The sequence below is a fragment of the Enterobacter sp. 01-M-02-SI-ECC genome (assembly GCF_047530595.1).
Taxonomy (GTDB): domain Bacteria; phylum Pseudomonadota; class Gammaproteobacteria; order Enterobacterales; family Enterobacteriaceae; genus Enterobacter; species Enterobacter cloacae_M.
This window is the reverse complement of the sequence record NZ_JBLKCZ010000020.1, coordinates 1-57,047: the sequence shown is the minus strand read 5'-3', so window position 1 is coordinate 57,047 and position 57,047 is coordinate 1. Positions and strand designations below refer to the sequence as shown.

At 56.8% G+C, this 57,047-nt stretch carries 54 protein-coding genes and 4 tRNA genes (1 of these 58 running past the window's edge); 43 read left to right on the top strand and 15 right to left on the bottom strand.

From position 1 onward, the window contains the following. From wecC to ACMWLG_RS20085, 12 genes are all read left to right on the top strand, one after another. On the top strand, window positions 1-374 hold the 3' portion of the coding sequence (gene wecC / locus ACMWLG_RS20140; RefSeq protein ID WP_045403883.1) for a UDP-N-acetyl-D-mannosamine dehydrogenase. 889 nt of this gene lie to the left of the window's left edge; 374 of the gene's 1,263 nt are visible here — the last part of the coding sequence; the start codon falls outside the window, past its left edge; the stop codon is at window positions 372-374. After that, window positions 371-1,048 carry a dTDP-4-amino-4,6-dideoxy-D-galactose acyltransferase gene (gene rffC / locus ACMWLG_RS20135; RefSeq protein WP_045403881.1) on the top strand — a complete coding sequence of 226 codons (678 nt, stop codon included), beginning with the start codon at window positions 371-373 and terminating at the stop codon, window positions 1,046-1,048. The genes wecC and rffC overlap by 4 nt, the downstream gene beginning before the upstream one ends. Window positions 1,049-1,052: 4 nt before the next feature. Beyond that, window positions 1,053-2,183, top strand: coding sequence for a dTDP-4-amino-4,6-dideoxygalactose transaminase (gene rffA, locus ACMWLG_RS20130; protein WP_045403879.1), 1,131 nt, complete (start codon window positions 1,053-1,055; stop codon window positions 2,181-2,183). 1 nt (window position 2,184) lies between these two features. After that, a complete protein-coding gene (gene wzxE / locus ACMWLG_RS20125) occupies window positions 2,185-3,435 on the top strand; it encodes a lipid III flippase WzxE (RefSeq protein ID WP_045403877.1) in 1,251 nt (416 codons plus the stop codon). Beyond that, entirely contained in the window at window positions 3,432-4,511 is a 1,080-nt protein-coding gene (locus tag ACMWLG_RS20120; protein WP_045357200.1) for a TDP-N-acetylfucosamine:lipid II N-acetylfucosaminyltransferase, read from the top strand. The genes wzxE and ACMWLG_RS20120 overlap by 4 nt, the downstream gene beginning before the upstream one ends. Next, window positions 4,508-5,860 carry an ECA oligosaccharide polymerase gene (wzyE, locus tag ACMWLG_RS20115; RefSeq protein ID WP_023309637.1) on the top strand — a complete coding sequence of 451 codons (1,353 nt, stop codon included), beginning with the start codon at window positions 4,508-4,510 and terminating at the stop codon, window positions 5,858-5,860. The genes ACMWLG_RS20120 and wzyE overlap by 4 nt, the downstream gene beginning before the upstream one ends. A 12-nt stretch (window positions 5,861-5,872) precedes the next feature. Further along, window positions 5,873-6,613, top strand: coding sequence for a lipopolysaccharide N-acetylmannosaminouronosyltransferase (gene wecG, locus ACMWLG_RS20110; RefSeq protein ID WP_045403873.1), 741 nt, complete (start codon window positions 5,873-5,875; stop codon window positions 6,611-6,613). A gap of 197 nt (window positions 6,614-6,810) precedes the next feature. Further along, window positions 6,811-8,196: a bifunctional threonine/serine APC transporter ThrP gene (gene thrP, locus ACMWLG_RS20105; protein ID WP_045403871.1), complete on the top strand. Its 1,386-nt coding sequence runs from the start codon at window positions 6,811-6,813 to the stop codon at window positions 8,194-8,196. A 102-nt stretch (window positions 8,197-8,298) separates the two neighbouring features. Further along, window positions 8,299-8,375 (top strand) — tRNA-Arg (locus ACMWLG_RS20100). A gap of 67 nt (window positions 8,376-8,442) precedes the next feature. Beyond that, window positions 8,443-8,518: transfer RNA gene (locus tag ACMWLG_RS20095), tRNA-His, on the top strand. A gap of 22 nt (window positions 8,519-8,540) precedes the next feature. Continuing rightward, a tRNA-Leu gene (locus ACMWLG_RS20090) sits at window positions 8,541-8,626 on the top strand. A gap of 45 nt (window positions 8,627-8,671) precedes the next feature. Beyond that, window positions 8,672-8,748, top strand: a tRNA-Pro gene (locus tag ACMWLG_RS20085). A gap of 507 nt (window positions 8,749-9,255) precedes the next feature. Here the strand turns inward: ACMWLG_RS20085 and ACMWLG_RS20080 are convergent. The 5 genes from ACMWLG_RS20080 to hemC all read right to left on the bottom strand — a co-directional run bounded on the left by ACMWLG_RS20080 (window position 9,256) and on the right by hemC (window position 14,737). Then, entirely contained in the window at window positions 9,256-10,467 is a 1,212-nt protein-coding gene (locus ACMWLG_RS20080; protein WP_045403868.1) for an MFS transporter, read from the bottom strand. A 172-nt stretch (window positions 10,468-10,639) separates the two neighbouring features. Then, the gene (gene hemY / locus ACMWLG_RS20075; protein ID WP_023309633.1) at window positions 10,640-11,839 is read right to left on the bottom strand and encodes a protoheme IX biogenesis protein HemY; all 1,200 of its coding nucleotides are present in this window, start codon (window positions 11,837-11,839) and stop codon (window positions 10,640-10,642) included. 2 nt (window positions 11,840-11,841) lie between these two features. Beyond that, window positions 11,842-13,038, bottom strand: a complete 1,197-nt coding sequence (gene hemX, locus ACMWLG_RS20070) for a uroporphyrinogen-III C-methyltransferase (RefSeq protein ID WP_045357194.1) — start codon at window positions 13,036-13,038, stop codon at window positions 11,842-11,844. Between the two features lie 20 nt (window positions 13,039-13,058). Then, window positions 13,059-13,799, bottom strand: a complete 741-nt coding sequence (hemD, locus tag ACMWLG_RS20065) for a uroporphyrinogen-III synthase (RefSeq protein WP_045403866.1) — start codon at window positions 13,797-13,799, stop codon at window positions 13,059-13,061. Next, window positions 13,796-14,737, bottom strand: a complete 942-nt coding sequence (gene hemC / locus ACMWLG_RS20060) for a hydroxymethylbilane synthase (protein WP_045403863.1) — start codon at window positions 14,735-14,737, stop codon at window positions 13,796-13,798. The genes hemD and hemC overlap by 4 nt, the downstream gene beginning before the upstream one ends. Before the next feature lie 350 nt (window positions 14,738-15,087). Here hemC and cyaA point away from each other — a divergent pair, with 350 nt between their 5' ends. After that, window positions 15,088-17,631 carry a class I adenylate cyclase gene (gene cyaA, locus ACMWLG_RS20055; protein ID WP_024907978.1) on the top strand — a complete coding sequence of 848 codons (2,544 nt, stop codon included), beginning with the start codon at window positions 15,088-15,090 and terminating at the stop codon, window positions 17,629-17,631. 95 nt (window positions 17,632-17,726) lie between these two features. Here the strand turns inward: cyaA and cyaY are convergent, their stop codons facing one another. Then, entirely contained in the window at window positions 17,727-18,047 is a 321-nt protein-coding gene (gene cyaY / locus ACMWLG_RS20050) for an iron donor protein CyaY (RefSeq protein WP_045403860.1), read from the bottom strand. Window positions 18,048-18,182: 135 nt separating this feature from the next. Here cyaY and lptM point away from each other — a divergent pair, with 135 nt between their 5' ends. The 8 genes from lptM (at window position 18,183) to corA (ending at window position 25,115) form a co-directional block, all read left to right on the top strand. Beyond that, window positions 18,183-18,386, top strand: a complete 204-nt coding sequence (gene lptM / locus ACMWLG_RS20045; protein ID WP_045403858.1) for an LPS translocon maturation chaperone LptM — start codon at window positions 18,183-18,185, stop codon at window positions 18,384-18,386. A 35-nt stretch (window positions 18,387-18,421) separates the two neighbouring features. Further along, window positions 18,422-19,246, top strand: a complete 825-nt coding sequence (dapF, locus tag ACMWLG_RS20040; protein WP_008501545.1) for a diaminopimelate epimerase — start codon at window positions 18,422-18,424, stop codon at window positions 19,244-19,246. Continuing rightward, a complete protein-coding gene (locus ACMWLG_RS20035) occupies window positions 19,243-19,950 on the top strand; it encodes a DUF484 domain-containing protein (RefSeq protein WP_023309626.1) in 708 nt (235 codons plus the stop codon). Before dapF ends, ACMWLG_RS20035 begins: the two co-directional genes overlap by 4 nt. Next, entirely contained in the window at window positions 19,947-20,849 is a 903-nt protein-coding gene (gene xerC, locus ACMWLG_RS20030; RefSeq protein WP_023309625.1) for a tyrosine recombinase XerC, read from the top strand. Before ACMWLG_RS20035 ends, xerC begins: the two co-directional genes overlap by 4 nt. Beyond that, the gene (yigB, locus tag ACMWLG_RS20025; protein ID WP_023309624.1) at window positions 20,849-21,565 is read left to right on the top strand and encodes a 5-amino-6-(5-phospho-D-ribitylamino)uracil phosphatase YigB; all 717 of its coding nucleotides are present in this window, start codon (window positions 20,849-20,851) and stop codon (window positions 21,563-21,565) included. The genes xerC and yigB overlap by 1 nt, the downstream gene beginning before the upstream one ends. A 79-nt stretch (window positions 21,566-21,644) precedes the next feature. Then, the gene (gene uvrD, locus ACMWLG_RS20020) at window positions 21,645-23,807 is read left to right on the top strand and encodes a DNA helicase II (RefSeq protein ID WP_032646073.1); all 2,163 of its coding nucleotides are present in this window, start codon (window positions 21,645-21,647) and stop codon (window positions 23,805-23,807) included. Window positions 23,808-23,956: 149 nt separating this feature from the next. Further along, window positions 23,957-24,013 (top strand): YsgD/CorL family protein, encoded by a 57-nt coding sequence (gene ysgD, locus ACMWLG_RS20015; protein WP_212743980.1) that lies wholly within the window; start codon window positions 23,957-23,959, stop codon window positions 24,011-24,013. Between the two features lie 151 nt (window positions 24,014-24,164). Continuing rightward, window positions 24,165-25,115 carry a magnesium/cobalt transporter CorA gene (gene corA, locus ACMWLG_RS20010; RefSeq protein WP_008501540.1) on the top strand — a complete coding sequence of 317 codons (951 nt, stop codon included), beginning with the start codon at window positions 24,165-24,167 and terminating at the stop codon, window positions 25,113-25,115. Between the two features lie 83 nt (window positions 25,116-25,198). Here the strand turns inward: corA and rarD are convergent, their stop codons facing one another. Further along, window positions 25,199-26,095, bottom strand: a complete 897-nt coding sequence (rarD, locus tag ACMWLG_RS20005; RefSeq protein WP_023309622.1) for an EamA family transporter RarD — start codon at window positions 26,093-26,095, stop codon at window positions 25,199-25,201. Between the two features lie 51 nt (window positions 26,096-26,146). Next, complete coding sequence (gene yigI, locus ACMWLG_RS20000) at window positions 26,147-26,614, bottom strand: acyl-CoA thioesterase YigI (protein ID WP_008501538.1); 468 nt, start codon at window positions 26,612-26,614, stop codon at window positions 26,147-26,149. A gap of 163 nt (window positions 26,615-26,777) precedes the next feature. Here yigI and pldA point away from each other — a divergent pair, with 163 nt between their 5' ends. The 3 genes from pldA to rhtC all read left to right on the top strand — a co-directional run bounded on the left by pldA (window position 26,778) and on the right by rhtC (window position 30,249). Beyond that, complete coding sequence (gene pldA, locus ACMWLG_RS19995) at window positions 26,778-27,647, top strand: phospholipase A (protein ID WP_045357184.1); 870 nt, start codon at window positions 26,778-26,780, stop codon at window positions 27,645-27,647. 90 nt (window positions 27,648-27,737) lie between these two features. Then, window positions 27,738-29,567, top strand: a complete 1,830-nt coding sequence (recQ, locus tag ACMWLG_RS19990; protein ID WP_045403854.1) for an ATP-dependent DNA helicase RecQ — start codon at window positions 27,738-27,740, stop codon at window positions 29,565-29,567. Between the two features lie 61 nt (window positions 29,568-29,628). Further along, a complete protein-coding gene (gene rhtC, locus ACMWLG_RS19985; RefSeq protein ID WP_010426287.1) occupies window positions 29,629-30,249 on the top strand; it encodes a threonine export protein RhtC in 621 nt (206 codons plus the stop codon). Here the strand turns inward: rhtC and rhtB are convergent. Further along, window positions 30,246-30,866 carry a homoserine/homoserine lactone efflux protein gene (gene rhtB, locus ACMWLG_RS19980; protein WP_045357175.1) on the bottom strand — a complete coding sequence of 207 codons (621 nt, stop codon included), beginning with the start codon at window positions 30,864-30,866 and terminating at the stop codon, window positions 30,246-30,248. The two genes, rhtC and rhtB, sit on opposite strands and share 4 nt — an antisense overlap. A 110-nt stretch (window positions 30,867-30,976) precedes the next feature. Here rhtB and pldB point away from each other — a divergent pair, with 110 nt between their 5' ends. The 3 genes from pldB (at window position 30,977) to ACMWLG_RS19965 (ending at window position 33,783) form a co-directional block, all read left to right on the top strand. Then, entirely contained in the window at window positions 30,977-31,969 is a 993-nt protein-coding gene (pldB, locus tag ACMWLG_RS19975) for a lysophospholipase L2 (protein ID WP_045403852.1), read from the top strand. A 31-nt stretch (window positions 31,970-32,000) separates the two neighbouring features. Continuing rightward, window positions 32,001-32,801 carry a sugar/pyridoxal phosphate phosphatase YigL gene (yigL, locus tag ACMWLG_RS19970; protein WP_023309618.1) on the top strand — a complete coding sequence of 267 codons (801 nt, stop codon included), beginning with the start codon at window positions 32,001-32,003 and terminating at the stop codon, window positions 32,799-32,801. An 82-nt stretch (window positions 32,802-32,883) separates the two neighbouring features. Next, the gene (locus ACMWLG_RS19965) at window positions 32,884-33,783 is read left to right on the top strand and encodes a carboxylate/amino acid/amine transporter (protein ID WP_045403850.1); all 900 of its coding nucleotides are present in this window, start codon (window positions 32,884-32,886) and stop codon (window positions 33,781-33,783) included. On the opposite strand, the gene metR is transcribed toward ACMWLG_RS19965, so the two are convergent. Further along, window positions 33,671-34,624 carry an HTH-type transcriptional regulator MetR gene (metR, locus tag ACMWLG_RS19960; RefSeq protein WP_023309616.1) on the bottom strand — a complete coding sequence of 318 codons (954 nt, stop codon included), beginning with the start codon at window positions 34,622-34,624 and terminating at the stop codon, window positions 33,671-33,673. The genes ACMWLG_RS19965 and metR overlap by 113 nt on opposite strands. Before the next feature lie 237 nt (window positions 34,625-34,861). Between metR and metE the strand changes: the two genes are divergently transcribed. Beyond that, a complete protein-coding gene (gene metE / locus ACMWLG_RS19955) occupies window positions 34,862-37,123 on the top strand; it encodes a 5-methyltetrahydropteroyltriglutamate--homocysteine S-methyltransferase (protein WP_045403848.1) in 2,262 nt (753 codons plus the stop codon). A gap of 84 nt (window positions 37,124-37,207) precedes the next feature. Here metE and ACMWLG_RS19950 read toward each other — a convergent pair whose 3' ends face one another. Continuing rightward, window positions 37,208-38,014 (bottom strand): dienelactone hydrolase family protein, encoded by an 807-nt coding sequence (locus ACMWLG_RS19950; RefSeq protein WP_023309614.1) that lies wholly within the window; start codon window positions 38,012-38,014, stop codon window positions 37,208-37,210. Window positions 38,015-38,269: 255 nt separating this feature from the next. On the opposite strand from ACMWLG_RS19950, the gene udp reads away from it, so the two are divergent. The 9 genes from udp to tatD all read left to right on the top strand — a co-directional run bounded on the left by udp (window position 38,270) and on the right by tatD (window position 46,180). After that, the gene (gene udp / locus ACMWLG_RS19945; RefSeq protein WP_003860792.1) at window positions 38,270-39,031 is read left to right on the top strand and encodes a uridine phosphorylase; all 762 of its coding nucleotides are present in this window, start codon (window positions 38,270-38,272) and stop codon (window positions 39,029-39,031) included. A 139-nt stretch (window positions 39,032-39,170) separates the two neighbouring features. Then, on the top strand, window positions 39,171-40,628 hold the full coding sequence (gene rmuC / locus ACMWLG_RS19940) for a DNA recombination protein RmuC (protein ID WP_023309613.1): 1,458 nt from the start codon (window positions 39,171-39,173) through the stop codon (window positions 40,626-40,628). Window positions 40,629-40,694: 66 nt separating this feature from the next. Next, complete coding sequence (gene ubiE / locus ACMWLG_RS19935) at window positions 40,695-41,450, top strand: bifunctional demethylmenaquinone methyltransferase/2-methoxy-6-polyprenyl-1,4-benzoquinol methylase UbiE (protein ID WP_023309612.1); 756 nt, start codon at window positions 40,695-40,697, stop codon at window positions 41,448-41,450. Window positions 41,451-41,463: 13 nt separating this feature from the next. Further along, a complete protein-coding gene (ubiJ, locus tag ACMWLG_RS19930; protein WP_045403845.1) occupies window positions 41,464-42,069 on the top strand; it encodes a ubiquinone biosynthesis protein UbiJ in 606 nt (201 codons plus the stop codon). Continuing rightward, window positions 42,066-43,706 carry a ubiquinone biosynthesis regulatory protein kinase UbiB gene (gene ubiB, locus ACMWLG_RS19925; RefSeq protein ID WP_023309610.1) on the top strand — a complete coding sequence of 547 codons (1,641 nt, stop codon included), beginning with the start codon at window positions 42,066-42,068 and terminating at the stop codon, window positions 43,704-43,706. The genes ubiJ and ubiB overlap by 4 nt, the downstream gene beginning before the upstream one ends. Window positions 43,707-43,782: 76 nt before the next feature. Beyond that, on the top strand, window positions 43,783-44,037 hold the full coding sequence (gene tatA / locus ACMWLG_RS19920) for a Sec-independent protein translocase subunit TatA (protein ID WP_023309609.1): 255 nt from the start codon (window positions 43,783-43,785) through the stop codon (window positions 44,035-44,037). 3 nt (window positions 44,038-44,040) lie between these two features. Further along, complete coding sequence (tatB, locus tag ACMWLG_RS19915) at window positions 44,041-44,583, top strand: Sec-independent protein translocase protein TatB (protein ID WP_023309608.1); 543 nt, start codon at window positions 44,041-44,043, stop codon at window positions 44,581-44,583. A 2-nt stretch (window positions 44,584-44,585) separates the two neighbouring features. Continuing rightward, window positions 44,586-45,356: a Sec-independent protein translocase subunit TatC gene (gene tatC / locus ACMWLG_RS19910; protein ID WP_045403843.1), complete on the top strand. Its 771-nt coding sequence runs from the start codon at window positions 44,586-44,588 to the stop codon at window positions 45,354-45,356. A 41-nt stretch (window positions 45,357-45,397) separates the two neighbouring features. Then, window positions 45,398-46,180 (top strand): 3'-5' ssDNA/RNA exonuclease TatD, encoded by a 783-nt coding sequence (tatD, locus tag ACMWLG_RS19905; RefSeq protein WP_045403841.1) that lies wholly within the window; start codon window positions 45,398-45,400, stop codon window positions 46,178-46,180. Here tatD and rfaH read toward each other — a convergent pair. Then, window positions 46,177-46,668 carry a transcription/translation regulatory transformer protein RfaH gene (gene rfaH / locus ACMWLG_RS19900; protein ID WP_023309605.1) on the bottom strand — a complete coding sequence of 164 codons (492 nt, stop codon included), beginning with the start codon at window positions 46,666-46,668 and terminating at the stop codon, window positions 46,177-46,179. The two genes, tatD and rfaH, sit on opposite strands and share 4 nt — an antisense overlap. Before the next feature lie 173 nt (window positions 46,669-46,841). Here rfaH and ubiD point away from each other — a divergent pair, with 173 nt between their 5' ends. Both ubiD and fre read left to right on the top strand, forming a co-directional pair. Beyond that, window positions 46,842-48,332, top strand: coding sequence for a 4-hydroxy-3-polyprenylbenzoate decarboxylase (gene ubiD, locus ACMWLG_RS19895; RefSeq protein ID WP_161496003.1), 1,491 nt, complete (start codon window positions 46,842-46,844; stop codon window positions 48,330-48,332). A gap of 42 nt (window positions 48,333-48,374) precedes the next feature. Continuing rightward, window positions 48,375-49,076, top strand: a complete 702-nt coding sequence (fre, locus tag ACMWLG_RS19890) for an NAD(P)H-flavin reductase (protein ID WP_008501516.1) — start codon at window positions 48,375-48,377, stop codon at window positions 49,074-49,076. 125 nt (window positions 49,077-49,201) lie between these two features. Here fre and fadA read toward each other — a convergent pair whose 3' ends face one another. Both fadA and fadB read right to left on the bottom strand, forming a co-directional pair. Continuing rightward, complete coding sequence (gene fadA / locus ACMWLG_RS19885; RefSeq protein WP_008501515.1) at window positions 49,202-50,365, bottom strand: acetyl-CoA C-acyltransferase FadA; 1,164 nt, start codon at window positions 50,363-50,365, stop codon at window positions 49,202-49,204. Window positions 50,366-50,374: 9 nt separating this feature from the next. After that, window positions 50,375-52,564, bottom strand: a complete 2,190-nt coding sequence (gene fadB, locus ACMWLG_RS19880; RefSeq protein ID WP_045403839.1) for a fatty acid oxidation complex subunit alpha FadB — start codon at window positions 52,562-52,564, stop codon at window positions 50,375-50,377. Between the two features lie 190 nt (window positions 52,565-52,754). Between fadB and pepQ the strand changes: the two genes are divergently transcribed. The 4 genes from pepQ to hemG are packed head-to-tail and all read left to right on the top strand — an operon-like array spanning window position 52,755 to window position 56,749. Continuing rightward, window positions 52,755-54,086 (top strand): Xaa-Pro dipeptidase, encoded by a 1,332-nt coding sequence (pepQ, locus tag ACMWLG_RS19875; protein ID WP_045403836.1) that lies wholly within the window; start codon window positions 52,755-52,757, stop codon window positions 54,084-54,086. Continuing rightward, window positions 54,086-54,700 carry an IMPACT family protein gene (locus tag ACMWLG_RS19870; protein WP_045403834.1) on the top strand — a complete coding sequence of 205 codons (615 nt, stop codon included), beginning with the start codon at window positions 54,086-54,088 and terminating at the stop codon, window positions 54,698-54,700. The genes pepQ and ACMWLG_RS19870 overlap by 1 nt, the downstream gene beginning before the upstream one ends. A gap of 41 nt (window positions 54,701-54,741) precedes the next feature. Beyond that, entirely contained in the window at window positions 54,742-56,193 is a 1,452-nt protein-coding gene (gene trkH / locus ACMWLG_RS19865) for a Trk system potassium transporter TrkH (protein ID WP_023309600.1), read from the top strand. Between the two features lie 10 nt (window positions 56,194-56,203). Further along, window positions 56,204-56,749, top strand: a complete 546-nt coding sequence (hemG, locus tag ACMWLG_RS19860) for a menaquinone-dependent protoporphyrinogen IX dehydrogenase (RefSeq protein ID WP_029739672.1) — start codon at window positions 56,204-56,206, stop codon at window positions 56,747-56,749. Between the two features lie 70 nt (window positions 56,750-56,819). Here the strand turns inward: hemG and ACMWLG_RS19855 are convergent. Continuing rightward, the coding region (locus ACMWLG_RS19855) for a hypothetical protein (RefSeq protein ID WP_414763022.1) at window positions 56,820-57,047 on the bottom strand (228 nt) is incomplete at its 5' end.

Here is a 57,047-nt window from a genome sequence, read left to right as displayed (position 1 = left end):
ACTGGGTGCTCAATCAGGTTAAAGCGACGGTAGCGGATTGCCTGACAGAGAGCGGCAAGCGCGCCAGCGAGCTGAAAATTGCCTGCTTTGGTCTGGCATTTAAACCCAATATTGACGATCTGCGTGAAAGCCCGGCGATGGAAATTGCTGAGATGATTGCCGAATGGCACAAGGGTGAAACACTGGTGGTTGAGCCGAATATCCATGAATTACCGGCAAAACTGGCGGGGCACTGCACGCTGACGGCGCTGGAAGACGCGCTGGCGACGGCGGACGTGCTGGTGCTGCTGGTAGATCATAAAGAGTTTAAAGCCACGTCCGGCGATGCCGTTCGTCAGCAGTTTATTGTGGATACCAAAGGTGTCTGGCGTTGAACAGCCTGAATGGGGTGCTTGAGTCCCTGCAGTGGGAGAGTGCCTTTTTCGGCCTGCCGTCGGCCATCGTACGTGTGCACGATGACGCGCCGGTGCTGGCTGAATCAGATTTTATCGCCTGGCAACGGGTGCAGGCTAAGATCCCGGCGGAGCGCGCCGATCTGCTTGACGCGCTCCAGCAGCACGGCTTTCAGCTGGTTGAAGGTGAGGTAGACCTTTCCATTACCCTTACCCGGCACGATGCGCCAGGCGCGGAAATTGCAAACGAACAGGACATCCCCGTGCTGCGTCAGATGGCGGCCCAGGCATTTTCACAGAGTCGCTTTCGTGCTCCCTGGTATGCACCTGACGATAGCGGACGTTTCTATGCCCAGTGGATAGAGAATGCGGTCAAAGGCACCTTTGACCACGTCTGCCTGGTTTTCCGTGCAGGCGACGGTCAAATCCAGGGGTTCGTCTCGCTGCGTAAGCTCAACGAGCGCGAGGCGCGTATTGGCTTATTAGCCGGGCGCGGCATGGGTGAGAAACTCATGCAGGCGGCGCTGCACTGGGCGCAGCAGCAACAGCTTGTGACGCTGCGGGTCGCGACCCAACTGGGCAACACCGCCGCGCTTAAACGTTATATTGCGAGTGGTGCCAACATCGACGCCACCGCCTACTGGTTATACAGGTGACAAGATGATTCCATTTAACGCACCACCCGTTGTCGGAACTGAACTCGACTATATGCAGTCTGCCATGGGCAGCGGCAAACTCTGTGGTGACGGCGGTTTTACCCGTCGCTGTCAGCAGTGGATGGAACAGCGTTTTCGCAGCGCCAAAGTGCTGCTGACCCCGTCCTGTACGGCATCGCTGGAAATGGCGGCACTGTTGCTGGATATCCAGCCCGGCGATGAAGTGATTATGCCGAGCTATACCTTCGTTTCCACGGCGAACGCCTTTGTCCTGCGCGGAGCGAAAATCGTCTTTGTGGATATCCGCCCGGACACCATGAACATTGATGAGACGCTGATTGAAGCGGCGATCACCGACAAAACGCGCGCGATCGTGCCGGTTCACTACGCGGGCGTGGCCTGTGAAATGGACACCATCATGGCCATCGCCAAAAAACATAATCTGTTCGTGGTGGAAGATGCCGCGCAGGGCGTAATGTCCACCTATAAGGGACGCGCGCTGGGTACCATCGGCCATATCGGCTGCTTTAGCTTCCACGAAACCAAAAACTACACGGCGGGCGGAGAAGGTGGCGCGACGCTGATTAACGACCGGGCGCTCGTGGAGCGGGCGGAAGTGATCCGCGAAAAAGGCACCAACCGCAGCCAGTTCTTCCGGGGTCAGGTAGATAAATACACCTGGCGCGACATCGGCTCCAGCTATCTGATGGCGGATCTGCAGGCGGCATATCTGTGGGCGCAGCTGGAAGCGGCGGAACGTATCAACCTTCAGCGTCTTTCCCTGTGGCAAACGTATTACGATGCGCTTGAGCCGCTCGCCAAAGCCGGGCGCATTGAGCTGCCGACCATCCCGGCAGTTTGCGTCCACAACGCGCATATGTTCTACATCAAGCTGCGCGATAACGACGACCGCAGCGAGCTCATCGCCTGGCTGAAAGAGGCCGAAATTATGGCGGTGTTCCACTATATCCCGCTGCACTCCAGCCCGGCCGGCGAAGCGTTTGGCACGTTCGCGGGTGAAGATCGTTACACCACGAAAGAAAGTGAGCGTTTGCTTCGCCTGCCACTGTTCTACAACCTCGCGCCTGTTAACCAGCGTACGGTGATTAATACCCTTCTGAGTTATTTCGGCTGATATGTCTCTGGCAAAAGCATCGGTGTGGACCGCCGCGTCCACGCTTGTAAAAATTGGCGCCGGTCTGCTGGTCGTCAAGCTGCTGGCCGTCTCATTTGGCCCCTCTGGCGTGGGGCTGGCGGGTAATTTCCGCCAGCTCGTTACCGTCCTTGGCGTGCTGGCCGGCGCCGGTATTTTCAACGGCGTCACCAAATACGTTGCGCAGTATCACGATGATGCGGCTCAGCTGCGCAGGGTGGTGGGCACCTCTTCGGCGATGGTCACGGGTTTTTCGACCCTGATGGCGGTTGTCTTTCTGCTGGCGGCGGCGCCCATCAGCCAGGGATTGTTCGGGCACCCCCATTATCAGGGGCTGGTGCGTCTGGTCGCGTTGGTTCAGATGGGCATTGCCTGGGCAAACCTGCTGCTGGCGCTGATGAAAGGTTTTCGTGATGCCGCCGGGAACGCGCTTGCCTTAATCCTGGGCAGCGTCATCGGCGTGATTGCCTATTACTTCTGCTATCGCCTTGGCGGCTATGAAGGCGCGCTGCTGGGGCTTGCGCTGGTCCCGGCCCTGGTTGTTGTGCCTGCGGCATTTATGCTGATGCGTCGGGGCGTCATCCCTCTGAGCTACCTGAAACCGCAATGGGACACGATGCTTGCCAGCCAGCTGGGTAAATTTACCCTGATGGCGCTCATCACCTCCGTCACGCTGCCGGTAGCCTACGTGATGATGCGAAACCTGCTGGCGGCGCATTATAGCTGGGATGAAGTCGGGATTTGGCAGGGCGTGAGCAGCATTTCCGATGCATACCTCCAATTTATAACGGCTTCCTTTAGCGTCTATTTGCTGCCAACCTTATCGCGCCTGACGTCCAGACAAGAAATTACGCGCGAGATTTTCCGATCTCTGCGCTTTGTGCTGCCTGCCGTCGCGGCGGCCAGCTTTACCGTCTGGTTACTGCGCGATGTCGCCATCTGGCTGCTGTTCTCGGCGAAGTTCACCGCCATGCGCGATCTCTTTGCATGGCAGCTGGTGGGTGATGTGCTGAAAGTGGGGGCTTACGTTTTCGGCTATCTGGTGATTGCAAAAGCGTCCCTGCGGCTGTATATCCTGGCGGAAATTAGCCAGTTTGCGTTACTGACAGCATTTTCACACTGGCTGATACCCTCGCACGGTGCGCTGGGGGCGGCTCAGGCCTACATGGCAACCTATATCGTTTATTTCGCCGCCTGTTGCGGCGTATTTTTATTGTGGCGTAAACGCGCATGACTGCACTGATTCACATCCTGGGATCGGATATCCCACACCATAACCAGACCGTTTTGCGGTTCTTCAACGACGAGCTGGCATCGGGTAATCCTGATGCGCGTGAGTTTATGGTTGCAGGTCAGGATAAAGGCCTGAGCGAGGCGTTTCCGGCGCTGACGATTCGCTTCTGGCCGGATAAGGCCGCGCTGGCGAAGGCGGTCATTGCCAAAGCCAAAGCGGACCGTAAGCAACGTTTCTTTTTCCACGGGCAGTTCAATACCGGCCTGTGGCTGGCACTGCTCAGCGGGGGGATTAAACCCTCCCAGTGCAGCTGGCATATCTGGGGAGCCGATCTCTACGAAGTCTCCCGCGGCTGGAAATTCCGTCTTTTCTATCCGCTGCGGCGCATGGCGCAGGGGCGCGTAGGCTGTGTGTTTGCCACCCGCGGCGATCTCAACTATTTTGCTAAACAGCACCCGAACGTGCGCGGAGAACTACTCTATTTCCCGACCCGCATGGATCCGGCGCTGAACGCCATGGCGAATGACGCGGTGCGTGAAGGCAAGCTGACGATCCTGGTGGGGAATTCCGGCGATCGTAGTAACGAACACGTCGCGGCGCTCAGGGCGGTGTATCAGCAGTTTGGCGACACGGTGAACGTGGTGGTGCCGATGGGCTATCCCGCCAACAACGACGCTTATATTGCTGACGTTCGCCAACAAGGGCTTGCGCTGTTTAGTGCAGAAAACTTGCACATCCTTAGCGATAAGCTGGAATTTGATGAATATCTTGCGCTGCTGAGAAAATGCGATCTTGGCTATTTCATCTTCGCCCGACAGCAGGGAATCGGCACGCTGTGTCTGCTGATTCAGGCGGGTGTACCGTGCGTGCTCAACCGCGACAACCCGTTCTGGCAGGACATGGCCGAGCAGCATATTCCTGTGCTGTTTACCTCAGACACGCTGAATGTCGAGGTGGTTCGGGAAGCCCAACGCCAGCTCACGCTGGTGGATAAAAATAGCATCGATTTCTTCAGCCCGAATTACCTCACGCCGTGGCACCGTGCGCTGCGTATCGCTTCAGGAGACAACGCATGAGTCAGTTGCAATTCAGCGGCTTACTGGTTGTCTGGCTTCTGAGCACCCTGTTTATTGCCACGCTTACCTGGTTTGAATTCCGCCGGGTACGTTTCAACTTTAACGTTTTCTTCTCGTTACTGTTTCTGCTGACCTTCTTTTTCGGCTTCCCGCTGACCAGCATTCTGGTCTTTCGTTTCGACGTGAGCGTCGCGCCGCCGGAAATCCTGCTCCAGGCGCTTCTGGCGGCAACCTGCTTCTATGCCGTCTACTACGTCACCTATAAAACGCGTCTTCGTTCAGCGCAGGCTGCTGCCCCGCGCCGGCCGCTTTTTACCATGAATCGGGTGGAAACCCACCTGACGTGGGTGATGCTGATGACCATCGCCCTGGTCAGCGTCGGTATCTTCTTCATGCATAACGGCTTTCTGCTGTTTAAGCTCCACTCCTACAGCCAGATTTTTTCGGCCGAAGTCTCGGGCGTGGCGCTTAAGCGTTTCTTCTACTTCTTCATTCCGGCGATGCTGGTGGTCTTTTTCCTGCGCCAGGACAGCAAAGCGTGGCTGTTTTTCCTGGTCAGCACCGTCGCGTTTGGCATTCTGACCTACATGATTGTGGGCGGCACGCGCGCGAACATTATCATCGCCTTCGCCATCTTCCTGTTTATCGGCATCATCCGCGGCTGGATCTCGCTGTGGATGCTGGTTGCGGCAGGCGTGTTTGGCATTGTCGGGATGTTCTGGCTGGCGCTGAAGCGCTACGGCATGAACGTGGCGGGGGATGAGGCGTTTTACACGTTCCTCTACCTGACGCGCGATACTTTCTCCCCATGGGAAAATCTGGCATTGCTGCTGCAAAATTACGACAAGATTGATTTCCAGGGGCTGGCGCCGATTGTTCGCGACTTCTACGTCTTTATCCCTTCCTGGCTATGGCCGGACCGGCCTGGCGTGGTGCTTAACACGGCAAATTACTTTACCTGGGAAGTGCTGAACAACCATTCCGGTCTGGCAATCTCGCCAACGCTGATTGGTTCCCTGGTGGTGATGGGGGGGGCGTGGTTCATTCTGCCCGGTGCAGTTGCCGTTGGGCTGATTATCAAGTGGTTTGACTGGCTTTATCTGCGCGGCAATGAAGAGACCAACCGCTATAAAGCCGCCATTTTGCACAGTTTCTGCTTTGGTGCCATTTTCAATATGATCGTTCTGGCGCGCGAAGGGCTGGACTCGTTCGTGTCGCGCGTGGTGTTCTTCATGGTCGTTTTCGGCCTCTGCCTGTTGCTGGCCAAACTGTTGTACTGGCTATTTGACAGCGCAGGGCTCGTGCACAAGCGCGAGCGGCAGGGCAGCACAACGCTGTCGCAAGTCTGAGTAAGGATAGTAATGACTGATAAAATTTCTGCACCGCGCTACGCGCTACGTGGCCTGCAGCTTATTGGCTGGCGCGACATGCAGCACGCGCTGGACTTTCTGTTCGCCGACGGCCAGATGAAATCCGGTACGCTGGTGGCCATCAACGCGGAAAAAATGCTGGCGGTTGAGGATAATGCGGAAGTCAAAAGCCTGATTGAAGCGGCTGAATTTAAATACGCGGACGGGATCAGCGTAGTTCGCTCTATCCGTAAAAAGTATCCTGACGCTAATGTATCCCGCGTGGCGGGGGCCGATCTCTGGGAGCAGCTTATGGCCCGCGCCGGTGTGCAGGGTACGCCCGTGTTCCTGATTGGCGGAAAGCCGGAGATACTGGCCCAGACGGAGGAGAAACTGCGTCGTCAATGGAATGTTAATATTGTCGGCAGCCAGAATGGTTACTTCAAACCGGAAGAGCGACAGGCTCTGTTTGAACGCGTTCGTGACAGCGGGGCGAAAATTGTCACCGTGGCGATGGGTTCCCCGCGTCAGGAGATCCTGATGCGTGACTGCCGTCTGGTCTGTCCTGATGCCCTCTACATGGGCGTCGGCGGCACGTACGACGTCTTTACCGGCCACGTTAAGCGTGCGCCAAAGGTCTGGCAAAATCTGGGGCTGGAGTGGCTGTACCGCCTGCTATCGCAACCGACGCGCATCAAACGACAGATCCGTCTGTTACGCTACCTCGCCTGGCATTACACCGGGAAAATGTAATCAAAATGTAGCGCGATATGCTATTCGCGCTGCAACTCGCCTGCAAAACTGCTGATAATCTGTGCAATGCATTCATTTTTTTAATGCATCGTTTGCCATTTGGCAGATTTTAGGAAACCATTCGCTCCGTATTTTAGTACCCCTAAAAAACAATACCCGGTATTAAGCCGGGAAATAGCAAACACAATCGAGGATCTATGGCAGAGAAACAACCGGAGCTACAGCGTGGGCTGGAAGCTCGTCATATTGAACTGATAGCGCTGGGCGGCACTATCGGCGTAGGCCTGTTTATGGGCTCCGCAAGCACGCTCAAATGGGCAGGCCCTTCCGTATTACTGGCGTATATTATCGCCGGGCTGTTTGTTTTCTTCATTATGCGTTCCATGGGCGAAATGCTCTTCCTGGAGCCGGTAACCGGCTCTTTCGCCGTTTACGCGCATCGCTATATGAGCCCCTTCTTCGGCTACCTGACGGCCTGGTCATACTGGTTTATGTGGATGGCGGTGGGCATCTCAGAGATCACCGCGATAGGGGTCTACGTCCAGTTCTGGTTCCCGGACATGGTCCAGTGGATACCCGCGCTCATTGCCGTGGGGCTGGTGGCGCTGGCAAACCTGGCAGCCGTGCGCCTTTACGGTGAAATTGAGTTCTGGTTCGCAATGATCAAAGTCACCACGATTATCGTGATGATTGTCGTCGGCCTGGGCGTGATTTTCTTCGGCTTTGGCAACGGTGGACACGCTATCGGTTTTGGCAACCTGACCGAAAACGGCGGCTTCTTTGCCGGCGGCTGGAAGGGCTTCCTGACGGCGCTGTGTATCGTTGTGGCCTCGTATCAGGGCGTGGAGCTGATTGGTATTACCGCCGGTGAAGCGAAAAACCCGCAGGTCACGCTGCGTAGCGCGGTGGGCAAAGTGCTGTGGCGCATCCTGATTTTCTATGTGGGCGCGATCTTCGTCATCGTGACCATCTTCCCATGGAACGAAATTGGCACGACGGGTAGCCCGTTTGTTTTAACCTTCGCCAAAATTGGTATCACGGCGGCGGCGGGCATCATCAACTTTGTGGTCCTGACGGCAGCGCTGTCAGGCTGTAACAGCGGGATGTACAGCTGCGGGCGTATGCTCTATGCGCTTTCGAAGAATAACCAGCTGCCTGCGGCGATGAGTAAAGTCTCACGTGCCGGCGTACCGGTGGCGGGTGTGGCGGTCTCCATTGTAATCCTGCTGATTGGCTCTTGCCTGAATTACATCATTCCTAACCCGCAGCGCGTATTCGTTTACGTCTACAGCGCCAGCGTACTGCCGGGCATGGTGCCGTGGTTTGTTATCCTCATCAGCCAGCTACGTTTCCGGCATGCGCATAAAAAAGCGATCGAAAGCCATCCGTTCCGCTCAATTCTGTTCCCCTATGCGAACTATTTGACGATGGCGTTCCTGATTTGCGTATTAATCGGCATGTACTTTAATGAAGATACCCGCATGTCGCTGTTTGTCGGGATGATCTTCCTGGCGGCTGTGACGACCGCATATAAGCTTTTTGGCCTGGGTCGCCGCGGCACCACGCAGAAAGTGGAGGAATAAGCGGCAAAATGTGCAAACCATAACCAAACGCGCATTTTTTTCAAAAAAGCACTAGACAGCGGGGACGGAGGTACGTAATATCCAGCCCCGCAACGGCGCTAAGCGCCCGTAGCTCAGCTGGATAGAGCGCTGCCCTCCGGAGGCAGAGGTCTCAGGTTCGAATCCTGTCGGGCGCGCCATTTTAGTCCCGGCGCTAGAGCTGCGGTGGTCTGAGAAGTAGTCAGTACCGCGTGAAAGAATACAGTGGTGGCTATAGCTCAGTTGGTAGAGCCCTGGATTGTGATTCCAGTTGTCGTGGGTTCGAATCCCATTAGCCACCCCATTATTTGAAAGAGTTGTGAATTGCGAAGGTGGCGGAATTGGTAGACGCGCTAGCTTCAGGTGTTAGTGTCCTTTGGATGTGGGGGTTCGAGTCCCCCCCCTCGCACCACGACTTTTTAAATGAATTGAACTAAAAATTCAAAAAGCAGTACATCGGCGAGTAGCGCAGCTTGGTAGCGCAACTGGTTTGGGACCAGTGGGTCGGAGGTTCGAATCCTCTCTCGCCGACCAATTTTGAACCCCGCTTCGGCGGGGTTTTTTGTTTTCTGCGGCTTCTCATCCCTGTAGTCATTCTCCGACAGCGTCCTTTTTCATTGTCGCAATCCAGCGACATACAACTCATTGAAAGTTAGATAAAAAAACATTTATGGGTTTTGCTGTCTCCTCCTGGCGACATATTCCCGCCTTTTCCCGATACGTTGTCGCGCTTAAGACGGCGCTTAGCAGCATAATTTCCTTTTATCTTAAAATGTTGCGTCATGTAAAAGTTCTGGGTGTTATGTTGGCACGTTACGTGCAATAATATGCGTGTAGATGCTCATTCCATCTCTTATGTTCGCCTTAGTGCCTCATAAACTCAGGAATGACGCAGAGCCATTTACGGTGCTTATCGTCCACTGACAGATGTCGCTTCGGCCTCATCAGACACCATGGACACAACGTTGAGTGAAGCACCAAATATGTTGTCTTACAGACCTGTTTTGACGCCTGCTTTTATAGCAGGCGTTTTTTTATGCCTTATTCCCGATACAAGCGCATGATCAGGGCAACCATCAGCAGGGCCGATGCAGAGACAGCATAGAGCGCCTGTACTGAGCCAAACCCTGAAGCCACCGCCGCTGCAATGCCGGTGAAAAGAGAGGCGCTGAGCGTTTGCCAGCGCCAGGCTTTACCGCTGGCCGAAGCGGTTTGCGTGAGAGGAAAACTACTGAGTACCCCAAACGTGCCCGCTGCGAAGAGAACATTCGAGGCCAGATGCGCGATAAAGATCATCCCCAGCGCACATACTGTCCACCCGGACAAAAACGGCAGCATGCCATAAGCGGCCAGAAAGATGCTCAGGCAAACGATTATTCGTGGCGTGTGGGCCGCAAAGCGCGTCAGGCTCTCTTTTTTTAGCAGCAGGGGGCCACTAAGCTGCCCCAGACTTCTCGCGAAAAGCAAAGGCAAAGCAAGGCCCGCCGCATCCTGAGGACGGAGCTGCTGGGCCAGTGCCGGAAGAAGCGCCATCGCCGGTGAGCCGACGGCGGCCAGCGCCGGCAGGATGAGCAGGCTGCGTTTCTGCCGAACGGTCAACGCCTGCCAGCGTAATGTTGCAGCATCCCCCTTTTCCATAGTGGTGGGGCCTGGTGTCGGAGAAAACCGGCGCCCAGCCAGCCATAGCAGTACTAATGAGCCCAGAAAGCTCGCGGCATCAATGGCCAGTAGGGTAAACACGGATGTCTTCTGAAACAGCACCACGCCGAGTCCGGTCCCTAATAACACCTGAGAAGCGAAAATCACATTTTCCAGACAGGTTGCAGCGGGCAGCTCTGCTTCGCTAAGTCCTCGCTTAAAGAGCAATGTCAGCGCGGGCCAGCTCATCCCGCTGAGCAGGGCTTCGGTGGATTGCACGGCGAGCAATGCGGCAACGCTGTGGTAACCCACGCCAAGCAGAGGAAAGAGCAGGGCGAGCAAGCCCAGCCCCTCGGTCAGTATCAGCAGGGATATCGGCGAAAAGCGTGAGCACAGCTTCTCACCGAAGATACTGCCGATGAAACCTGGTACCGTAGCGAAAAGAAAAGCGAGAGTGAGCAGAGCGGGCGGGGCTGACCACGCTAGCAGCAAACCGAAGACCACAACCTGGGTTAGACCATTCCCCAGTGACGAAAAGATAAAAGCACAGGCAAGCAGGCGCAGCCAGCGGTGGCAGCGCAGCGCCTGGATAAGCGCATACAAAAGCGAGTTCATTGAGATTTCCTTTCAAAAACGATTTAGTCCACGCTGCAAAATGTGCGCGTGTGTGAAAAAAGGTTAATGAAAAGACATCGTTACATTGGCGGATTCGTTTGCGGATGTGGGTGCAAAGAATGTAGCAGGAGAAAGGCGATAAAAAAAGGAGGCCCTCTGGCCTCCTTTTTATTTACTGCTGCGTACCGTTATTTTGCAGCGTTAGCAGCAATCCGTCACGCCGCATGGCGGCTGCCTCTTCCGGCTTATGCTGCTTGTCCAGCGTATCGGCAAGCCACGCGTAGTCAAACGCGTCCGGACGCTGTTTCAGCGCCGCACGGAAGGCGAGGCTCGCCTCCTGCCATTCGCCATGCTTCATTAACGACTGACCGAGGGTGCTCCACAGCAGCGGACGATCGCCGACGCTTTTAATCTGCTGACGCAGCACTTTTTCGATTTGCTCAGGATTATTGGTTTTCAGGCGCGGGATCACCATCACCAGACGATCGTCATACTGGCGCTTCAGGCCGTCGAGGAGGATCTCCTGAGCCGTGTCATGATCGTCACATTCAATAAGATGTTCCGCCATGGCGACCTGCAGAGGAACCTGCTGGCGCGTCTTACGGCTCTGATTCTTCCACCACGTTTTCAGACCGTCGCTGCCCAGGTCGGCGCGCGCCTGATCCATCAGGCCAATCCATGCCAGACGCTGCAGCTCATCACGATGTTCATCGTCGCCCACCTCGGCTTTCGCCATCGACGGAATGATGTCCAGCAGCGAGCCCCAGGCGCCGGTACGAATATACGCCTGCTCGGCAAGACGCAGCACTTCCGGATGACGTGGCGCAACTTCCAGCAGGCGATCGATACCGTGGCGAGCCGCGTGGTTCTCATTGCGTGCCAGCTGCAGGCGGACGCGGGTAATTTCCACAGGAATTGGGTCACCGGACGCCAGCTCTGCCGCCCGCTCCAGATGCTGATTAGCGCGGGCTTCGTCACCGCGCTGCTGCGCCGCTTCGGCTGCGAGCAGATAATTCACCACCGGCTGTTCAGCATGGTCAGCGTTTTTCGACATCAGCTTTTCAACCTGCTGATAGTCACCCTCAGCAAGCTTAAGCAGCGCCTGCTCGGTTTGTTTACGGGCGCGGCGGCGTTTACGTCCAACGAACCAGCCGCGCGTGTGGGCACCGGTGCGGAAAATGCGGCGCAGGATCCACTCGATCGCAAACAGCACCACCACGCCGAGGATCAGAATGATCGTCAGGCCGGTTACGCTGGTTTCAATGTTGTAGTTATCGGTCTGGATCAGGACGTAACCCTGATGGCCCGCAAGCATGGGGCCCAGCACGATCCCGGCGATCAGCAGGATGAAGAGTAAGAGAACTTTTAGCATCATTACTCTCCTTGCGGTGCGCTTTCAGGCGCCGGAGCCGGGGCAGGTGCCGCTCCGCCCGACGGCTCTGCCGGTACGCCCGGCTGCGCCAGCAGGTTACGTACGCGCGTCTGCATCAGTTTCTCCAGAATCGGCTGGCTGGCCAGCTTATCCGGCACGTTCATGGTGATGTTCTGCTGGCTCAGCTTATCAATGTCTTCGAGGAAGGCGGTGGTCGTCGCATCATCGGTGTTGTAGTAGGCGCGTACCCACGTTGAGACGTTATCCAGCGCCTGTTTGTAGGTCTCTTCCTGATGACGCGGCACGGCCTGAGCCGCCACCAGCAGGCGGGAACGGATGTTCTCGCGCAGATAGATATCCTGGTTCGGCGCCAGCAGCGGCACGGCGGTTTCGTCGCGACGGCGGATAGTGATGAAGCTGTCCATAAAGTTCTGCCAGCTTTTCTGCAGGTTTATGCGCCATTCGCTCAGGGAGCTGGAAAGCTCGGTACCGTCGGAATCCATCGGGGAGTCGTCGTCGTTATTATCCGCCAGCTGCAGGTTATCAATCTGATTCGACAGCTGGTTCACCTTGAGGATAATGCCGTCGTAATCCACCTGCGAGACGGCGGAGAGGCTGGCGATGTCTTCGGTGATCGCGCGACGTGCGGTAATGAGGCTCGGGTCGTTCATGTCTGCCAGGCTCGCATCGGCGCTTTTCAGCAGCGCGGCGGCAGTGGTGACGTCCTGATCGCTCCAGAGCTTACGTCCTGCGAGCTTCACCAGGAAGTCAGCCTGCGAGAGCAGCCAGGTTTTGGCATCGGTACCGGAAATCGTGGCGACTTTCTGCTGCACGTCGCCCAGCTGTTTAGCCAGCTCTTCCTGTTTGCTGTTCGCCTCGGCAAGCGCGGCGGCCTGCTGCTTAATCACCGTTTCCAGCTCGGTTTTCTGCGTCTCCTGCGCTTTTTGCAGGGCAGTGAGCTGATTCACCAGCGCATCGCTGGTGGACGTCTGGTTAGCGCCCTGTTGCTTCACCAGGCCGTACAGGCCAACCCCTGCAGCCAGCGCAATGGCGATGGCAATCGCGCTCAGCGCGAGGCTCGTTTTGTTGCTGCCGTTTTTCTTCTCAGCGGTTTTCTCTGTCGTCTCTGGCTGTGGCGTCGTTTCCACAGTCTCCCTGGTCTCTTCAACCACGGCGGAGGATTTGTCGTGTTCCGTCATTATGGCTTCCCATTTGAGAGTTATTGTAATGCGCGCAGCAGCGCATCGTTGTCGGCGTTATCAGCGATCTGAATATCCTGCCAGCCCAGTTCCCGGGCCTGGTACGCCAGACGCTCACTGACGACCAGAAGCCGACAGCGGAGTAACCAGTTTTCGCGATACCAGAGCGGTATCAGCGACCAAAGCTGTTGTAACATTTCACCGCTGGTGACCACCAGCGTATTAATGCCGCGCGCGTGCCAGCGCATCGCCTCTTCCGCGCCATCGTAGTGTTTTGCACAACGCTGATAGCACTCAGTGAACGTCACGTCTGCACCACGTTCACGCAGCGTTTCGCCCAACAGTTCGCGGCCACCATTACCGCGCAAAATGAGCGCGCGCTTTCCGGCAATAGTTTGTAATTCAGGTAATTGTAGCAAGACTTCACTGATTTCCCGATCTAACGGGTAACAAACGTCCACGCTGCTTACGGTATGCAGCGCCAGTGCCGTTGTGCGGCCAATCGCGAAATAGCGGGGGGCGGCTGGCCAGGTCAAACCCTGCTGTTGCAGCTGCGCGTGGGCAAATTCCACGGCATGTTGCGACAGCGCAAACAGCAGGTCGCCTTCTTGAAGAGTATTCATCTGGTCGGCGAGCGCGGAGAGCTCCCGACCGGGGGAGAATTCAATGAGCGGAAAACTCCAGGCCACCTGCCCCAGTGCGCGCAGACGGCTCACTAACTGCTCTCCTGCGGGAGAAGGGCGGGTGACAAGAATACTCATGCAGGGGGCTCTCCATTATAAACGTCAGCCAGAATCTCGCGGGCGCCGTTATCCAGCAGCTCTTCCGCCAGCGACACGCCAAGCTGCTCGGCATCTTGCGCTTTACCGCGACGTTCGCCGCGTACCATCTGCGAACCGTCCGGGGCGCCCACCAGCGCGCGCAGCCACAGTTCGCCTTCTGTTAATTCAGCATAGCTGCCAATCGGTACCTGGCATCCCCCTTCGAGGCGGGTATTCATCGCACGCTCGGCTTTTACGCGAATAGCGGTCTCGTCATGGTTCAGCGGCGCGAGCAGTTCGCGGGTACGCGCATCGTCCAGACGACACTCGATGCCGACGGCACCCTGGCCCACGGCCGGCAGCGACAGCTCTGGCGGCATCGCCACGCGAATGCGCGACTCCAGCCCCAGACGCTTCAGGCCGGCAACGGCGAGGATAATGGCATCGTAATCGCCGTTATCCAGCTTGCCCAGACGCGTGCCGACGTTACCGCGCAGCGAGCGAATGATCAGGTCAGGACGGCGCTCTGCCAGCTGACACTGACGGCGTAAACTGGACGTGCCAACCACGCTACCCTCCGGCAGCGCGTCGAGCGAGTCATAGTGGTTAGAGACAAACGCATCACGCGGATCTTCGCGCTCGCAGATGGTCACCAGCCCCAGTCCTTCCGGGAACTCGACGGGCACGTCTTTCATTGAATGTACGGCGATATCGGCGCGGTTCTCAAGCAATGCCAGTTCCAGTTCTTTGACAAACAGGCCTTTGCCACCCACTTTCGCCAGCGGCGTATCGAGGATCACGTCACCGCGCGTGACCATCGGCACCAGCTCGACGCGCAATCCACTGTGGCAGGCTTCAAGGCGCTGCTTCACATAATGTGCCTGCCAGAGCGCGAGAGGGCTTTGGCGTGTGGCAATTCTCAAAACATTGTCTAACATGCTTGTTACCGTCATTATCAATCGCTAACCATCCTAACATTGTTGACTCTGGGATGGCAGTTTTACGGTTGATGAAGCGCGAGAGGGACAGGGCGGCGTATTCGTCAGCCATAGCCGTATTCAGGAATTTACACGTACAGAACGGTGCTACACTTGTATGTAGCGCATCTTTCTTTACGGTCAACCGGCAAGGTGTTAAATTGATCACGTTTTAGACCATTTTTTCGTCGGTACCACCAAAAATGATAAGGGCGAAAAAGGGTAACGGTTATCTTTTTGAAATACTGCGGGTCCGCTGTTTTTCGTGTTTTGAATAGCTTGCGACACCCGGAAACATCAGGCGATACGTCTTGTACCTCTATATTGAGACTCTGAAACAGAGACTGGATGCCATTAATCAACTGCGTGTGGATCGCGCGCTTGCTGCCATGGGCCCTGCTTTCCAGCAGGTATACAGTCTGCTGCCGACATTATTGCACTATCACCATCCGCTGATGCCTGGCTACCTTGACGGTAACGTTCCCCAGGGCATTTGCCTTTTCACGCCTGATGAAACCCAACAGCATTACCTCAACGAACTGGAACTCTACCGCGGCATGCCGCCACAGGAGTCTCCAAAAGGTGAACTACCGATTACCGGCGTTTACTCTATGGGGAGCACCTCATCGGTAGGGCAAAGCTGTTCTTCGGACCTGGACATCTGGGTCTGCCATCAGTCCTGGCTCGATAACGAAGAGCGTCAGCTGCTGCAGCGTAAATGCAGCCTGCTGGAGAGCTGGGCTGCATCGCTCGGTGTGGAAGTGAGCTTCTTCCTGATTGATGAAAACCGTTTCCGCCATAACGAAAGCGGCAGTCTGGGTGGTGAGGACTGCGGCTCGACTCAGCACATCTTACTGTTGGATGAATTTTACCGTACTGCCGTGCGTCTGGCCGGGAAGCGTATTCTGTGGAATATGGTCCCGTGCGAAGAAGAAGAGCATTACGATGACTACGTCATGTCGCTTTACGCGCAGGGCGTACTGACGCCAAACGAATGGCTGGACCTCGGCGGTCTGAGCTCTCTGTCAGCAGAAGAGTACTTTGGCGCAAGCCTCTGGCAGCTCTATAAAAGTATCGACTCGCCGTACAAAGCGGTGCTGAAAACGCTGCTGCTGGAAGCCTATTCCTGGGAATACCCCACGCCTCGCCTGCTGGCGAAAGATATCAAGCAACGTCTGCACGACGGGGAGATCGTCTCCTTCGGGCTGGACGCCTACTGCATGATGCTGGAGCGCGTGACCGAATACCTGAAAGCCATTGATGACACCACGCGTCTTGACCTGGTGCGTCGATGTTTCTATCTCAAAGTCTGTGAGAAATTGAGCCGCGAGCGCGCCTGCGTGGGCTGGCGTCGTGAAGTGGTCAGTCAGTTAGTGAAAGAGTGGGGATGGGACGAAGCGCGTCTGTCCATGCTCGACAACCGGGCCAACTGGAAAATCGATCAGGTGCGTGAAGCGCACAACGAACTGCTCGATGCGATGATGCAAAGCTATCGTAACCTGATCCGCTTTGCGCGCCGTAACAACCTCAGCGTTTCCGCCAGCCCGCAGGACATCGGGGTATTAACCCGTAAGCTGTATGCCGCGTTTGAAGCGCTGCCGGGTAAAGTCACCCTGGTTAACCCGCAGATTTCGCCAGACCTGTCAGAACCGAATCTGACCTTTATCTACGTGCCGCCGGGCCGCGCAAACCGCACCGGGTGGTATCTGTATAACCGTGCGCCAAGCATGGACTCAATCATCAGCCATCAGCCGCTGGAGTATAACCGCTACCTGAACAAGCTGGTGGCCTGGGCCTGGTTTAACGGCCTGCTGACCTCGCGCACGCGCCTGTTTATCAAAGGCAACGAGGTGGTTGATCTCGCTAAGCTGCAGGAGATGGTCGCGGATGTGTCGCACCACTTCCCGCTGCGTCTGCCTGCCCCAACGCCGAAAGCGCTCTACAGCCCGTGCGAGATTCGCCATCTGGCGATTATCGTCAACCTGGAATACGACCCGACGGCGGCCTTCCGCAATCAGGTAGTTCACTTTGACTTCCGCAAGCTGGACGTCTTCAGCTTTGGCGAGCAGCAAAACTGCCTGGTGGGCAGCGTGGATCTGCTGTACCGCAACTCGTGGAACGAAGTGCGTACCCTGCATTTCAACGGCGAGCAGGCGATGATCGAAGCGCTGAAAACGATTCTCGGCAAGATGCACCAGGATGCCGCACCGCCGGACAGCGTTGAGGTGTTCTGCTACAGCCAGCACCTGCGCGGTTTAATTCGTACCCGCGTGCAGCAGCTGGTTTCTGAGTGTATCGAACTGCGTCTCTCCAGTACCCGTCAGGAAACCGGGCGCTTTAAAGCGCTGCGCGTCTCCGGCCAGACCTGGGGCCTGTTCTTCGAACGCCTGAACGTGTCGGTACAGAAGCTGGAAAACGCCATCGAGTTCTACGGCGCGATTTCACACAACAAGCTGCATGGCCTGTCGGTGCAGGTGGAAACCAACCACGTTAAGCTCCCGCAGGTGGTGGACGGATTCGCCAGCGAAGGGATTATTCAGTTCTTCTTTGAAGAGTCGGGCGACGATGCCGGGTTCAACATCTACATTCTGGATGAAACCAACCGCGCCGAGGTGTATCACCACTGTGAAGGCAGTAAAGAGGAGCTGGTGCGCGACGTCAGCCGCTTCTACTCCTCTTCGCATGACCGTTTCACCTACGGCTCAAGCTTTATCAACTTTAACCTGCCGCAGTTCTACCAGATTGTGAACGTCGACGGTCGTACGCAGGTGATCCCGTTCCGCACCCAGGCCGTAACGCCTGCCGCGCCTGCCAATCAGGACACCGCGCCGCTGCTGCAACAGTATTTCTCCTGAGCCTTTTCGCTAGCCCGGTGGCGGCTACGCCTTACCGGGCCTACAACAGCTCGAACCCGTAGGCCGGGTAAGCGCAGCGCCACCCGGCACCAAAACTATCTGAAACTCACAGCCTCACCCGCCTGCGCGGTCGCCGCCTGTTCCAGCAGATCCCAGAACGGTACGCCGCTGCGGTCGCAAACCCATTCCCCGTCCTTCAGATCGAAATGATAGCCGCCCTGTTTCGCGGCCAGCCACACCTGGTGAAGCGGCTCCTGGCGGTTAATAATAATTTTGCTGCCATTTTCGAAGCTCAGGGTCAGAATGCCGCCGTTGATTTCACAATCGATATCGCTGTCGCCATCCCAGTCGTCAAGACGCTCTTCGATGGTCATCCACAGGGTGTCGGCAAGGCGATGGAATTCACTGTCGTTCATGGTTTTGTTCCTGTTTTTCGTGATGCCGGCAGTATAACCCTAAATAATTCCCGTTGCAGGAAAGCGGCAAACTCTTGCTTTTGTGTCTTCTCCTGCGATGATAGAAACAGATTTGAACTTACGGGCAACTTTATAATGAAAAACGCTTTCCGAACGCTTGCCGTTCTCATCACGCTGTTTAGCCTGACTGGCTGCGGACTGAAGGGACCACTGTACTTCCCACCGGCGGATAAAACCGCGCCGCCGCCGACGAAACCCGCGCAAAGCGGCATTGAGTCTACCACGCCAAATACTAACGATCGTGGCGACAACGGTGGCCCGACTCAGGTTAATCTCTGACGACAACGTTCTGTACCCGCGCAATGGAGCAAATGATGCAGTTCTCTAAAATGCATGGCCTTGGCAACGATTTTATGGTCGTCGACGCGGTAACGCAGAATGTGTTTTTCTCCCCGGAACTGATCCGTCGCCTGGCGGATCGGCATCTGGGCGTGGGGTTCGATCAGCTGCTGGTGGTCGAGCCACCGTACGATCCCGACCTCGATTTCCACTACCGTATTTTTAACGCGGACGGCAGCGAAGTTAACCAGTGCGGCAACGGCGCGCGCTGTTTTGCCCGCTTTGTCCGCCTGAAAGGGCTGACCAACAAGCGTGATATTCGCGTCAGCACGGCCAATGGCCGCATGGTGCTCAGCGTCACCGATGATGAGCTGGTGCGCGTGAACATGGGCGAGCCTAACTTCGAGCCCTCCGTCGTGCCGTTTCGCGCAAACAAAGCGGAAAAGACCTATATTATGCGTGCGGCCGAGCAGACAGTATTGTGCGGCGTCGTCTCAATGGGTAACCCTCACTGCGTGATTCAGGTTGATGATGTGGAAACCGCCGCGGTCGAAACGCTCGGCCCGGTGCTGGAAAGCCACGAACGTTTCCCGGAGCGCGCGAACATCGGCTTTATGCAGGTGGTGAAGCGCGAGCACATTCGCCTGCGGGTTTACGAGCGCGGCGCGGGCGAGACTCAGGCCTGCGGAAGCGGCGCCTGTGCTGCGGTGGCCGTGGGCATCTCTCAGGGGTTACTGGCAGAAGAGGTTCGCGTGGAATTACCGGGCGGCCGGCTTGATATCGCCTGGAAAGGACCGGGTCATCCACTGTATATGACGGGCCCGGCGGCACATGTCTATGACGGGTTTATCCATCTATGAAACAACCAGGGGAAGAACTGCAGGAAACAGTGACGGAACTGGACGACAGAGCTGTTGTTGATTATCTGCTGCGCAATCCTGAGTTCTTTATTCGCAATGCACGCGTCGTCGAAGAGATGCGCGTGCCGCATCCGGTTCGCGGGACCGTGTCGCTGGTCGAATGGCACATGGCGCGCTCGCGCAACCATATCAATCAGCTAGAAGAGAACATGACGCTGCTGATGGAGCAGGCCAGCACCAACGAAAGCCTGTTCTATCGTCTGCTGCATCTGCAGGCGCGTCTGGCGTCGGCGCACAGTCTTGACGAGTTCCTCAGCCGCTTCCACCGCTGGGCTCGCGAGCTGGGGCTGGCGGGCGCAACGATTCGGCTTTTCCCTGACCGCTGGCGCATTGGCGCACCGTCGGGGTTCACCCATCTGGCTCTTAGCCGTCAGGCGTTTGAACCGCTGCGCATTCAGCGTCTGGGCCATGAGCACCACTATCTGGGGCCGCTGAACGGGCCTGAGCTGCTGGTGGTGTTACCGGAAGCCAAAGCGATTGGCTCGGTGGCGATGTCGCTGATGGGGCGCGATGGAGATTTGGGCGTGATGTTATTTACCAGCCGCGATGCGCATCATTATGAGCAGGGGCAAGCTACGCACCTGTTACAAGAGATCGCCCTGATGCTGCCCGAGCTGCTGGAGCGCTGGATTGAGCGCGTATGACGGACGGACTGCTCGCCACTGACGTCTCGCGCTTTCTGCGCTATCTGGGCGTGGAGCGTCAGCTTAGCCCCATTACCCTGCTCAACTACCAGCGTCAGCTTGATGCCATCATGCAGATCGCCGACGAAATCGGCCTGAAAAGCTGGCAACAATGTGACGCTGCGACGGTACGCGGGTTCGTCGTGCGTAGCCGTAAAAAAAATCTCAGCCCGGCAAGCCTGGCGCTCAGGCTCTCGGCGCTGCGCAGTTTCTTCGACTGGCTGGTCAGCCAGGGGGGCTTAAAAGCCAACCCGGCAAAGGGGATCGCCACGCCGAAAGCGCCGCGCCATCTGCCTAAAAATATCGACGTTGACGACGTAAACCGCCTGCTGGATATCGACCTTAACGATCCGCTCGCCGTGCGTGACCGCGCAATGCTGGAGGTGATGTACGGTGCCGGGCTACGTCTGTCAGAGCTGGTTAATCTTGATATCAAACACCTCGATCTGGAGTCCGGTGAAGTGTGGGTAATGGGCAAGGGCAGCAAAGAGCGCCGCCTGCCGATTGGCCGCAATGCAGTTTCCTGGATTGAGCACTGGCTTGACCTGCGCGGGCTGTTTGGCAGCGAAGAGGATGCGCTGTTCCTGTCGAAGCTCGGCAAGCGGATCTCCGCGCGTAACGTCCAGAAGCGCTTTGCGGAGTGGGGCATTAAGCAGGGGCTGAACAGCCACGTTCATCCGCACAAGCTGCGCCACTCCTTTGCGACACACATGCTTGAGTCGAGCGGCGATCTGCGCGGCGTGCAGGAACTGCTTGGCCACGCGAATCTGTCGACCACTCAAATCTATACCCACTTAGACTTCCAACACCTTGCCTCGGTGTATGACGCGGCGCATCCACGCGCCAAACGGGGGAAATAATGCGTTTTTACCGCCCACTTGGTCAGATCTCAGCCCTGACGTTTGACCTTGATGACACCCTTTACGACAACCGCGAGGTGATCCTGCGTACCGAGCAGGAGTCGCTGGCGTTTGTGCAGAACTACCATCCCGCGCTGAAAGCGATGCAGAACAAGGACTTTCAGAAGCTCCGTCAGTCCCTGCGGGAAACCGAGCCGGACATTTACCACGACGTGACCGAATGGCGTCGTCGTGCGGTCGAGCAGGCGATGCTCAATGCCGGCCTGAGCGCGCAGGACGCGGCCATCGGTGCCGAAGCGGCCATGGAAAACTTTGCCAAATGGCGCAGCCGTATCGACGTGCCGCAGGAGACCCACGACACGCTGGCGAAGCTTGCCGAAAAGTGGCCGCTGGTGGCGATCACTAACGGCAATGCTCAGCCGGAGCTGTTTGGCCTCAGCGATTATTTTGAGTTCGTGCTGCGTGCGGGTCCTCACGGGCGCGCGAAGCCATTTAATGATATGTACCATCTGGCGGCAGATAAGCTTAACCTGCCGCTGGGTAACATTCTGCACGTGGGGGATGACCTGACTACGGACGTGGCCGGCGCTATCCGCTGCGGGATGCAGGCCTGCTGGATCAAGCCGGAAAATGCGGAGCTGATGACCGCAACCGACAGCCGTCTTCTGCCGCACGTGGAAATTTCACGGTTGGCATCCCTCACGACGCTGATATAATCATCAATTGTTCTGTATAAATTAACAGGGTTTTGGCGAATGGAAACATTTGCCCGCCCGACATGACGTGACGGTGCCAATGGACGTTTCTTACCTGCTCGACAGCCTTAATGACAAACAGCGTGACGCGGTTGCCGCCTCGCGCACCAACCTGCTGGTGCTGGCTGGAGCGGGCAGTGGTAAGACGCGCGTGCTGGTTCACCGTATCGCCTGGCTGCAGAGCGTGGAAAACTGCTCCCCGTACTCCATCATGGCGGTGACGTTTACCAACAAGGCGGCAGCAGAGATGCGCCACCGTATCGCTCAGCTGATGGGCACCAGCCAGGGCGGCATGTGGGTTGGCACCTTCCACGGCCTGGCGCACCGCCTGTTGCGCGCGCACCATATGGACGCCAACCTGCCGCAGGATTTCCAGATCCTCGACAGCGAAGACCAGCTCCGTCTGCTGAAACGCCTGATCAAGGCGATGAACCTCGATGAGAAGCAGTGGCCGCCGCGTCAGGCGATGTGGTACATCAACGGCCAGAAGGACGAGGGGCTGCGCCCGCACCACATTCAGAGCTTCGGCAACCCGGTCGAGCAGACCTGGCAGAACGTCTACAAGGCCTATCAGGAAGCGTGCGATCGCGCCGGTCTGGTGGATTTTGCCGAGCTGCTGCTGCGCGCCCACGAGCTGTGGCTCAACAAGCCGCACATCCTGCAGCACTACCGTGAACGCTTCACCAATATCCTGGTGGACGAGTTCCAGGATACCAACAACATTCAGTACGCGTGGATCCGCCTGCTGGCCGGTGATACCGGCAAGGTGATGATCGTGGGCGATGATGACCAGTCGATCTACGGCTGGCGCGGGGCGCAGGTAGAAAATATCCAGCGCTTCCTCAACGATTTCCCCGGCGCGGAAACCATCCGTCTGGAGCAGAACTACCGTTCAACCAGCAACATCCTGAGCGCGGCCAACGCCCTGATTGAAAACAACAACGGGCGTCTGGGTAAAAAGCTGTGGACCGACGGCGTCGACGGCGAACCGATTTCGATTTACTGCGCCTTCAACGAGCTCGACGAAGCCCGCTTCGTGGTGAACCGCATCAAAACCTGGCAAGACAACGGCGGCGCGCTGGAGCAGTGCGCCATTCTCTACCGCAGCAACGCCCAGTCGCGCGTGCTGGAAGAGGCGCTGCTGCAGGTGAGCATGCCGTACCGCATTTATGGCGGCATGCGATTCTTCGAACGTCAGGAAATCAAAGATGCGCTGTCGTATCTGCGCCTCATTGCCAACCGTAACGACGACGCGGCGTTTGAGCGCGTGGTCAACACGCCGACCCGCGGGATTGGCGACCGCACGCTGGACGTGGTGCGTCAGGCCTCGCGCGATCGCCAGCTGACGCTGTGGCAGGCGTGCCGCGAGCTGCTGCAGGAAAAAGCGCTCGCCGGACGTGCCGCCAGCGCGTTACAGCGCTTCCTTGAGCTGATTGACGCTCTGGCCCAGGAAACCGCCGACATGCCGCTGCACGTGCAGACTGACCGGGTGATTAAAGACTCCGGCCTGCGAACCATGTACGAGCAGGAGAAAGGCGAGAAGGGCCAGACCCGTATTGAGAACTTAGAGGAACTGGTCACGGCAACGCGCCAGTTCAGCTACAACGAAGAAGACGAAGACCTGATGCCGCTGCAGGCGTTCCTCTCCCACGCCGCGCTGGAAGCGGGTGAAGGGCAGGCGGACACCTGGCAGGATGCGGTTCAGCTGATGACCCTGCACTCCGCCAAAGGTCTGGAGTTCCCGCAGGTGTTTATCGTCGGGATGGAAGAGGGGATGTTCCCGAGCCAGATGTCGCTGGATGAAGGCGGACGTCTGGAAGAGGAACGTCGTCTGGCCTACGTGGGCGTGACGCGCGCGATGCAAAAGCTGACGCTAACCTACGCCGAAACACGCCGTCTGTACGGTAAAGAGGTTTATCACCGTCCGTCGCGCTTCATCGGCGAGCTGCCGGAAGAGTGCGTAGAAGAGGTGCGTCTGCGAGCGAGCATCAGCCGTCCGGTCAGCCATCAGCGCATGGGCTCGCCGATTGCGGAAACCGACACCGGTTACAAGCTGGGCCAGCGCGTGCGCCATTCGAAGTTTGGCGAAGGCACCATTGTGAATCTGGAAGGCAGCGGCGAGCACAGCCGCCTGCAGGTAGCGTTCCAGGGGCAGGGGATCAAATGGCTGGTGGCGGCCTATGCGAAGCTGGAAACAGTCTAACATTCAGAAAAATATCATTATTTTGTAATAATCTGCTAGCCTTATACAGTGAAGGTCAATTAATGCCCTTCAGCGTTCCGTTGCGTGTTGACGCCACAGTTATAGCTGGCGTAACATGCGCGCACGATTACGCTAAGAGGACATTCGCCTTGGACACACCCAGTAGATACTGGCTCAATTCCCTGTCATCCAGGAACAACTCCTAAGGCTATTTCCTCTTGCTGATGGCCTTAGTGGTTGTCAGCGACCTGCATTATTCCCGTCGCGCTGAGTCAGGCTGTTTAATGGTCTGAAACCCAATTTGTTTCTGTGTGCCCACCGAACTGTCCGATATTTTTTGCATTGGGAGTCCCGGTCATGTTGAGCGCATTTCAACTCGAAAATAACCGACTGACTCGGCTTGAAGCCGAAGAGTCACAGCCCCTCATTGATGCCGTATGGGTGGATCTGGTCGAGCCGGACGACGATGAACGCCTTCGCGTACAATCTGAACTGGGGCAAAGCCTGGCAACCCGCCCGGAACTGGAAGACATCGAAGCATCCGCGCGTTTTTTTGAAGACGAAGACGGTCTGCATATTCACTCCTTCTTCTTCTTTGAAGATGCGGAAGACCACGCGGGTAACTCCACCGTGGCGTTTACCATTCGCGACGGCCGTCTGTTTACCCTGCGCGAGCGCGAGCTGCCGGCATTTCGCCTCTACCGCATGCGCGCCCGCAGCCAGGCAATGGTGGACGGTAACGCTTACGAGCTGCTGCTCGATCTGTTCGAGACCAAAATTGAACAGCTGGCGGACGAAATTGAAAATATCTACAGCGATCTGGAAAAGCTTAGCCGCGTGATCATGGAAGGCCATCAGGGCGATGAATACGACGAAGCGCTCTCCACGCTGGCAGAGCTGGAAGATATCGGCTGGAAGGTGCGCTTGTGTCTGATGGATACCCAGCGCGCGCTGAACTTCCTGGTGCGCAAGGCGCGTCTGCCGGGCGGTCAGCTGGAGCAGGCGCGTGAGATCTTACGAGATATCGAATCCCTGCTGCCGCACAACGAATCTCTGTTCCAGAAGGTGAACTTCCTGATGCAGGCGGCGATGGGCTTTATCAACATCGAGCAGAACCGCATCATCAAGATCTTCTCGGTAGTGTCTGTGGTGTTCCTGCCGCCGACGCTGGTGGCGTCCAGCTACGGGATGAACTTTGAGTTTATGCCGGAGCTGAAATGGAGCTTTGGCTACCCGGGGGCGATTATCTTTATGATCCTCGCGGGGCTGGCGCCGTATCTGTACTTTAAGCGCCGGAACTGGCTGTAAAAATCTGGCGGGTGGCGCTGCGCTTACCCGCCTTACGATCGAATTCCCTCTCCCTGTGGGAGAGGGTTAGGGTTAGGGTAACATCACAGCCCTTTGCGCACCCTGCGCTGGGTATAAATCGCATCGGCAACGAAAATCGCCAGCGCCACCCAGATAAAGGCGAACGTTACCATCTTATCCGCCCCCGGCACCTCGCCGTAAAACACCACCGCCAGCAGGAACATCAGCGTCGGGCCAATGTACTGGAAGAAGCCCAGCGTGGAGAGACGCAGACGCGTCGCGGCACCGGTGAAGCACAGCAGTGGAATGGTGGTCACCACGCCCGCCGCCATCAGCATCAGGTTCAGCGACCACGGGTTGCTGCCCATATGGCTGGTGGCGCTGTCGGCGATGCCGAAGAGATAAATCGCCGCCACGGGCAGCAGCCACAGGGTTTCAAACAGCATTCCCGTCTGCGCTTCCACCGCAATCTTCTTACGCACCAGGCCGTAGAACGCAAAGCTGAACGCCAGGCCGAGGGCAATAATCGGCAGCGAGCCGAAGGTCCAGAGCTGCACCAGTACGCCGCAGAAGGCCAGAATCACCGCCACCCACTGCATCCGGCGGAAGCGCTCACCGAGGAAAATCATCCCCAGCACGATATTCACCAGCGGGTTAATGAAGTACCCCAGGCTCGCTTCGAGCATGTGATGATTATTCACCGCCCAGATAAACAGCAGCCAGTTGCCGCCAATCAGCACCGCTGAGAGCGCCAGCAGGAAAATCTTTTTCGGGGTTTGCAGCAGCGTTTTTACGCCCGACCACTGACGGCTGAGGCTCATCAGCGCAATCATAAAGAAGAATGACCAGATAACGCGGTGAGTCAGGATCTCATCGGCCGGAACGTAGGCGATAAGCTTGAAATACGCCGGGGCGATACCCCAAATAAAATAAGCGGCAAGGGCGAGTAAAACGCCCTGCCGCGTCTGTTTAGCATCCATCGGGAAAATCCGTTACAAAAAAGTGAATTAATTTTACCCGATTTTGCCGCCTCAACCCACCATATAAGTGGCGGTTGCGCTGGCGATATACACCTGTTCTTCGTTGTGTAATTCAACGCGCGCCACGGCAACTTTATTTCCCGCGCGCAGCAGGCTGCTGGTACAGGTAAAGCGATTTCCGCGCCCCGGGCGAAGATAGTCGACGCGCAAATCAATGGTGCCCATGCGCGCCAGACGCTGGCGGAGTTCGTCTTCGTTGATGGTGTCATGGCGGGTCAGCGTGCTGCCCACGCAGACCAGACCTGCCGCCACGTCCAGCGCGGAGGCAATCACGCCGCCGTGCAAAATGCTTTGCGCCCAGTTACCTACCATCATCGGCTGGTTGTTGAAGCTCAGCTGGGCAAAGTCTTTCTCGTAACGTTCCAGCTCCAGTCCCAGCGCGCGGTTAAACGGCATATGGTAAACAAAAATCTCGCCCACGAGTTTTAACACTTCTTCGGCGGTAAGCATGGCTGACATGAGGCATCACATCCTTATTGTTAACGAAATGTTGATTTTATGCCTCGGCAACAAGGAATTCCACTTTCAGAAACGAGGATGCAGCAGTTGTCGCAGAAGTCTGTAGAATGTTCGCCACATAACTATTCAGCTAATTTTACTCTTTTGCAGGAGAACACCACCGATGCGGACGTATCTGGCCTGGTTACTGGCGGCGGTTGCGCTGCCCCTCACAGCATATGCGCAGGAAGCGACGATTAAAGAGGTGCATGATAAACCTGCCGTTCACGGTAGCATTATCGCGAACCTTCTTCAGGAGCATGACAATCCGTTCACGCTCTATCCGTATGACACCAACTATGTGATTTATACCCAGACCAGCGATCTCAACAAAGAGGCGATAAGCTCCTATAACTGGTCTGATAATGCGCGTAAAGATGAGGTGAAGTTCCAGCTCAGCCTCGCGTTCCCGTTCTGGCGCGGTATTCTGGGGCCAAACTCGGTGCTCGGGGCGTCTTACACCCAGAAATCCTGGTGGCAGCTCTCTAACAGCGGAGAGTCCTCACCGTTCCGTGAAACCAACTATGAGCCGCAGCTGTTCCTCGGTTTTGCAACGGATTATGAGTTTGCGGGCTGGACGCTGCGTGACGTCGAAGTGGGCTTTAACCATGATTCCAACGGTCGTTCTGACCCGACATCCCGTAGCTGGAACCGTGCCTATACGCGTCTGATGGCGCAGAACGGTAACTGGATGGTGGAAGTGAAGCCGTGGTATGTGGTCGGCAGCACGGATGACAATCCGGACATCACCAAATATATGGGCTACTACCAGCTTAAAGTCGGCTATCAGTTAGGTGATGCCGTGCTCAGCGCCAAAGGCCAGTACAACTGGAACACCGGCTACGGCGGTGCGGAAGTGGGCTTAAGCTATCCCATGACGAAGCATGTCCGCATCTATACTCAGGTGTACAGCGGTTACGGCGAGTCGCTTATCGATTACAACTTCAACCAGACCCGCGTCGGCGTGGGCGTGATGCTGAACGATATTCTCTAGGCTGTTCGAATGTTTTTGCGTTAAACGTTGAAGTTTCTCTCTCAGGCGCTGAAAATAGCGCCTGTTTCATTTCTGGCATATGGGGTTAACGTGGCGCAGGCGGAAGTATTGAATCAGGAGTCGCTGGCTAAACAGGTTTTGCATGAAACCTTTGGCTACCAGCAGTTCCGCCCTGGCCAGGAAACCATCATTGAAACGGTGCTGGAAGGTCGTGATTGCCTGGTGGTGATGCCGACCGGTGGCGGTAAGTCCCTCTGTTATCAGGTGCCCGCGCTGGTGCTTAACGGCCTGACGGTCGTGGTATCCCCTCTCATTTCTCTGATGAAAGACCAGGTTGACCAGCTGCTCGCCAACGGCGTGGCGGCAGCCTGTCTTAACTCGACCCAAACCCGGGAGCAGCAGCAAGAGGTGATGGCCGGGTGCCGCACCGGGCAGATCCGCCTGCTGTATATCGCCCCGGAACGCCTGATGCTGGATAACTTCCTCGATCACCTGGCGCACTGGAACCCGGTGCTGCTGGCGGTGGATGAAGCGCACTGTATTTCCCAGTGGGGACACGATTTCCGCCCGGAATACGCGGCCCTCGGCCAGCTGCGTCAGCGCTTCCCCGAGCTGCCGTTTATGGCGCTTACCGCCACGGCGGATGACACCACGCGGCTGGATATCGTTCGCCTGCTCGGGCTAAACGACCCGTATATTCAGGTCAGCAGCTTTGACCGCCCTAACATCCGCTACATGCTGATGGAAAAATTCAAGCCGCTGGATCAGCTCCTGCGCTATGTCCAGGAGCAGCGCGGCAAGTCCGGCATCATCTACTGCAACAGCCGCGCGAAGGTGGAGGACACCGCCGCGCGTCTGCAAAATCGCGGCTTTAGCGCCGCCGCCTATCACGCCGGGTTAGAGAACCACATCCGCGCGGACGTGCAGGAGAAATTCCAGCGTGACGACCTGCAGATCGTCGTCGCGACCGTGGCGTTCGGAATGGGCATCAACAAGCCGAACGTGCGCTTTGTGGTGCATTTCGACATCCCGCGCAATATCGAATCCTACTATCAGGAAACCGGCCGCGCCGGGCGTGACGGTCTGCCTGCGGAAGCGATGCTGTTTTACGATCCGGCCGATATGGCGTGGCTGCGCCGCTGTCTGGAAGAGAAGCCGCAGGGACAGCTGCAGGATATCGAGCGCCACAAGCTCAACGCGATGGGCGCGTTTGCCGAAGCGCAAACCTGCCGTCGTCTGGTGCTGCTCAACTACTTTGGTGAAGGGCGCCAGGAGCCGTGCGGCAACTGCGATATCTGCCTCGATCCGCCAAAGCAGTACGATGGCCTGATGGACGCGCGTAAGGCGCTCTCGACCATTTACCGTGTGAATCAACGCTTCGGGATGGGCTACGTGGTGGAGGTGCTGCGCGGCGCCAATAACCAGCGTATCCGCGATATGGGCCACGACAAGCTGCCGGTCTACGGTATTGGCAAGGAGCAGAGCCACGAACACTGGGTGAGTATCATTCGCCAGCTGATCCACCTCGGCTTCGCCACGCAGAACATTGCCCAGCATTCCGCCCTGCAGCTGACCGAAGCGGCGCGTCCGGTGCTGCGCGGTGACGTTGAACTCAAGCTCGCCGTGCCGCGCGTTATCGCCCTGAAACCGCGGGTGATGCAGAAATCCTACGGCGGTAACTACGATCGCAAGCTGTTCGCCAAACTGCGCAAGCTGCGTAAAGCCATCGCTGACGAAGAAAACATCCCGCCTTACGTGGTGTTCAACGACGCGACGCTGATCGAAATGGCTGAGCAGATGCCGCTCAGCGCCAGCGAAATGCTCAGCGTCAACGGCGTCGGTACGCGCAAGCTGGAGCGCTTCGGTAAAGAGTTTATGGCGCTCATCCGTTCGCACGTTGATGGTGATGATGAGGAGTAGTCAGCCGGGCGAAAAAGTGCCAGGATGATGACTCACTGAATTATTTCCCCGCGAGCTAATTATGTTAATGCTATTTCTCACCGTGGCGTTAGTGCACATCGTTGCGCTGATGAGCCCCGGCCCGGACTTTTTCTTCGTATCACAAACCGCCGTCAGCCGCTCCCGCAAAGAGGCGATGATGGGCGTGCTCGGTATCACCATGGGCGTTATGGTCTGGGCGGCCGTTGCGCTGCTCGGTCTGAACCTGATTCTGGCGAAAATGGCCTGGCTGCATAACATCATTATGGTCGGCGGCGGGCTGTACCTGTGCTGGATGGGCTACCAGATGCTGCGCGGGGCGCTGAAGAAAGAAGAGAAAAAACCGGAAGAGCCAAAGGTGGAGCTGGCTACGGGCGGCCGCAGCTTTGTAAAAGGGCTGCTGACCAATCTGGCGAACCCGAAAGCCATTATCTATTTCGGCTCGGTGTTCTCGCTGTTTGTCGGCGATAGCGTCGGCGCAGGCGCACGCTGGGGAATCTTCCTGCTGATCGTCGTTGAAACCTTTGCCTGGTTTACTATCGTGGCCAGCCTGTTTGCCTTACCGGCGATGCGCCGCGGCTATCAGCGTATCGCGAAGTGGATTGACGGCTTCGCCGGCGCGCTGTTCGCCGGCTTCGGCATTCATCTCATCATTTCTCGCTAAGCGTGACGCGCTGACGCAAGCAGCGCGCCAACCAGCATAAACAGCGAGCCAAAGACTTTATTCAGGGCCTTCATCTGCTTAGGCCCTTTAATCCACGCCGCAATTCGCTGCGCCAGCGTCGCGTAACCAATCATCACGATGATATCGACGATAATAGTGGTCGCGCCCAGCACCACGTACTGCATCACCTGGGGCTGATGCGGAACGATAAACTGCGGGAACAGCGCGGCGAGGAAAACGATGCTCTTCGGGTTGGTCAGGTTGACGAATACCGCACGCTTAAACAGATGGCCGCGGTTTTGCGTCAGAGCCAGCGTATTCAGGTTGATGGAGCCTGCCGCGCGCCACTGCTGGATGCCGAGCCAAATCAGATACGCTGCCCCGGCCCATTTCAGCACCTCAAAGGCCAGCACGGAGCGGGAGAACAGGGTCCCCAGACCGATCCCGACCAGCACAATATGAATGCCCAGCCCGGTCTGCAAACCGGCAATCGACGCCGCCGCACCGCGATAGCCGTGATTGATGGAGGTGGTCATGGTGTTAATAGCCCCCGAGCCCGGAGAAAGGCTGAGGATAATGGATGTCAGCAGGTAGGCGAACCACCATTCGAAGGTCATTTGAAACTCCCGAACCGTCTATTTTTATGCCACAATACGCTATTATTGAGTCATTTTGTGACCGGTGACGAAAAAAACGATATTCCCTGGATTACGTGAGTGGAAACCCAATGTTTCAGCAGAAAAAGGACTGGGAAACACGAGAAAACGCTTTTGCTGCTTTCTCTATGGGGCCGCTGACCGATTTCTGGCGGCAGCGTGAGGAAGATGAGTTTACGGGCGTCGGGGGCATCCCGGTGCGTTTCGTTCGTTTCCGAAATGAAAAAAATGACCGGGTGATTGTGGTCTGCCCCGGGCGTATTGAAAGCTACGTTAAATACGCCGAGCTGGCCTATGACCTGGTCCATATGGGGTTCGATGTTCTGATCATCGACCATCGTGGACAGGGGCTGTCCGGACGTATGCTGCCGGACACGCACCGTGGGCACGTCGATCGCTTTAGCGATTACGTCGACGATTTTGCCGCGTTCTGGCAGCAGGACGTTCAGCCCGGCCCCTGGCGCAAGCGGTATATTCTTGCGCACTCCATGGGCGGCGCCATTTCGACGCTGTTTTTGCAGCGTTATGCGCACGAGTGCGACGCCATTGCGCTCACCGCGCCGATGTACGGTATCGTGATCCGTTTTCCTGACTGGATGGTGCGCCATCTTCTTGACTGGGCTGAGGGCCATCAGCGCATTCGTGAAGGTTACGCCATTGGCACAGGACGCTGGCGCGCGCTGCCGTTCGCCATCAACGTCTTAACCCATAGCCGGCAGCGTTATCGCCGCAACCTGCGCTTTTATGCCGATGAACCGCGCTTGCGCGTCGGCGGCCCGACCTGGCACTGGGTGCGGGAGGGGATTCTGGCCGGTGAGCAGGTGCTGGCGGGCGTGGGCGATGATGACACGCCGACGCTTCTGATTCAGGCGGAGGAAGAGCGTGTGGTGGATAACCGCATGCACGACCGCTATTGTGAACTGCGCGCTGCAGCCGGTCACCCTTGTGAAGGGGGTAAACCGCTGGTCATTGACGGCGCGTTCCATGAGATCCTTTTTGAAAAGGACGCTATGCGCTCAGTCGCGCTTAACGCCATTGTTGAATTTTTCAACAGGCATAATTGATTCTTGTTTTCCACCAGAGGTTGAAATCCCTATGTACCAGGTTGTTGCATCTGATTTAGATGGCACGCTGCTTTCCCCCGACCACACCCTGTCGCCTTACGCGAAAGAGACCTTAAAACTCCTGACTGCCCGTGGCGTGAACTTTGTGTTCGCCACCGGCCGCCACCACGTGGACGTAGGGCAGATCCGCGATAATCTTGAGATCAAATCGTACATGATCACCTCCAACGGTGCGCGCGTGCATGATACCGACGGCAACCTGATCTTTACCCACAATCTGGATCGCGATATTGCCGCCGATCTGTTCGGCGTGGTGCATGACAACCCGGCTATCGTTACTAACGTTTACCGCGACGACGACTGGTTTATGAACCGCCACCGCCCGGATGAAATGCGTTTCTTCAAGGAAGCGGTATTCAACTACTCCCTTTACGAACCGGGCCTGCTGGAGCCGGAAGGGATCAGCAAGGTGTTCTTCACCTGTGACAGCCACGAAGAGCTGCTCCCGCTGGAACAGGCGATCAACGCCCGCTGGGGCGATCGCGTCAACGTGAGCTTCTCAACCCTGACCTGTCTGGAAGTAATGGCGGGTGGCGTCTCCAAAGGTCACGCGCTGGAAGCGGTTGCGAAACGCCTGGGCTTCGGGCTGAAAGACTGTATCGCCTTCGGTGACGGCATGAACGACGCCGAGATGCTTTCGATGGCGGGTAAGGGCTGCATCATGCAGAACGCGCACCAGCGTCTGAAGGATCTGCACCCTGAGCTGGAAGTGATTGGTTCTAACGCTGACAACGCGGTACCGAAGTATCTGCGTAAACTGTTCCTTGAATAATCTTCATTCGGTTGTTTATTGCTCAGTTGTCAACTAAAGAGTTCGCTACAATGCCTGTCCTTCTTTCTGAGAGACAAGCATTGTGGCGCTACTCATTATCACCACTATCCTGTGGGCCTTCTCCTTTAGCCTGATTGGCGAATACCTTGCCGGTTCGGTCGACAGCTACTTCTCGGTGCTGATGCGCGTGGGGCTGGCGGCGCTGGTGTTCCTGCCGTTTCTGCGCACGCGCGGGCAATCGCTGAAAACGATTGTGCTGTATATGCTGGTGGGGGCGATGCAGCTCGGCATCATGTATCTGTTCAGCTTCCGAGCCTACGTCTACCTGTCCGTCTCCGAATTCCTGCTCTTTACCGTGCTGACGCCGCTCTACATCACGCTGATATACGATCTGCTTAGTAAACGCCGTCTGCGCTGGGGATACCTGCTGAGCGCCGCGCTGGCGGTGATCGGCGCGGCGATTATTCGCTACGACAAAGTGAGCGATCACTTCTGGACCGGGCTGATGTTCGTCCAGCTCGCCAACATCAGTTTCGCCATCGGCATGGTGGGCTACAAACGCCTGATGGAAACCCGCCCGATGCCGCAGCATAACGCGTTCGCATGGTTCTATATGGGCGCCGCGATTGTCGCGGTGGCGGCGTGGTTTATGCTCGGTAATCCGCAAAAGCTGCCGACCGCCGCCGTGCAGTGGGGCGTTCTGGTCTGGCTGGGCGTAGTGGCGTCAGGGCTGGGGTACTTCATGTGGAACTACGGCGCTACGCAGGTAGACGCCGGTACGCTGGGGATCATGAACAACGTGCATGTCCCGGCAGGGTTGCTGGTCAACCTCGCCATCTGGCAGCAACAGCCGCACTGGCCGAGCTTCCTTATTGGGGGAGCGGTGATCCTGGCTTCGCTGTGGGTCCATCGCCGATGGGTCGCTCCGCGCTCCGCACAAACGGAAGATGGTCGCACGCGTGGTTCCGCGCTGAGCGAATAAACGCCTCCGTAATCGGCTGACGCTGCTCGCCATCGCGCACGGCGGCGTACAGTCGGCTCCACAGTCCTTCACCCAGGGTTTTGGTCTGCACCAGACCCTGGCGTTCAAAACTCTCCACCACCCAGTGCGGCAGCGCCGCGATACCCATTCTGGCCGCCACCATCTGAATCAGCAGCAGGGTGTTATCCACGCTTTTCAGCTGCGGACTGATGCCTGCCGGCTGCAGGAAGTGGCGCCAGATATCCAGACGACTACGCTGGACCGGGTAAATCAGCAGCGTTTCTGTCGCCAGGTCTTCCGGCGTGATGCGCGTTTTGGCGGCCAGCGGGTGGTCCGGCGCCAGCACCAGGCGCACTTCATAATCAAACATCGGCGAATAGTGCAGGCCGCTGCGCGGCAGGATGTCAGAGGTCATGACCAGATCCAGCTCGCCCTGCTGCAGCGAGGGCTGCGGGTCGAACGTCACGCCGGATTTAAAGTCCATCTCCACCTGCGGCCATTTCTGGCGGAAGTTCTCAAGCGCGGGGGTCAGCCACTGAATACAGCTGTGGCACTCAATGGCGATGCGCAGTTTGGTCTGCTGCGGTTCGTTACACGCCTGCAGCGCGCTCGCGATTTGCGGCAGGACCTGATTCGCCAGCTGAAGGAGAATTTCACCCTGCGGCGTAAAGCGTAGCGGCTGGCTCTTACGCACAAAAAGACGGAAGCCGAGGCGTTGTTCCAGATCGCTGAACTGGTGAGAAAGGGCAGACTGGGTCTGGTGCAGCGTGGCCGCAGCCGCCGCGAGCGAACCGCAGTTCCGCAACGCTTGTAGCGTTTTCAGGTGTTTAATCTCGATCATGAAAGTCCTTCACTTCGCCATGAACATTTTGCGCTTGAGGAATATACAGTAACTGCCAATTATGGATGTGTAAACATCTGGACGGCTAAAATCCTTCGTCATTTAAATTTATGGTGCGTTGGCTGCGTTTACTCACCCCGGCCACTTACTCATGTAAGCTCCCGGGGATGAGCAAACTTGCCGCCTTCCCTAAATTCAAAATCCAAAGGATTTACAATTAATTAGAGGAAGAAAAACATGACAATCCGCAATCACACTCTCGGTTTCCCTCGCGTCGGCCTGCGTCGCGAGCTGAAAAAAGCGCAAGAAAGCTACTGGGCGGGTAATACCACCCGCGAAGAGCTGCTGGCGGTAGGACGCGAGCTGCGCGCCCGCCACTGGGATCAGCAAAAACAGGCGGGCATTGACCTGCTGCCGGTGGGCGATTTCGCCTGGTACGACCATGTTCTGACGACCAGCCTGCTGCTTGGCAACGTGCCGGCTCGTCATCAGAACAAAGATGGATCGGTAGATATCGATACCCTGTTCCGCATCGGCCGTGGCCGCGCGCCAACGGGTGAGCCAGCGGCAGCGGCGGAAATGACCAAGTGGTTCAACACCAACTATCACTATATGGTGCCGGAATTCGTCAAAGGCCAGCAGTTCAGGCTGGCCTGGACGCAGCTTCTGGACGAAGTGGATGAAGCGCTGGCGCTGGGCCACCAGGTGAAACCGGTGCTGCTCGGGCCGGTAACGTACCTGTGGCTGGGCAAAGTAAAGGGCGAGCCGTTTGACCGACTCAGCCTGCTGAAGGATATTCTGCCGGTCTACAAACAGGTGCTGAGTGAGCTGGGCAAACGCGGCATTCAGTGGGTGCAAATCGACGAACCGGCGCTGGTGCTTGAGCTGCCGCAGGATTGGCTCGATGCCTTCAAACCGGCGTATGACGCGCTCACCGGTCAGGTAAAACTCCTGCTGACGACCTATTTTGAAGGCGTGACGCCGAACCTGAAGACCATTACCGCGCTGCCGGTTCAAGGCCTGCACGTTGATCTCGTACACGGTAAAGACGATGTCGCGGAACTGCACAAGCGCCTGCCAGCGGACTGGCTGCTCTCTGCCGGGCTGATCAATGGCCGTAACGTCTGGCGCGCCGATCTCACCGAGAAATACGCACAAATCAAAGACATCGTCGACAAACGTGAGCTGTGGGTGGCCTCATCTTGTTCCCTGCTGCACAGTCCGATCGATCTGAGCGTGGAAACCCGTCTCGACCCTGAAGTAAAAAGCTGGTTTGCCTTCGCGCTGCAAAAATGTGAAGAGCTGACCCTGCTGCGCGACGCGCTGAACAGCGGCGACACGGCGGCAATTACCGAATGGAGCGCCCCGATCCAGGCGCGTCGTCACTCGGCGCGCGTGCACAACCCGGCGGTGGAAAAACGCCTGGCGGCCATCACCGCCCGGGACAGCCAGCGTCAGAGCCCGTACGAGGTGCGCGCTGAAGCGCAGCGCGCCCGCTTCAATCTGCCCGCGTGGCCAACAACGACGATCGGTTCTTTCCCGCAAACTACGGAGATCCGCGGCCTGCGCCTGGACTTTAAAAAGGGCAATCTGGATGCGAATCACTACCGCACCGGCATCGCGGAACACATCAAGCAGGCGATTATCGAGCAGGAGCGCCTGGGGCTGGACGTGCTGGTGCACGGCGAGGCCGAGCGTAACGACATGGTGGAATACTTCGGCGAGCACCTGGACGGCTTCGTCTTTACCCAGAACGGCTGGGTGCAGAGCTACGGCTCCCGCTGCGTCAAGCCGCCGGTGGTTATCGGTGACGTCAGCCGCCCGGAAGCGATCACCGTGGAGTGGGCGAAGTATGCCCAGTCCCTGACCGACAAGCCGGTAAAAGGGATGCTGACCGGTCCGGTGACCATTCTCTGCTGGTCGTTCCCGCGTGAAGACGTGACCCGTGAAACCATCGCCAAACAGATTGCCCTGGCGCTGCGTGATGAAGTGGCGGATCTGGAAGCGGCAGGCATTGGCATTATCCAGATTGACGAGCCGGCGCTGCGCGAAGGCCTGCCGCTGCGCCGCAGCGACTGGGATGCCTACCTGCAGTGGGGCGTGGAGGCGTTCCGCATCAACGCTGCGGTGGCGAAGGATGACACCCAGATCCACACCCACATGTGTTACTGCGAATTTAACGACATCATGGATTCGATTGCCGCGCTGGACGCCGACGTGATCACCATCGAGACCTCGCGTTCAGACATGGAGCTGCTGGAGTCGTTTGAAGAGTTCGACTACCCGAATGAAATCGGGCCGGGCGTGTACGATATTCACTCCCCGAACGTGCCGAGCGTGGAGTGGATTGAAGCCCTGCTAAAAAAAGCGGCCCAGCGCATTCCGGCAGAGCGCCTGTGGGTGAACCCGGACTGCGGACTGAAAACCCGCGGCTGGCCGGAGACGCGCGCGGCGCTGGCGAACATGGTGAAGGCGGCGCAGAACCTGCGTCAGGCGTAGCGGTGCTGGATTGCCTGGTGGCGAAAACGCTTACCCGGCCTACCTGTTGGCCCGGTAAGGCATAGCCGCCACCGGGCTTTTTTATTACGCTTTCTTACCGCCGTACTGGCTAAACCACGCCAGCATTCTCTGCCAGCCATCTTTGGCTGATTCTGCGTGATAGCTCGGACGATAATCGGCATTAAACGCGTGCCCGGCATCCGGATACACCACGATCTCCGCCTTCGCATTTGCCGCGCGGAGCGCATGGCGCATGGTCTCAACCGAATCCAGCGAAATGCCGGTGTCCTGACCGCCGTAAAGCCCTAACACGGGGGCATTTAACTCGGTGGCGATATCGACGGGATGTTTCGGTGAATTCAGCGTTTTTTCACCCACCAGTTTGCCGTACCAGGCGACAGCGGCTTTGAGCTGCGGGTTATGCGCGGCATACAGCCAGCTAATGCGTCCGCCCCAGCAGAAACCGGTGACCAGAAGACGATGCGGATCGCCGCCGTTGCGCGCCGCCCAGCTGGCGACGTGGTCGAGATCGGCCAGCACCTGCGCGTCCGGGACTTTGCTCACCAGGTTGCTGAGCAATGTTGGAATATCGCTGTAGTCGTTCGGATCGCCCTGACGGAAGTAGAGCTCTGGCGCAACGGCCAGATACCCTTCCAGCGCCAGCCGGCGGCAGAGATCGCGAATGTGTTCGTGAACACCGAAAATTTCCTGTACCACGATCACGATGGGCAGCGGGCCGTCCGCCGATTTTGGCCGTGCGTGGTAAGCAGGCATGTTCTCTCCCTGCGTGGGAATAGAGGTCTCGCCCGCGGTAATTGCCGCTTCTGGCGTCGACACAATGGTTGAAGCATGTGGGGCCGCAGCAGGTGCAAAACCGGTTTTTTCAGTCATGGCATTCTCCGTACCAATGAGTTAGCGCAAAGGTAAATATAGACACCAGGTTAACAACTCACAGTGCCTTAAACGGTCTATCTTTTGTGCAGCACCTGGCGATATAACTTGTTAATGTGATGTAAATCACTTTTTTATGGAAATTCAATGTAATCATTTTCATTCATGGTGAGGTATGTCACGAAAATATGCTTACTGCTTCTGTAAAGTACCGTTTTACTTCTTCTGACTAACCGACCCACAGAGGAGTCACCTATGTCTAAGTCTGATGTTTTTCATCTCGGCCTCACCAAAAACGATTTACAAGGGGCTACGCTCGCTATCGTCCCTGGCGATCCTGAGCGTGTGGAAAAGATCGCCGCGCTGATGGATAAGCCGGTCAAGCTGGCTGCCCATCGTGAGTTCACCACCTGGCGCGCAGAGCTGGATGGCAAAGCGGTGATCGTGTGCTCTACCGGTATCGGTGGTCCGTCTACGTCTATTGCTGTTGAAGAGCTGGCACAACTGGGCATCCGTACTTTCCTGCGTATCGGCACCACCGGCGCTATCCAGCCGCACATCAACGTGGGTGACGTGCTGGTCACGACCGCGTCCGTTCGTCTGGACGGCGCAAGCCTGCACTTTGCACCGATGGAATTCCCGGCAGTGGCTGATTTCGAATGCACCACCGCGCTGGTTGAAGCCGCGAAATCCGTGGGCGCAACTACCCACGTGGGCGTCACCGCCTCTTCCGACACCTTCTACCCGGGCCAGGAACGTTACGACACCTTCTCAGGCCGCGTGGTAAGCCGTTTCAAAGGCTCAATGGAAGAGTGGCAGTCCATGGGCGTGATGAACTACGAAATGGAATCCGCAACGCTGCTGACCATGTGCGCAAGCCAGGGTCTGCGTGCCGGTATGGTGGCGGGCGTTATCGTCAACCGCACCCAGCAGGAGATCCCGAACGCCGAAACCATGAAGCAGACCGAAAGTCATGCGGTGAAAATCGTGGTGGAAGCCGCGCGTCGCCTGATCTAATCCTCTCTTCTGAAATCAAAGGCCGACGCGTTCGGCCTTTATTTTTTGCGTAGCGCCTCGCAGGAAAACCCTTTCAAACTGGACGTTTATACAGCACAATTCTATTTTGTGCGGGTAATACGTTGATGCAGGGGGCATTGTGGATATCTCGATCCTGATTTACGCGGTAATTGCGGTGGCGGGCGTGGCGATAGGCTGGCTCATTTCCAGCTATCAGCATGCACAGCAGAAGGCCGACCAGCTGGCAGAGCGCGAAGAGATAGTCGCTGAATTAAGTGCGGCAAAGCAGCAGCTTGCCCTGAGCGAACACTGGCGAGAGGAGTGCGAGCTGCTTAACAACGAGCTGCGCAACCTGCGAGATATCAACACCTCGCTGGAGGCCGATCTCCGCGAAGTCACTACCCGTCTTGAATCCACCCAGCTGCATGCGGAAGACAAAATCCGCCAGATGATCAACAGCGAGCAGCGCCTCAGCGAACAGTTTGAGAACCTCGCCAACCGGATTTTTGAGCACAGCAACCGCCGCGTTGACGAACAGAACCGCCAGAGCCTGAACAGCCTGCTGACGCCGCTGCGCGAACAGCTGGACGGTTTTCGCCGTCAGGTGCAGGACAGCTTTGGTCAGGAAGCCCGCGAGCGACACACGCTGGCGCATGAGATTCGCAATCTTCAGCAGCTGAATGCGCAAATGGCGCAGGAAGCGGTCAACCTGACCCGCGCGCTGAAAGGGGATAACAAAACCCAGGGCAACTGGGGAGAAGTGGTGCTGACCCGCGTGCTGGAGGCCTCTGGACTGCGGGAAGGATATGAATACGAAACGCAGGTGAGTATTGAAAACGATGCCCGCTCGCGAATGCAGCCGGATGTGATTGTGCGGCTGCCGCAGGGTAAAGATGTGGTGATTGACGCCAAAATGACGCTGGTGGCGTATGAACGCTACTTTAATGCGGACGATGATTACACGCGCGAGTCTGCGCTGCAGGAGCACATTGCCTCCGTGCGTAATCATATTCGCCTGCTCGGCAGAAAAGACTACCAGCAGTTGCCGGGTCTGCGCTCGCTGGACTATGTCCTGATGTTCATCCCGGTAGAACCCGCGTTCCTGCTGGCGCTCGACAGACAGCCCGAGCTTATCACCGAAGCGCTCAAAAATAACATTATGCTGGTCAGCCCCACCACGCTGCTGGTGGCGTTACGCACCATTGCGAACCTGTGGCGCTATGAGCACCAGAGCCGCAACGCTCAGCAGATTGCCGATCGTGCCAGCAAGCTTTACGACAAAATGCGCCTCTTCGTGGACGACATGTCTTCAGTCGGGCAGAGCCTGGATCGTGCGCAGGATAACTACCGCCAGGCGATGAAAAAACTCGCCTCCGGACGTGGCAATCTGCTGGCACAGGCCGAATCATTCCGTAGCCTGGGGGTTGAGGTTAAACGCGAGATTAATCCGGAATTGGTCGAACAGGCCACCGCCCAGGACGACGAGTTTCGCCTGCGAGAAGGTGCGGACGAACAAAATACAAACAGTGAAGACAATACGTTAGCGGCGGATTTATCACCAGACGAGACTCCAGCGCGTTTCTTTCGCGGTGGTTGAAACGTAGGGCAAACGCGCCCAATCTGTTACACTTCACGAACATTTTACTGATAAGCAGGCTCTGAGATGGCTGACGATTCACAAGACACAACGCACTTTGGCTTTCAGACTGTTGCCAAAGCGCAGAAAGCTGACATGGTGGCCCACGTATTTCATTCCGTGGCGGCGAAGTACGATGTGATGAATGACCTGATGTCGTTCGGCATTCATCGCTTGTGGAAGCGCTTCACCATTGACTGCAGCGGCGTACGTCGTGGACAAACGGTGCTGGATTTAGCTGGTGGTACGGGCGATTTAACCGCGAAATTCTCCCGTCTGGTGGGCGAAACCGGTCGCGTTGTTCTCGCCGATATTAATGACTCCATGCTGAAAATGGGACGCGAAAAGCTGCGTAATATCGGCGTGGTGGGGAATGTGGAGTATGTGCAGGCAAACGCCGAAGCGCTGCCATTCCCGGACAATACCTTTGATTGCATCACGATCTCTTTCGGTCTGCGTAACGTGACCGATAAAGAAAAAGCGCTGCGCTCCATGTACCGCGTGCTGAAGCCGGGTGGACGTCTGCTGGTGCTCGAGTTCTCAAAACCGATCATTGAGCCGCTGAGCAAAGCTTACGACGCCTATTCCTTCCACGTCCTGCCGCGCATCGGTGAGCTGGTGGCCAACGATGCGGAAAGCTACCGCTATCTGGCGGAATCTATCCGTATGCACCCGGATCAGGACACATTAAAAGCCATGATGCAGGATGCAGAATTTGAGAACGTTGAGTATTTCAACCTGACGGCGGGTGTCGTCGCGCTGCATCGCGGTTACAAGTTCTGAGTGGAGGTGTCCCGTGCCCTTTAAACCCTTAGTCACCGCAGGTATCGAAAACGTACTGAATGCTTTTCTCTATCGTGCTCCGGCGCTTAAAGCAGCGCGTCAGCGGCTAAACGGGAAGGTATTACGTATTGTTTTAAAAGAGTTCTCGACGCCGCTTGTGCTGGTCTTCAGCGAACGCCAGCTTGACGTTCTGGGGGCGTGGGAAGGTGACGCCGACTGCTCGGTCATCACGCACATGAGCGTGCTGCCAAAACTGCGCGATCGCCAGCAATTAACGGCGCTTATCCGCAGCGGTGAGCTGGAAGTGGAGGGCGACATTCAGGTCGTGCAGAACTTCGTTGCGCTCACCGACCTGGCGGAGTTCGATCCGGCGGAGCTGCTCGCGCCTTTTATCGGCGACATTGCCGCCGAAGGCATCGGGAAAGTTCTTCATGGCGGCGCCTCCTTTGCGCGTAAAAGCCTCCAGCGCCAGCAACGCTATGCGGCGGAAGTGCTGACTGAGGAGTGGCGAATGGCGCCCGGGCCACTGGAAGTTGCATGGTTTGCGGAAGAGACCGCTGCTGTTGAACGTGCGGTTGATGCGTTAACCAAACGGCTGGAAAAACTGGAGGGCAAATGACGCCTGGTGAAATTCGGCGCCTCTATTTTATTATTCGCACCTTTTTGAGCTACGGGCTCGACGAGCTTATCCCCAAAATGCGTATCACGCTGCCGCTTCGTATCTGGCGGCGGATGCTCTTCTGGATGCCCAATCGCCATAAAGGTCAACCGCTGGGTGAGCGTCTGCGCCTGGCGCTGCAGGAACTCGGTCCGGTTTGGATTAAATTCGGGCAGATGCTGTCGACCCGCCGCGATCTCTTCCCGCCTCTGATTGCCGATGAGCTTGCGATGCTGCAGGATCGCGTCGCACCGTTTGACGGCGCGCGCGCGAAAAAGCAAATTGAAGAGGCGATGGGAAATGTACCCGTCGAGACCTGGTTTGACGATTTCGACATTAACCCACTGGCATCGGCTTCTATTGCGCAGGTGCATACCGCGCGTCTGAAAGAAAACGGCAAAGAAGTCGTTATTAAGGTCATTCGTCCGGACATCCTGCCAGTCATCAAAGCGGACATGAAGCTGATTTATCGTCTGGCGCGCTGGGTGCCACGCCTGCTGCCGGACGGGCGTCGCCTTCGTCCACTGGAAGTGGTGCGGGAATATGAAAAAACGCTGATTGATGAGCTTAACCTGCTGCGCGAATCGGCAAACGCCATTCAGCTGCGTCGCAACTTTGAAAACAGCCCGATGCTCTATGTACCTGAAGTCTATTCTGACTACTGCAGCCAGAATATGATGGTGATGGAGCGTATCTACGGTATTCCGGTTTCGGATGTGGTGGCCCTGGAGAAACAGGGAACAAACATGAAGCTCCTGGCCGAACGTGGCGTACAGGTCTTCTTTACCCAGGTGTTCCGCGACAGCTTTTTCCATGCGGACATGCATCCGGGCAATATCTTCGTAAGCTACGAGCATCCTGAGGATCCGAAGTATATCGGTATCGACTGCGGGATTGTGGGGTCGCTGAACAAAGAAGATAAACGGTATCTGGCTGAGAACTTCATCGCGTTCTTCAACCGCGACTACCGTAAGGTGGCCGAGCTGCACGTCGATTCCGGCTGGGTGCCGCCGGATACCAACGTCGAAGAGTTTGAGTTCGCGATCCGGACCGTTTGTGAACCGATTTTTGAAAAACCGCTGGCGGAAATCTCCTTCGGGCACGTGCTGTTGAACCTGTTCAACACGGCTCGCCGCTTTAATATGGAAGTTCAGCCACAGCTAGTTTTACTTCAGAAAACATTACTTTACGTTGAGGGTGTAGGCCGACAGCTCTATCCTCAGTTAGACTTGTGGAAGACCGCGAAACCTTTCCTTGAATCCTGGATTAAGGATCAGGTTGGCATTCCGGCGCTGGTGCGCTCGCTGAAAGAGAAAGGCCCGTTCTGGATAGAAAAAATGCCTGAAATTCCTGAACTGGTTTATGACAGTTTGCGTCAGAGCAAGAACCTTCAGCACAGCATGGATAAAATCGCCCGCGAGCTTCAGTCCAGCCGTGTTCGCCAGGGACAGTCACGCTATCTCTTTGGGATTGGCGCAACGCTGCTACTGAGCGGTACGCTGCTGCTGATCAATCGTCCGGACTGGCAGATGATGCCCGCCTGGTTGATGGCTGGCGGGGTGGTAGTCTGGCTGGCAGGCTGGCGAAAAACGCGCTGAGCGTGCGTCGCTATCGACGGGTCGCATACGTATAATGCGACCTGACTCATTAATCATCTATCCCTGAGGAACATTTATGGGTGGTATCAGTATCTGGCAATTAGTCATTATTGCCGTCATCGTCGTGCTGCTGTTTGGCACCAAAAAGCTCGGTTCTATTGGTTCCGATCTGGGCGCGTCTATCAAAGGCTTCAAGAAAGCGATGAGCGATGATGAGAGCAAGCAGGATAAAACCAGCCAGGACGCTGACTTTACTGCTAAATCCATCGCCGACAAGCAAGAAGAAGCCAAAAAGGAAGACGCTAAACGCCACGATAAAGAGCAGGTGTAAGTCGTGTTCGACATTGGTTTTAGTGAGCTCCTGCTGGTCTTTGTGATTGGCCTGATTGTGCTGGGGCCGCAGCGTCTGCCGGTGGCAGTGAAAACCGTTGCGGGCTGGGTTCGTGCGCTGAGATCGCTGGCATCGACCGTTCAGAATGAACTGGCGCAGGAGCTTAAGCTGCAGGAATTTCAGGAAAGCCTGAAAAAGGTCGAGAAGGCGAGCATGGATAACCTGACGCCGGAACTGAAAGCGTCAATGGATGAGCTGCGCGAAGCGGCGGAATCGATGAAGCGTTCCTATAGCGTTAACGATCCTGAAAAAGCGAGCGATGAAGCGAACACCATCCATAACCCGGTGGTTAAGGGCAGCGAGGAGCAGCGCGAGGGCGTAACGCCTGCCAGTGCTGAACATCAGGCTGCCGCACCAGAACAGACGCCGCACGAAACCGAATTGAAAAAACAGGCGCAGCCAGAAGAGCCTGTGGCAAAAGCGGCGGAAGTGAAGCCCGCTGCGTCCGTTTCCGAATCATCCCCCTCGTCGAGTGATAAAGCGTAAACATGGCAGTAGATGATACTCAACCGCTGATTACGCACCTCATTGAGCTGCGTAAGCGCCTGTTAAACTGCATTGTTGCGGTTTTGCTCATATTCCTGTGCCTGGTCTATTTTGCCAACGATATCTATCAGGTGGTCTCTGCGCCGCTGATCAAGCAGATGCCGCTGGGCGCAACGATGATTGCAACAGACGTTGCTTCTCCGTTCTTTACCCCCATCAAGCTGACCTTTTGGGTGTCGTTGATTGCCTCTGCACCGGTCATTCTTTACCAGGTGTGGGCGTTTGTGGCGCCAGCGCTGTATAAGCATGAACGCAAGCTGGTGATCCCGCTGCTGGTGTCCAGCTCGCTGCTGTTCTATATCGGCATGGCGTTTGCCTATTTCGTCGTCTTCCCGCTGGCCTTCGGCTTCCTGACGCATACCGCGCCGGAAGGGGTCCAGGTGTCGACGGATATCGCCAGCTACCTCAGCTTTGTGATGGCGCTGTTTATGGCGTTTGGCGTGGCATTCGAAGTGCCGGTGGCCATTGTGCTGCTCTGCTGGGTAGGAGTAACGACCCCGGATGACCTGCGTAAGAAGCGTCCATATATTCTGGTGGGCGCCTTCGTGGTCGGCATGCTGCTGACACCGCCGGATGTTTTCTCGCAGACGCTGCTGGCCATACCGATGTACTGCCTGTTTGAGGTCGGCGTATTCTTCTCGCGTTTCTACGTGGGTAAAGGGCGTCGAGCGGATGACGAAGACGATACGTCCGACAAGACCACTGAAGAGTAAAATCAGCCGCCCGTCAGGGCGGTTGTTATATGGGGATTTGCATGTTTGATATCGGACTCAACCTGACCAGCTCGCAGTTTGCGAAAGATCGTGATGAGGTGGTTGCGCGCGCGTTTGCCGCCGGGGTGAAAGGACTGCTGCTGACGGGCACCAACCTGCATGAGAGCGAGCAGGCGCAGCAGCTGGCTCAAGGCTACGATCGCTGTTGGTCTACCGCTGGCGTGCATCCTCACGACAGCAGCCAGTGGACAGCGGAAAGTGGCGACACTCTCTACAGGTTGGCGAAGACGCCAGAAGTGGTGGCGATCGGCGAATGCGGTCTCGATTTCAACCGTAATTTTTCCACGCCTGAAGAGCAGGAAAAGGCGTTTACTGCCCAGCTTGCGCTCGCAGCAGAGCTTGAAATGCCCGTGTTTATGCACTGCCGCGACGCGCATGAGCGTTTCCTGACACTTCTGGATCCGTGGCTGGAGAAACTGCCCGGCGCGGTACTGCACTGCTTCACCGGTTCACGGCAGGAAGCGCTGGATTGCCTGAAGCGAGGGCTTTATCTAGGTATTACCGGCTGGGTTTGCGATGAGCGCCGCGGGCTTGAACTTCGTGAGCTGTTGCCAGTAATCCCGGCTGACCGGCTGCTCCTCGAAACCGATGCGCCTTATCTGCTACCGCGCGATATGAAATCCAAACCTGCATCGCGGCGGAATGAGCCCGCGTATCTGGGGCACATTGTTGAGAGCGTCGCGAAGTGGCGCGGAGAGGATCCGCACTGGCTTTCGGCGCAGACGGATGACAACGTGCGTAATCTGTTCGGAATAAACGTTTAAAGCTTGCGGAAGTCGGTGTTTTTAACGCTCTGCAGCACCTGCTTGTTCAGCAGATTGAGCAACAGCATAGAGCGCGCTTCCCCGTCCGGCTCGGCAAAAATCGCCTGCAGGCCTTCGAAAGCGCCTTCGGTAATCACGACGCTATCGCCTGTGTAAGGGGTTTCGGGGTCGGTGATCCCCTCAGGCTGTTGATAAATCGACAGCTGATGAATGACCGTCGACGGAACCGTTGCCGGATGGGCACCAAAACGAACGAAGTGGCTGACGCCGCGCGTTGCGCTGATGGTGGTGGTATGGATGACTTCCGGGTCGAACTCCACAAACAAGTAGTTCGGGAACAACGGCTCACTGACGGTTGTGCGCTTCCCGCGCTGCATTTTTTCAAGCGTGATCACGGGCGTCAGGCAATTTACAGACTGACGTTCAAGATGTTCCTGCGCGCGCTGAAGTTGCCCGCGTTTGCAATACAGTAAATACCAGGCCTGCATAATCACTCTTTCCCTTAGTTCGGGGCGCAAGCATATCAAAACCCTGGCGGGATCGCTAAGTTGATTATAATGGGGGAAAATGGAACAGAACGCATAAGTTCACGCTTATTTAACAAAATTACAGCATCAAGCAGGCTTACGCCGTATAATGAAGCGCTTACAGAGAGGCCATGATTAACTGCATGAAATACCACGATCTCCGCGACTTCCTGACGCTGCTGGAAAAGCAGGGTGAACTCAAACGTATTACACTTCCTGTCGATCCTTACCTGGAAATGACAGAAATTGCTGACCGCACCCTGCGTGCCGGTGGCCCCGCATTACTGTTTGAAAATCCGAAAGGTTACTCCATGCCGGTGCTGTGCAATCTGTTTGGTACACCGCGTCGTGTTGCACTGGGAATGGGGCAGGAAGACGTCTCTGCGCTGCGTGAAGTCGGTAAACTGCTGGCGTTTCTGAAAGAGCCGGAGCCTCCGAAGGGCTTCCGCGATCTGTTCGACAAGCTGCCGCAGTTTAAGCAGGTGCTGAACATGCCCACCAAGCGCCTGCGCGGCGCGCCGTGCCAGCAGAAAGTGCTGGAAGGCGATGCGGTTGATCTGACCAAAATCCCTATTATGCAGTGCTGGCCTGAAGATGCCGCTCCGCTGATCACCTGGGGGCTGACCGTTACGCGCGGCCCGCACAAAGAGCGGCAAAACCTCGGTATTTACCGCCAGCAGTTGATTGGCAAGAATAAACTCATTATGCGCTGGCTGTCGCATCGCGGCGGCGCGCTGGATTTCCAGGAGTGGTGCGCTGCGCATCCGGGGGAGCGTTTCCCGGTGTCTGTCGCCTTAGGCGCCGATCCGGCCACCATTCTGGGAGCCGTCACGCCCGTGCCGGATACGCTCTCTGAATATGCGTTTGCAGGCCTGCTGCGCGGAACGAAAACCGAAGTCGTGAAGTGTATCTCTAACGATCTCGAAGTTCCGGCCAGTGCTGAAATTGTGCTGGAAGGTTACCTCGAGCAGGGTGAAATGGCGCCAGAAGGCCCCTACGGCGACCACACCGGCTATTACAACGAAGTGGATAACTTCCCAGTGTTCACCGTGACGCACATTACGCAGCGTGAAGATGCGATTTATCACTCTACGTATACCGGACGTCCACCGGACGAACCGGCGGTGCTGGGCGTGGCGCTAAATGAAGTGTTTGTGCCGATCCTGCAAAAGCAGTTCCCGGAAATTGTTGATTTTTATCTGCCGCCTGAAGGATGCTCGTATCGCATGGCGGTGGTCACGATGAAGAAGCAGTATCCTGGTCACGCTAAACGCGTGATGATGGGCGTATGGTCTTTCCTGCGCCAGTTTATGTATACCAAATTTGTTATTGTCTGCGATGATGACGTTAACGCCCGCGACTGGAATGACGTAATCTGGGCCATTACCACGCGAATGGACCCGGCGCGCGATACGGTGTTAGTCGAAAACACGCCGATAGATTACCTGGATTTTGCCTCGCCGGTTTCCGGTCTTGGCTCAAAGATGGGACTGGATGCCACAAATAAATGGCCTGGCGAAACCGACCGTGAATGGGGTCGCCCGATCAAAAAAGATCCTGCCGTGACCGCGCGAATTGACGCGATCTGGGACGAGCTGGCCATAATGAATAACGGTAAACCCTGAGCTAACCGTTAAGCCCTATAGACTTCCCGACAGAGAGAGCGAATGACAACCTTAAGCTGTAAAGTGACCTCGGTAGATGCCATCACCGACACCGTATATCGCGTCCGTTTAGTGCCTGAAGCGCCATTCTCTTTCCGCGCGGGTCAGTACCTGATGGTCGTGATGGATGAGCGTGATAAGCGTCCTTTCTCTATGGCCTCAACGCCAGCGGAGCAGGAATTTATTGAGCTTCATATTGGTGCGTCAGAGCTTAACCTGTATGCGATGGCGGTGATGGATCGGATCCTGAAGGAACGTGAAATCGTGGTGGATATTCCACACGGCGATGCGTGGCTGCGCGATGACGAAGACCGTCCGCTGATCCTGATCGCTGGCGGTACGGGCTTCTCTTACGTGCGCTCCATTCTGCTGACCGCCCTGGCGCGTAACCCTGACCGCGACATCACCATTTACTGGGGTGGCCGCGAAGAGAAACATCTGTACGACCTGTCAGAGCTGGAAGCGCTGAGCGTAACCCATCCTAACCTTCGCATTGAGCCGGTGGTTGAGCAGCCGGAAGAGGGCTGGCGTGGTCGTAGCGGGACGGTGCTGACGGCGGTGCTGCAGGATCACGGCACGCTGGCAGGGCACGATATCTATATCGCTGGCCGTTTCGAGATGGCGAAAATTGCCCGCGACCTGTTCTGCAACGAACGTGACGCGCGTGAAGACCGCCTGTTTGGCGATGCGTTTGCCTTCATTTAAATAAAAAACCCGCCCCTGACAGGCGGGAAGAACGGCAACTAAACTCTTTCTCTTCGCCAATGACGCCATAACTGCGTTGGCTGCGTTCGTTCTGACGTCATTGGCTTTGAGATACTTTTCCTGATTTACACTCTCTCAAACACCGTCGCGATACCCTGACCCAGCCCGATACACATCGTTGCCAGACCAAACTGGGCATCTTTGCGTTCCATCAGGTTGATAAGCGTTGTGCTGATACGCGCTCCGGAGCAGCCCAGCGGGTGACCGAGGGCGATCGCGCCGCCGTTGAGGTTAATCTTCTCGTCGATCTGCTCCATCAGCCCCAGATCTTTAATGCACGGCAGGATCTGCGCGGCGAACGCTTCGTTCATTTCAAACAGGTCGATGTCGCTGGCGGTTAATCCCGCTTTTTTCAGCGCCAGCTTCGAGGCCGGAACCGGGCCGTAACCCATGATTGAAGGATCGCAGCCCACGACCGCCATCGAACGTACCCGAGCGCGAGGCGTTAAGCCCAGCTCGCGGGCGCGACTTTCGCTCATCACCAGCATCGCGGCGGCACCGTCGGACAGTGCCGACGAAGTACCTGCCGTTACCGTACCGGTGACCGGATCAAACGCAGGGCGCAGGGTAGAAAGCGCTTCTACGGTGGTTTCCGGGCGGATGACTTCGTCGTAGCTGAACTGCTTCAGTACGCCGTCTGCGTCGTGGCCGCCGGTCGGGATGATCTCGTTCTTAAAGGCACCGGACTGCGTGGCGGCCCATGCGCGAGCGTGAGAGCGCGCGGCAAAGGCATCCTGCATTTCACGGCTAATGCCGTGCAGCCGAGAGAGCATCTCGGCGGTCAGGCCCATCATCCCCGCGGCTTTCGCCACGTTACGGCTCATGCCTGGGTGGAAATCGACCCCGTGGCTCATCGGCACGTGACCCATGTGCTCGACGCCGCCCACCAGGCAGGCCTGAGCATCGCCGGTCATGATCATGCGCGCCGCGTCGTGCAGCGCCTGCATTGATGAACCGCACAGGCGGTTAACGGTGACGGCCGGAACCGAATGCGGGATCTCCGCCAGCAGCGACGCGTTGCGGGCGATGTTGAAGCCCTGCTCCAGGGTCTGCTGCACGCAGCCCCAGTAGATATCGTCGAGCGCAGCCGGATCCAGCGCCGGGTTACGCGCCAGCAGGCTACGCATCAGATGCGCGGAGAGGTCTTCCGCACGCACGTTACGGAACGCGCCGCCTTTTGAACGGCCCATCGGGGTGCGAATCGCATCAACAATGACAACCTTTTCCATTGTGACTCCTTAAGCCGTTTTCAGCTCGCCAACCGGACGGGCTGGCTCAACTGCTGGATAGTAGGGTTCGTTATGGCGCGCTTTGTTACGCAGCCCTTCCGGCACTTCATAAAGCGGGCCGAGGTGCTGATACTGCTGAGCCATATCGAGATAGCGGGCGCTGCCGAGCGTGTCCAGCCAGCGGAACGCGCCGCCGTGGAACGGAGGGAAGCCCAGGCCGTATACCAGCGCCATATCCGCTTCCGCCGGGCTGGCGATAATGCCTTCTTCGAGGCAACGCACCACTTCGTTAATCATTGGAATCATCATGCGGGCGATGATCTCATCGTCGGTGAAGTCGCGTTTCGGCTGGCTAACGTCGGCCAGCAGACCATCCACCACAGCATCTTCTTCTTTCTTCGGTTTGCCTTTGCTGTCTTCTTTATAGCGCCAGAAGCCCTGGCCGTTTTTCTGGCCGAAGCGGTTAGCGTCGAACAGAGCGTCAATGGCGTCGCGATAATCTTTCTGCATGCGCTGCGGGAAGCCTGCCGCCATCACCGCCTGAGCGTGGTGGGCGGTATCAATGCCGACCACGTCCAGCAGATACGCCGGGCCCATCGGCCAGCCGAACTGTTTCTCCATCACTTTGTCGATTTTGCGGAAGTCCGCACCGTCGCGCAGCAGCTGGCTGAAGCCGGCGAAGTAAGGGAACAGCACGCGGTTGACGAAGAAGCCCGGGCAGTCGTTAACAACGATCGGCGTTTTGCCCATCTTGCTTGCCCATGCCACCACTTTAGCGATGGTTTCGTCAGAGGTTTTTTCCCCACGGATCACTTCGACCAGCGGCATTCGGTGTACCGGATTGAAGAAGTGCATCCCGCAGAAGTTTTCCGGACGCTTTAGCACGCTCGCCAGTTCGCTGATTGGAATGGTGGAGGTGTTCGAAGCCAGCACGGTCTCAGGACGAACTTTGTCTTCCGTTTCTGCCAGCACCGCTTTTTTGACTTTCGGGTTCTCAACAACCGCTTCAACGACGACGTCCACGCGGTCGAAACCGCTGTATTCCAGCACGGGCTGAATGGTGGAGATCACACCTGCAAGCTTCAGCCCGTCAATTTTTCCACGCTCCAGCTGTTTATTCAGAAGCTTGGACGCTTCGGTCATGCCCAGCGTCAGGGATTTCTCGCTGATGTCTTTCATCACCACCGGCACGCCTTTCCAGGCCGACTGGTAAGCGATGCCGCCACCCATAATGCCCGCGCCGAGTACCGCCGCATGTTTTGGCGTCTCAACGTTTTTGGTCAGCTGCCTGGCTTTACCCTTCACGAACTGATCGTTGAGGAAGATACCGACCAGCGCGCGAGCTTCATTGGTGTGCGCCAGAGGGACAAAGCTCTGATTTTCGAGCTTCAGCGCTTCATCGCGTCCGAGACGAGCAGCTGCTTCAATGGTTTTCACCGCCGTGATTGGTGCCGGGTAGTGTTTACCCGCCGTCTGCATCACCATGCCTTTGGCGATGGTGAAGCTCATGGTGGCTTCAATCTTGCTGAGTTTTAACGGTTCCAGCTTCGGCTGGCGTTTGGCTTTCCAGTCGAGATCGCCGTTAATGGCCTGACGCAGAATGGCGAGCGCACCTTCAACCAGTTTCTCTGGCTTCACGACGCCGTCGACCAGGCCGATTTTCTGAGCCTGTTCTGCGCCGACATCTTTACCTGCGGCAATGATCTCAAGGGCGCTGTCGGCACCCAGCATGCGCGGCATACGCACGGAGCCGCCAAAGCCCGGCATGATGCCCAGCTTGGTTTCCGGCAGGCCGATGCGCAGGTCCGGCGTCGCCAGACGGTAGTCGGTCGCGAGTACGCATTCGCAGCCGCCGCCCAGCGCGTAGCCGTTAACGGCGGAAATAGTCGGGACAGGCAGATCTTCCAGACGATTAAAGACGCTGTTGGCAAAGTGCAGCCACTGGCTCAGCTGTTCTTCCGGGACCAGGAACAGCGAAAGAAACTCGGTGATATCGGCACCGACAATAAAGGCCGCTTTGTTCGAACGCAGCAGCAGCCCTTTTAATTCAGGTTGTTTTTCAAGAACATCCAGCGCCTGGCCAAGACTGGCCACCGTCGCGGTATCAAGCTTGTTCACTGAGCCGGGGGCATCGAACACCAGTTCGGCAATGCCATCTTCCAGCCAGTTGAGGTACAGGGTGTCGCCTTTGTAGAGCATGTCAGTCTCCTGAATCCAGCAATTGGATCTGGTCATACCAGATGAGTCGGAGTGTGGGATTTATGTTAATAAAATGCAAATTACTCATTAAGAAAATGCTGCATTGATCACGGTCGGTGGAAATCACGCAGCCGGAGTGAGGTGTGCTAAGATGCGATGACTTGAGGTCAAAAAAACGAAAGGAAGAATGATGGACTCACTGGCTTCGCTTTATAAAAATCATATCGTTACCCTACAGGAACGTACCCGCGATGTACTGGCCCGCTTTAAGCTGGATGCGCTGCTGATCCACTCCGGCGAGCTGATGAATACCTTTCTGGATGACCACGCTTATCCGTTTAAGGTGAACCCGCAGTTCAAAGCCTGGGTGCCGGTGACTCAGGTTCCAAATTGCTGGCTGCTGGTTGATGGCGTGAACAAGCCAAAACTGTGGTTCTACCTGCCGGTCGATTACTGGCACAACGTAGAACCGCTGCCGACCTCTTTCTGGACGGAAGAGATTGATGTGATTGCACTGCCGAAAGCGGACGGCATAGGCAGCCAGCTGCCTGCCGCGCGAGGCAACATCGGCTACATTGGCCCTGTTCCGGAGCGCGCGCTGGGTCTGGATATTCCGGCAGACAAACTCAACCCGAAAGGGGTGCTGGATTACCTCCACTACTACCGCGCCTATAAAACCGACTACGAACTTTACTGCATGCGTGAAGCGCAAAAAACGGCGGTGAACGGTCACCGTGCGGCGCATGAAGCCTTCCAGTCCGGCATGAGCGAGTTCGACATCAACCAGGCGTACCTGACCGCCACCGGTCATCGCGATACCGACGTGCCGTACAGCAACATTGTCGCGCTGAACGAGCATGCTTCCGTACTGCATTACACTAAACTTGACCACCATGCACCGTCTGAGATGCGCAGCTTTCTGCTGGACGCTGGCGCCGAGTACAACGGCTACGCGGCCGATCTGACCCGTACCTGGGCGGCGAATGCGGACACCGATTTCGCGCAGCTGATCAAAGACGTGAACGATGAACAGCTGGCGCTGATTGCCACCATGAAGGCGGGCACCAGCTATGTGGATTACCACATCCAGTTCCATCAGCGCATCGCCAAACTGCTGCGTAAGCACCAGATTGTGAAAGACATGAGCGAAGAAGCGATGGTCGAGAACGATCTGACCGGGCCATTCATGCCGCACGGTATCGGCCACCCGCTGGGCCTGCAGGTTCACGACGTTGCGGGCTTTATGCAGGATGATACCGGCACGCACCTGGCGGCACCGTCTAAATATCCTTACCTGCGCTGCACCCGTATTCTGGAGCCGCGTATGGTGCTGACGATTGAGCCGGGGATCTACTTTATTGAATCCCTGCTGGCGCCGTGGCGTGAAGGCCAGTTCAGCAAGCACTTCAACTGGGAAAAAATTGAGGCGCTGAAGCCGTTTGGCGGTATTCGCATCGAAGATAACGTGGTGGTTCACGAAAACGGTATCGAGAATATGACGCGAGACCTGAAGCTGGCCTGATGGAAAGCTGGCTGATACCGGCTGAACCGGTCACCTTTGTTGAGGAAATCAAGAAAAGCCGCTTTATTACGCTGCTGGCGCATACCGACGGCGTAGAGGCGGCAAAAGCGTTTGTCGAGTCCGTCCGGGCTGAGCATCCTGACGCCCGTCACCACTGCGTGGCGTGGGTAGCAGGGCCGCCGGACGATTCACAGCAGTTGGGGTTTTCCGATGACGGTGAACCGGCGGGCACGGCCGGTAAACCCATGCTCTCCCAGCTAATGGGCTGCGGCGTGGGCGAAATAACCGCCGTGGTGGTGCGCTACTACGGCGGCATCCTGTTAGGCACGGGTGGGCTGGTAAAAGCCTATGGCGGCGGAGTTCAGCAGGCACTGAATATGCTCACAACTATCCGCAAAACGCCGCTCACCGAATATACTTTGTTGTGCGATTACGCTCAGCTATCGGGCATTGAAACGCTGCTCAAACAGTTTAACGGCGTCATCGCGCACAGTGAATATCAGGCAATGGTGAAATTACGCGTGGCGCTTCCTCAGGCGGAGCTGGCTGCTTTTTCAGCAAAACTGGCTGATTTTAGTCGTGGTTCGTTGCAATTGCTGCCGATTGAAGAATAATCCCCACCTCACTTTTTTGAATACCAAAGGAAGCGGCAGAGATGCATTTTCGTGCCATAACCCGAATCGTTGGACTGCTGGTCATACTTTTTTCCGGGACGATGATTCTCCCAGGACTGGTGGCGCTTATCTACCGGGACGGCGCGGGGCGGGCATTTACCCAGACCTTCTTTGTCGCGCTGGCGATCGGCTCGCTGCTGTGGTGGCCAAACCGTCGTCAGAAAGGTGAACTGAAATCTCGCGAAGGATTTTTGATTGTGGTCCTGTTCTGGACGGTGCTGGGGAGCGTCGGTTCGCTGCCCTTTATCTTCTCTGAACAGCCTAACCTGAGCATTACGGATGCCTTTTTTGAATCGTTCTCCGGTTTAACAACCACCGGGGCGACGACGCTGGTGGGGCTGGATTCACTCCCGCACGCCATTCTCTTTTATCGTCAGATGCTGCAGTGGTTCGGGGGGATGGGGATCATCGTCCTGGCAGTGGCTATTCTCCCTATTCTGGGCGTTGGCGGCATGCAGCTCTATCGCGCTGAAATGCCCGGGCCGCTGAAAGATAACAAAATGCGCCCGCGTATTGCCGAGACGGCGAAAACCCTCTGGCTTATCTATGTATTACTGACGGTGGCCTGTGCGCTGGCGCTATGGTTTGCCGGGATGCCCGCTTTCGACGCCATCGGACACAGCTTTGCGACGATCGCTATCGGCGGGTTCTCCACCCACGATGCCAGCGTCGGCTACTTCGACAGTCCAACGATTAACACCATTATTGCCATTTTCCTGCTGATTTCAGGCTGTAACTACGGTCTGCACTTCTCTTTACTGAGCGGGCGCAGCCTGAAGGTGTACTGGCGTGACCCGGAGTTCCGTATGTTTATTGGCGTCCAGCTTACGCTGGTAATCATCTGTACCCTGGTGCTGTGGTTCCATGATGTCTACAACTCCGCGCTGACCACGCTAAATCAGGCGTTCTTCCAGGTGGTATCAATGGCGACGACCGCCGGGTTTACCACGGACAGTATCGCGCGCTGGCCGCTGTTCCTGCCGGTGCTGCTGTTATGCTCGGCATTTATCGGGGGCTGTGCGGGTTCTACGGGCGGTGGCCTGAAGGTAATTCGTATTCTGCTGCTGTTTAAGCAGGGCAACCGTGAGCTGAAGCGCCTGGTCCACCCGAACGCGGTTTACAGCATTAAGCTGGGGAACCGCGCGCTGCCGGAACGTATCCTCGAAGCGGTGTGGGGCTTCTTCTCGGCGTATGCGCTGGTCTTTATCGTCAGCATGCTGGCGATTATCGCGACGGGGGTGGATGATTTCTCCGCCTTTGCGTCCGTCGTAGCAACATTGAATAACCTCGGGCCCGGTCTGGGCGTTGTGGCTGATAACTTTGCCAGCATGAACCCGGTCGCGAAATGGATCCTCATCGCCAATATGCTGTTTGGTCGTCTTGAGGTCTTTACGCTGCTGGTGCTGTTCACCCCTACATTCTGGCGCGAGTAAGGAGCCGTTGATGAAAACATTGATTCTTTTCTCTACGCGAGACGGACAAACGCGTGAGATTGCCGCTTATCTGGCGTCGGAATTAAAAGAGCTGGGTATTTACTCTGATGTGGTGAACCTGAACCGTGCGGAGCAGATAGCCTGGCAGGAGTACGATCGCGTGGTAATTGGCGCGTCAATTCGTTACGGGCATTTCCATCCGGCGCTGGATCGCTTTGTGAAGAAGCACACGGCGGTGCTCAACAAATTGCCCGGTGCCTTTTACTCGGTCAATCTTGTCGCACGTAAAGCCGAGAAGCGTACGCCGCAGACCAACAGCTACACGCGCAAGTTTTTACTCAGCTCGCCGTGGCAGCCTGACCTGTGCGCCGTCTTTGCCGGCGCGCTGCGCTACCCTCGCTACCGCTGGTATGACCGCTTTATGATCCGCCTGATTATGAAGATGACCGGGGGTGAAACCGATACGCGTAAAGAAGTGGTTTATACCGACTGGTCGCAGGTGGCCAGTTTTGCGCGAGAAATCGCACATTTAACGGGCGATTCGCGACATAAATAAGCGTTAAGTTTGAAAAGTGAGCGAACGAAAAGTTTTTTGTATTTTGTGCTTGTCACGTCGGAATAACTCCCTATAATGCGCCTCCACTGACACGGAACAACGGCACACACGCCGCCGGGTCAGCAGAGAAAAGCGAAATTAATCGCTTGACTCTGAAGCGGGAAAGCGTAATATGCACACCCCGCGCCGCAGCGAAAAGCGAAGCGGCACTGCTCTTTAACAATTTATCAGACAATCTGTGTGGGCACTCAAAGTGACATGGATTCTTAATGTCTTCGGACAATAAATGAATACCAAG

Coding starts and splice junctions, on each gene's coding strand:
- rffA (WP_045403879.1), top strand. CDS start 1,053: ATGATTCCATTTAACGCACCACCCGTTGTCGGAACTGAACTCGACTAT.
- wzxE (WP_045403877.1), top strand. CDS start 2,185: ATGTCTCTGGCAAAAGCATCGGTGTGGACCGCCGCGTCCACGCTTGTA.
- ACMWLG_RS20120 (WP_045357200.1), top strand. CDS start 3,432: ATGACTGCACTGATTCACATCCTGGGATCGGATATCCCACACCATAAC.
- wzyE (WP_023309637.1), top strand. CDS start 4,508: ATGAGTCAGTTGCAATTCAGCGGCTTACTGGTTGTCTGGCTTCTGAGC.
- wecG (WP_045403873.1), top strand. CDS start 5,873: ATGACTGATAAAATTTCTGCACCGCGCTACGCGCTACGTGGCCTGCAG.
- thrP (WP_045403871.1), top strand. CDS start 6,811: ATGGCAGAGAAACAACCGGAGCTACAGCGTGGGCTGGAAGCTCGTCAT.
- ACMWLG_RS20080 (WP_045403868.1), bottom strand. CDS start 10,467: ATGAACTCGCTTTTGTATGCGCTTATCCAGGCGCTGCGCTGCCACCGC.
- hemY (WP_023309633.1), bottom strand. CDS start 11,839: ATGCTAAAAGTTCTCTTACTCTTCATCCTGCTGATCGCCGGGATCGTG.
- hemX (WP_045357194.1), bottom strand. CDS start 13,038: ATGACGGAACACGACAAATCCTCCGCCGTGGTTGAAGAGACCAGGGAG.
- hemD (WP_045403866.1), bottom strand. CDS start 13,799: ATGAGTATTCTTGTCACCCGCCCTTCTCCCGCAGGAGAGCAGTTAGTG.
- hemC (WP_045403863.1), bottom strand. CDS start 14,737: ATGTTAGACAATGTTTTGAGAATTGCCACACGCCAAAGCCCTCTCGCG.
- cyaY (WP_045403860.1), bottom strand. CDS start 18,047: ATGAACGACAGTGAATTCCATCGCCTTGCCGACACCCTGTGGATGACC.
- lptM (WP_045403858.1), top strand. CDS start 18,183: ATGAAAAACGCTTTCCGAACGCTTGCCGTTCTCATCACGCTGTTTAGC.
- dapF (WP_008501545.1), top strand. CDS start 18,422: ATGCAGTTCTCTAAAATGCATGGCCTTGGCAACGATTTTATGGTCGTC.
- ACMWLG_RS20035 (WP_023309626.1), top strand. CDS start 19,243: ATGAAACAACCAGGGGAAGAACTGCAGGAAACAGTGACGGAACTGGAC.
- xerC (WP_023309625.1), top strand. CDS start 19,947: ATGACGGACGGACTGCTCGCCACTGACGTCTCGCGCTTTCTGCGCTAT.
- yigB (WP_023309624.1), top strand. CDS start 20,849: ATGCGTTTTTACCGCCCACTTGGTCAGATCTCAGCCCTGACGTTTGAC.
- uvrD (WP_032646073.1), top strand. CDS start 21,645: ATGGACGTTTCTTACCTGCTCGACAGCCTTAATGACAAACAGCGTGAC.
- corA (WP_008501540.1), top strand. CDS start 24,165: ATGTTGAGCGCATTTCAACTCGAAAATAACCGACTGACTCGGCTTGAA.
- rarD (WP_023309622.1), bottom strand. CDS start 26,095: ATGGATGCTAAACAGACGCGGCAGGGCGTTTTACTCGCCCTTGCCGCT.
- yigI (WP_008501538.1), bottom strand. CDS start 26,614: ATGTCAGCCATGCTTACCGCCGAAGAAGTGTTAAAACTCGTGGGCGAG.
- pldA (WP_045357184.1), top strand. CDS start 26,778: ATGCGGACGTATCTGGCCTGGTTACTGGCGGCGGTTGCGCTGCCCCTC.
- rhtC (WP_010426287.1), top strand. CDS start 29,629: ATGTTAATGCTATTTCTCACCGTGGCGTTAGTGCACATCGTTGCGCTG.
- rhtB (WP_045357175.1), bottom strand. CDS start 30,866: ATGACCTTCGAATGGTGGTTCGCCTACCTGCTGACATCCATTATCCTC.
- pldB (WP_045403852.1), top strand. CDS start 30,977: ATGTTTCAGCAGAAAAAGGACTGGGAAACACGAGAAAACGCTTTTGCT.
- yigL (WP_023309618.1), top strand. CDS start 32,001: ATGTACCAGGTTGTTGCATCTGATTTAGATGGCACGCTGCTTTCCCCC.
- metR (WP_023309616.1), bottom strand. CDS start 34,624: ATGATCGAGATTAAACACCTGAAAACGCTACAAGCGTTGCGGAACTGC.
- metE (WP_045403848.1), top strand. CDS start 34,862: ATGACAATCCGCAATCACACTCTCGGTTTCCCTCGCGTCGGCCTGCGT.
- ACMWLG_RS19950 (WP_023309614.1), bottom strand. CDS start 38,014: ATGACTGAAAAAACCGGTTTTGCACCTGCTGCGGCCCCACATGCTTCA.
- udp (WP_003860792.1), top strand. CDS start 38,270: ATGTCTAAGTCTGATGTTTTTCATCTCGGCCTCACCAAAAACGATTTA.
- ubiE (WP_023309612.1), top strand. CDS start 40,695: ATGGCTGACGATTCACAAGACACAACGCACTTTGGCTTTCAGACTGTT.
- ubiB (WP_023309610.1), top strand. CDS start 42,066: ATGACGCCTGGTGAAATTCGGCGCCTCTATTTTATTATTCGCACCTTT.
- tatA (WP_023309609.1), top strand. CDS start 43,783: ATGGGTGGTATCAGTATCTGGCAATTAGTCATTATTGCCGTCATCGTC.
- tatC (WP_045403843.1), top strand. CDS start 44,586: ATGGCAGTAGATGATACTCAACCGCTGATTACGCACCTCATTGAGCTG.
- tatD (WP_045403841.1), top strand. CDS start 45,398: ATGTTTGATATCGGACTCAACCTGACCAGCTCGCAGTTTGCGAAAGAT.
- rfaH (WP_023309605.1), bottom strand. CDS start 46,668: ATGCAGGCCTGGTATTTACTGTATTGCAAACGCGGGCAACTTCAGCGC.
- fre (WP_008501516.1), top strand. CDS start 48,375: ATGACAACCTTAAGCTGTAAAGTGACCTCGGTAGATGCCATCACCGAC.
- fadA (WP_008501515.1), bottom strand. CDS start 50,365: ATGGAAAAGGTTGTCATTGTTGATGCGATTCGCACCCCGATGGGCCGT.
- fadB (WP_045403839.1), bottom strand. CDS start 52,564: ATGCTCTACAAAGGCGACACCCTGTACCTCAACTGGCTGGAAGATGGC.
- pepQ (WP_045403836.1), top strand. CDS start 52,755: ATGGACTCACTGGCTTCGCTTTATAAAAATCATATCGTTACCCTACAG.
- ACMWLG_RS19870 (WP_045403834.1), top strand. CDS start 54,086: ATGGAAAGCTGGCTGATACCGGCTGAACCGGTCACCTTTGTTGAGGAA.
- trkH (WP_023309600.1), top strand. CDS start 54,742: ATGCATTTTCGTGCCATAACCCGAATCGTTGGACTGCTGGTCATACTT.
- hemG (WP_029739672.1), top strand. CDS start 56,204: ATGAAAACATTGATTCTTTTCTCTACGCGAGACGGACAAACGCGTGAG.